At 38.6% G+C, this 44,069-nt stretch carries 41 protein-coding genes; all 41 read left to right on the top strand.

Features of this window, described 5'->3' with window-relative positions; all coding sequences use genetic code 11:
* Positions 1 to 156: 156 nt before the first annotated feature.
* A complete protein-coding gene (gene metG, locus F4V44_RS26315) occupies positions 157 to 2,124 on the top strand; it encodes a methionine--tRNA ligase (protein WP_150442942.1) in 1,968 nt (655 codons plus the stop codon).
* Positions 2,125 to 2,422: 298 nt separating this feature from the next.
* A complete protein-coding gene (locus tag F4V44_RS26310; RefSeq protein WP_150442941.1) occupies positions 2,423 to 3,190 on the top strand; it encodes a TatD family hydrolase in 768 nt (255 codons plus the stop codon).
* A 239-nt stretch (positions 3,191 to 3,429) separates the two neighbouring features.
* Entirely contained in the window at positions 3,430 to 4,608 is a 1,179-nt protein-coding gene (locus F4V44_RS26305) for a G5 and 3D domain-containing protein (protein WP_150442944.1), read from the top strand.
* Positions 4,609 to 4,940: 332 nt separating this feature from the next.
* A complete protein-coding gene (rnmV, locus tag F4V44_RS26300) occupies positions 4,941 to 5,501 on the top strand; it encodes a ribonuclease M5 (protein WP_150442940.1) in 561 nt (186 codons plus the stop codon).
* On the top strand, positions 5,494 to 6,372 hold the full coding sequence (gene rsmA, locus F4V44_RS26295; RefSeq protein ID WP_150442939.1) for a 16S rRNA (adenine(1518)-N(6)/adenine(1519)-N(6))-dimethyltransferase RsmA: 879 nt from the start codon (positions 5,494 to 5,496) through the stop codon (positions 6,370 to 6,372). Before rnmV ends, rsmA begins: the two co-directional genes overlap by 8 nt.
* 195 nt (positions 6,373 to 6,567) lie before the next feature.
* Complete coding sequence (yabG, locus tag F4V44_RS26290; protein WP_150442938.1) at positions 6,568 to 7,452, top strand: sporulation peptidase YabG; 885 nt, start codon at positions 6,568 to 6,570, stop codon at positions 7,450 to 7,452.
* Between the two features lie 304 nt (positions 7,453 to 7,756).
* Positions 7,757 to 8,020: a biofilm formation stimulator Veg gene (veg, locus tag F4V44_RS26285; protein WP_150442937.1), complete on the top strand. Its 264-nt coding sequence runs from the start codon at positions 7,757 to 7,759 to the stop codon at positions 8,018 to 8,020.
* A 225-nt stretch (positions 8,021 to 8,245) separates the two neighbouring features.
* Positions 8,246 to 8,425, top strand: a complete 180-nt coding sequence (locus F4V44_RS26280; protein WP_150442936.1) for a small, acid-soluble spore protein, alpha/beta type — start codon at positions 8,246 to 8,248, stop codon at positions 8,423 to 8,425.
* Positions 8,426 to 8,743: 318 nt separating this feature from the next.
* Positions 8,744 to 9,613 carry a 4-(cytidine 5'-diphospho)-2-C-methyl-D-erythritol kinase gene (gene ispE / locus F4V44_RS26275; RefSeq protein ID WP_150442935.1) on the top strand — a complete coding sequence of 290 codons (870 nt, stop codon included), beginning with the start codon at positions 8,744 to 8,746 and terminating at the stop codon, positions 9,611 to 9,613.
* Positions 9,614 to 9,672: 59 nt separating this feature from the next.
* Positions 9,673 to 10,485: a pur operon repressor gene (purR, locus tag F4V44_RS26270; protein ID WP_150442934.1), complete on the top strand. Its 813-nt coding sequence runs from the start codon at positions 9,673 to 9,675 to the stop codon at positions 10,483 to 10,485.
* Positions 10,486 to 10,638: 153 nt separating this feature from the next.
* On the top strand, positions 10,639 to 11,013 hold the full coding sequence (gene ridA, locus F4V44_RS26265) for a 2-iminobutanoate/2-iminopropanoate deaminase (RefSeq protein ID WP_150442933.1): 375 nt from the start codon (positions 10,639 to 10,641) through the stop codon (positions 11,011 to 11,013).
* A 177-nt stretch (positions 11,014 to 11,190) separates the two neighbouring features.
* On the top strand, positions 11,191 to 11,481 hold the full coding sequence (gene spoVG, locus F4V44_RS26260) for a septation regulator SpoVG (RefSeq protein ID WP_041967991.1): 291 nt from the start codon (positions 11,191 to 11,193) through the stop codon (positions 11,479 to 11,481).
* A gap of 252 nt (positions 11,482 to 11,733) precedes the next feature.
* On the top strand, positions 11,734 to 13,107 hold the full coding sequence (gene glmU, locus F4V44_RS26255) for a bifunctional UDP-N-acetylglucosamine diphosphorylase/glucosamine-1-phosphate N-acetyltransferase GlmU (RefSeq protein WP_150442932.1): 1,374 nt from the start codon (positions 11,734 to 11,736) through the stop codon (positions 13,105 to 13,107).
* A 15-nt stretch (positions 13,108 to 13,122) separates the two neighbouring features.
* Positions 13,123 to 14,079, top strand: a complete 957-nt coding sequence (locus F4V44_RS26250) for a ribose-phosphate diphosphokinase (protein WP_150442931.1) — start codon at positions 13,123 to 13,125, stop codon at positions 14,077 to 14,079.
* Between the two features lie 257 nt (positions 14,080 to 14,336).
* Positions 14,337 to 14,975: a 50S ribosomal protein L25/general stress protein Ctc gene (locus tag F4V44_RS26245; protein WP_150442930.1), complete on the top strand. Its 639-nt coding sequence runs from the start codon at positions 14,337 to 14,339 to the stop codon at positions 14,973 to 14,975.
* 462 nt (positions 14,976 to 15,437) lie between these two features.
* Positions 15,438 to 15,995, top strand: a complete 558-nt coding sequence (pth, locus tag F4V44_RS26240) for an aminoacyl-tRNA hydrolase (RefSeq protein WP_150442929.1) — start codon at positions 15,438 to 15,440, stop codon at positions 15,993 to 15,995.
* A gap of 140 nt (positions 15,996 to 16,135) precedes the next feature.
* Positions 16,136 to 16,366, top strand: coding sequence for an anti-sigma-F factor Fin family protein (locus F4V44_RS26235; protein ID WP_150442928.1), 231 nt, complete (start codon positions 16,136 to 16,138; stop codon positions 16,364 to 16,366).
* A 301-nt stretch (positions 16,367 to 16,667) separates the two neighbouring features.
* Positions 16,668 to 20,204, top strand: coding sequence for a transcription-repair coupling factor (gene mfd, locus F4V44_RS26230; protein ID WP_150442927.1), 3,537 nt, complete (start codon positions 16,668 to 16,670; stop codon positions 20,202 to 20,204).
* Between the two features lie 244 nt (positions 20,205 to 20,448).
* Entirely contained in the window at positions 20,449 to 20,985 is a 537-nt protein-coding gene (gene spoVT / locus F4V44_RS26225; protein ID WP_150442926.1) for a stage V sporulation protein T, read from the top strand.
* 166 nt (positions 20,986 to 21,151) lie between these two features.
* Entirely contained in the window at positions 21,152 to 22,762 is a 1,611-nt protein-coding gene (locus tag F4V44_RS26220; RefSeq protein WP_150442925.1) for a putative polysaccharide biosynthesis protein, read from the top strand.
* Positions 22,763 to 22,767: 5 nt separating this feature from the next.
* Positions 22,768 to 24,225, top strand: coding sequence for a bifunctional methyltransferase/pyrophosphohydrolase YabN (locus F4V44_RS26215; RefSeq protein ID WP_150442924.1), 1,458 nt, complete (start codon positions 22,768 to 22,770; stop codon positions 24,223 to 24,225).
* A gap of 14 nt (positions 24,226 to 24,239) precedes the next feature.
* Positions 24,240 to 24,506, top strand: a complete 267-nt coding sequence (locus F4V44_RS26210; protein ID WP_150442923.1) for an RNA-binding S4 domain-containing protein — start codon at positions 24,240 to 24,242, stop codon at positions 24,504 to 24,506.
* Between the two features lie 327 nt (positions 24,507 to 24,833).
* Positions 24,834 to 25,136: a sporulation protein YabP gene (gene yabP, locus F4V44_RS26205; protein WP_150442922.1), complete on the top strand. Its 303-nt coding sequence runs from the start codon at positions 24,834 to 24,836 to the stop codon at positions 25,134 to 25,136.
* Positions 25,133 to 25,774, top strand: coding sequence for a spore cortex biosynthesis protein YabQ (gene yabQ, locus F4V44_RS26200; protein ID WP_150442921.1), 642 nt, complete (start codon positions 25,133 to 25,135; stop codon positions 25,772 to 25,774). The genes yabP and yabQ overlap by 4 nt, the downstream gene beginning before the upstream one ends.
* A 14-nt stretch (positions 25,775 to 25,788) precedes the next feature.
* Complete coding sequence (locus F4V44_RS26195; RefSeq protein ID WP_150442920.1) at positions 25,789 to 26,190, top strand: FtsB family cell division protein; 402 nt, start codon at positions 25,789 to 25,791, stop codon at positions 26,188 to 26,190.
* 84 nt (positions 26,191 to 26,274) lie between these two features.
* Positions 26,275 to 26,784: a S1 domain-containing RNA-binding protein gene (locus tag F4V44_RS26190; RefSeq protein ID WP_150442919.1), complete on the top strand. Its 510-nt coding sequence runs from the start codon at positions 26,275 to 26,277 to the stop codon at positions 26,782 to 26,784.
* 345 nt (positions 26,785 to 27,129) lie between these two features.
* A complete protein-coding gene (gene spoIIE, locus F4V44_RS26185) occupies positions 27,130 to 29,607 on the top strand; it encodes a stage II sporulation protein E (protein ID WP_150442918.1) in 2,478 nt (825 codons plus the stop codon).
* A 180-nt stretch (positions 29,608 to 29,787) separates the two neighbouring features.
* Positions 29,788 to 30,525, top strand: coding sequence for a VWA domain-containing protein (locus F4V44_RS26180; protein ID WP_150442917.1), 738 nt, complete (start codon positions 29,788 to 29,790; stop codon positions 30,523 to 30,525).
* Positions 30,494 to 31,522: a serine/threonine protein kinase gene (locus F4V44_RS26175; protein WP_150442943.1), complete on the top strand. Its 1,029-nt coding sequence runs from the start codon at positions 30,494 to 30,496 to the stop codon at positions 31,520 to 31,522. The genes F4V44_RS26180 and F4V44_RS26175 overlap by 32 nt, the downstream gene beginning before the upstream one ends.
* 152 nt (positions 31,523 to 31,674) lie before the next feature.
* Positions 31,675 to 33,063 (top strand): tRNA lysidine(34) synthetase TilS, encoded by a 1,389-nt coding sequence (gene tilS, locus F4V44_RS26170; RefSeq protein WP_150442916.1) that lies wholly within the window; start codon positions 31,675 to 31,677, stop codon positions 33,061 to 33,063.
* Positions 33,064 to 33,184: 121 nt separating this feature from the next.
* The gene (hpt, locus tag F4V44_RS26165; RefSeq protein ID WP_150442915.1) at positions 33,185 to 33,724 is read left to right on the top strand and encodes a hypoxanthine phosphoribosyltransferase; all 540 of its coding nucleotides are present in this window, start codon (positions 33,185 to 33,187) and stop codon (positions 33,722 to 33,724) included.
* A 134-nt stretch (positions 33,725 to 33,858) separates the two neighbouring features.
* On the top strand, positions 33,859 to 35,823 hold the full coding sequence (gene ftsH, locus F4V44_RS26160) for an ATP-dependent zinc metalloprotease FtsH (protein ID WP_150442914.1): 1,965 nt from the start codon (positions 33,859 to 33,861) through the stop codon (positions 35,821 to 35,823).
* A 123-nt stretch (positions 35,824 to 35,946) separates the two neighbouring features.
* Positions 35,947 to 36,729 carry a type III pantothenate kinase gene (locus F4V44_RS26155; RefSeq protein WP_191090872.1) on the top strand — a complete coding sequence of 261 codons (783 nt, stop codon included), beginning with the start codon at positions 35,947 to 35,949 and terminating at the stop codon, positions 36,727 to 36,729.
* A 94-nt stretch (positions 36,730 to 36,823) separates the two neighbouring features.
* Positions 36,824 to 37,702, top strand: coding sequence for an Hsp33 family molecular chaperone HslO (gene hslO, locus F4V44_RS26150; protein ID WP_150442912.1), 879 nt, complete (start codon positions 36,824 to 36,826; stop codon positions 37,700 to 37,702).
* A gap of 136 nt (positions 37,703 to 37,838) precedes the next feature.
* Positions 37,839 to 38,768 carry a cysteine synthase A gene (gene cysK, locus F4V44_RS26145; protein ID WP_150442911.1) on the top strand — a complete coding sequence of 310 codons (930 nt, stop codon included), beginning with the start codon at positions 37,839 to 37,841 and terminating at the stop codon, positions 38,766 to 38,768.
* A 340-nt stretch (positions 38,769 to 39,108) separates the two neighbouring features.
* Positions 39,109 to 39,957 carry a dihydropteroate synthase gene (gene folP, locus F4V44_RS26140; RefSeq protein WP_150442910.1) on the top strand — a complete coding sequence of 283 codons (849 nt, stop codon included), beginning with the start codon at positions 39,109 to 39,111 and terminating at the stop codon, positions 39,955 to 39,957.
* Positions 39,938 to 40,303 (top strand): dihydroneopterin aldolase, encoded by a 366-nt coding sequence (gene folB / locus F4V44_RS26135; RefSeq protein WP_150442909.1) that lies wholly within the window; start codon positions 39,938 to 39,940, stop codon positions 40,301 to 40,303. Before folP ends, folB begins: the two co-directional genes overlap by 20 nt.
* Positions 40,300 to 40,827: a 2-amino-4-hydroxy-6-hydroxymethyldihydropteridine diphosphokinase gene (gene folK / locus F4V44_RS26130; protein WP_150442908.1), complete on the top strand. Its 528-nt coding sequence runs from the start codon at positions 40,300 to 40,302 to the stop codon at positions 40,825 to 40,827. Before folB ends, folK begins: the two co-directional genes overlap by 4 nt.
* On the top strand, positions 40,779 to 41,000 hold the full coding sequence (locus F4V44_RS26125) for a helix-turn-helix domain-containing protein (protein WP_150442907.1): 222 nt from the start codon (positions 40,779 to 40,781) through the stop codon (positions 40,998 to 41,000). The genes folK and F4V44_RS26125 overlap by 49 nt, the downstream gene beginning before the upstream one ends.
* Before the next feature lie 22 nt (positions 41,001 to 41,022).
* Positions 41,023 to 42,018 (top strand): tRNA dihydrouridine synthase DusB, encoded by a 996-nt coding sequence (gene dusB / locus F4V44_RS26120; protein WP_150442906.1) that lies wholly within the window; start codon positions 41,023 to 41,025, stop codon positions 42,016 to 42,018.
* 240 nt (positions 42,019 to 42,258) lie between these two features.
* Positions 42,259 to 43,743 (top strand): lysine--tRNA ligase, encoded by a 1,485-nt coding sequence (lysS, locus tag F4V44_RS26115; RefSeq protein WP_150442905.1) that lies wholly within the window; start codon positions 42,259 to 42,261, stop codon positions 43,741 to 43,743.
* The last annotated feature ends 326 nt before the right edge of the window (positions 43,744 to 44,069 follow it).

Here is a 44,069-nt window from a genome sequence, read left to right as displayed (position 1 = left end):
AATACAGCTTAAATGAGTCAAAAATCAACAATATTATTTAACAAAGACAAAATAATATATATATTCATTCTGAAAATATTTTGCGGGTGCCATTTTAAGAGATATAATGGAAGATGGTAAATTAGACAGAGGCTGATAACAAAGGAGGCAAAAAGCATGGGAGAACAGAGAAAAACCTTTTATTTAACAACTCCTATCTATTATCCAAGTGGAAATCTACATATAGGGCATGCCTATACTACGGTTGCCGGAGATGCAATGGCAAGATATAAGCGTATGCGTGGGTTTGATGTCATGTACTTAACTGGAACTGATGAGCATGGCCAAAAAATACAACAAAAGGCACAGGAAAAGGGGATCACCCCACAGCAGTATGTGGATGAAATTGTATCAGGTATCAAAGACCTTTGGCAAAAGCTAGATATCTCATATAATGATTTTATTCGTACGACAGAAGAACGCCATAAAAAGGTTGTTGCAGACATTTTTGAAAGGCTGTTGGAGCAGGGAGATATTTACTTAGGTGAATATGAAGGTTCATATTGTACACCATGTGAATCCTATTTCACAGAAAGACAACTAACTGAGGATGGAAATTGCCCTGACTGCGGCAGGTCTGTTCAAAAAGTAAAAGAAGAGTCTTATTTCTTTAAAGTAAGTAAATATGCAGACCGTTTGTTGGCATATTATGAAGAAAATCCTGAATTTATTCAGCCGGAATCACGAAAAAATGAGATGATTAATAACTTTATTAAGCCTGGTCTAGAGGACCTGGCAGTATCTCGGACAACGTTTGACTGGGGAATTAAAATCCCAAGCAATCCGAAGCATGTTATCTATGTATGGATTGATGCACTGACAAATTATATAACAGCACTTGGTTATGGTTCAGAGGACGATGCGAAGTATAGAAACTATTGGCCTGCAGATGTTCATTTGGTAGGAAAGGAAATTGTTCGCTTCCATACCATCTATTGGCCAATTATGTTAATGGCATTAGATCTTCCTTTACCAAAGAAGGTATTTGCTCACGGATGGCTTCTCATGAAAGATGGTAAGATGTCGAAGTCAAAAGGAAACGTCGTTGATCCTGTTACTTTAATAGATCGTTATGGACTTGATGCATTGCGTTACTATTTATTAAGAGAAGTTCCTTTTGGAGCAGATGGGGTGTTCACACCAGAGGGATTTGTTGAACGTTTAAACTTCGATCTTGCCAATGATTTAGGTAATCTTCTAAATCGTACGGTAGCTATGATTAATAAATATTTTGATGGGGCCATACCGGTATACAATGGTTCAACAGGGGAATTTGAGCAGTCGTTGCTTGAAGCAAACCAGTCAACCGTTGCTAAGTATGTTGAAGCAATGGAGAATATGGAATTCTCTGTCGCTCTGACTGCCCTTTGGCAATTAGTCAGTCGTACCAATAAATACATTGATGAGACTCAGCCTTGGCAGCTGGCGAAAGATACTGCAAACCAGTCTAAACTGGCAGATGTTATGGTTCATTTAGCAGAGTCACTAAGAAGAATGGCAATCATGCTTCAGCCGTTCTTGACACAAGCTCCAAAACAGATCTTTGCTCAGCTTGGTATAGAAAATGAGACATTAACTACCTGGGACAGTCTTGAACAATTTGGCCAAATTGGTGAAGGCGTTAAGGTTATGAAAGGTAATCCAATTTTCCCGCGTCTTGATCTTGAAGAGGAAGTAAATTATATTAAGATGAAAATGCAGGGAACAGAGCCTAAAGCAGATGAAAAGAAGGAAGAAACGACAGAATCTGTACCAGAAGTGGATGAAATCACGATTGATGATTTTATGAAGGTGGATTTGCGTGTTGCAGAAGTAATAGAAGCTGAACCTGTTAAAAAGGCAGATAAGCTTTTAAAACTGCAATTAAACCTTGGTTATGAAACTCGCCAAGTTGTTTCGGGTATTGCCCAGTATTATAAGCCGGAGGAGCTTGTCGGACAAAGAGTGATTTGTGTCACAAACCTAAAGCCGGTTAAGCTGAGAGGCGAATTATCACAAGGAATGATTCTAGCCGGCAGTAAGGATGGAAAATTAGCCTTAGCTACTGTTCCGCAGAACTTGCCTCTTGGCTCAAAGGTAAAATAATTTGTTGCAAAGCGGGGGCGGCTATCCCCGCTTTCGTTATTTGCAGAAGTAAATAAACTGTCTCTATTGTAAAGGTATGGTAATATTACTGGAAATTGTTTCACGTGGAACGTCATGTGAAATCTTTTAATATTGATATTTTTAATTAGTTCCTTTGATTTCGATAAACTGTTACGATAGATATCGTGTGAATACTCTATAAATTAGAGATTGTCTATACAAGTTTCTTCTATAATATAGATATCTATTTGAAACAAATGTAATGAAAAAATAATAATTTTCATGGAAGGGGATTGCTATGCTTTTTGATACACATGTACATTTAAATGCCGAGCAATTTGAAGAAGATTTGACAGAAGTAATTGACCGAGCTCTAAAGGCTGGGGTAGAGCGTATGCTTGTTGTTGGGTTTGATCGTCCTACAATTCAAAAGGCGATGGAACTGGTTGAGGCTTATGATTTTCTCTATGCTAGTGTCGGCTGGCATCCAGTGGATGCAATCGATATGACTGATGAGGATCTTTTGTGGATAGAAGAATTATCAGCACATCCCAAAGTTGTGGCACTTGGTGAGATGGGGTTGGATTACTATTGGGACAAATCACCAAAGGAAGTACAGAAGGAGGTCTTTAGAAAACAAATACAATTAGCAAAAAAAGTAAAACTGCCAATTATTATTCATAATCGTGAGGCTACTGCAGATATTATCACTGTCTTGAAAGAAGAAGGGGCCGAGGAGATAGGTGGTATTATGCATTGCTTTAGTGGAAGTGCTGAAACAGCAATGGAATGTATTAAATTGAACTTCCTTATTTCACTTGGCGGACCAGTTACATTTAAAAATGCAAAAAAACCGAAAGAAGTAGCAAAAGAGGTTCCGCTTGATAAACTTTTAATTGAAACGGACTGCCCATATTTGGCGCCGCACCCATATAGAGGGAAAAGAAATGAACCTGCATATGTCCGGTTGGTAGCAGAACAAATTGCTGAATTAAAGGAAATCTCAATTGAAGAAGTTGAACGAATAACAACTGAAAACGCAAAAAAATTATTCGACATTAATTGATAAGATTTTCTGTCGATTCTAGTGAATAAACGCCCGGAATATTCTGAATTCTATATAATTCTACACGTCTCCTTGTTATTATATGATAACCTTGTCGATAATTCATACTTTACTTTTTTTATAGGTCTTCAGCATAATAGGAACTAACCTTGAGGAAAGTAGAGGGGTTGACAGCAGGTAAGATTGTTTATATAATCACACGAAGAGAAAAGGAGGCGTTTTTCATCGGGATTCATAACATGAAAAACCTGTTTTCCAAGCTTGTTAACACCAAAAAATTGTCTATTATTATTGCGAGTTTCATAGTTTTATTGTTTTCTGCAGGCTTTATTACATATGAAACGACCAAGAAATCAGTGACTCTATCTCTTAATGGGGATGAAAGAGTCTTAAAAACACATGCAACAACCGTTCAAGATGTACTTGATGAAGCAGATATATCGTTAAAGTCTAAAGACTATTTGTTTCCCTCGAAAGATTCAAGGGTAACTGACAATTTAAAAGTTGTTTGGAAATCGGCAAAACAGGTTCAACTATCAACAGTAAACGAAGAGAAGACGATTTGGACGACAGCTATGACAGTTAAGGAATTTCTAAAGGAGCAAAATATAACAATCAATGAGCATGATCAAGTAAAGCCTAAAACTAGTACAGTTTTGCAGAAGGGCATGAATGTAGTAGTCAATAAAGCGTTCCCTCTCACCCTTAATGATGGTGGAGTAGTGAAGGAAGTATGGTCTACTTCGACTACGGTCGCTGACTTTTTAAAACAACAGAGAATAACACTAGCAGAACTAGACCGGATTGAACCAGGTTTAGACAGTACTGTTTCAGAAAATGGCGTGGTAAATGTCATTAGAGTAGAAAAAGTCACCGATGTAGTGGAAGAACCATTAAGCTTTGCTGTAGTCACTCAGAAAGATGAAAACTTAAATAAAGGGTCAGAGAAAATCCTGACACCTGGACAAGAAGGACTTATTTCAAGAGAATATGAAATAACCAAAGAAAATGGTCAAGAGGTGTCTCGTACTGTGTTGAACGAGACAGTGTTAAAAGATAAAGTAGATCAAGTGGTTGCTGTAGGTGCAAAAGAGATTGCTGAAATCGCTTCCCGTGGAGGAGAAAGCGGAAGAGAAATGTATGTTACAGCTACAGCCTATACGGCTAGTTGCAGTGGCTGCTCAGGGACTACCGCTACGGGACTCAACCTTCATGCCAATCCAAATGCTAAGGTTATTGCTGTTGATCCTAGGGTGATTCCGCTTGGATCAAAAGTATATGTTGAAGGGTATGGCTACGCAGTTGCATCTGACACTGGCGGAGCCATTAAAGGAAATAAAATTGATGTGTTCATTTCTTCAAAGCAGGCTGCTTATCAATGGGGAAGAAAAACAGTAAAAATAAAAGTACTTGACTAATCACAAATGCAGGGGGACTTTTCCTCTGCGTTTTTTCTTTTTTCTACTACTTAAGCTATAATAAGTAAGAAAAGCGTAAGTGCCTCGCTCAGCGACGTATGGACTGGAACACTCCGGACTGAGATAAAGGAAACACGAAGAGCGCGATAGCGTGATTCGATGTTGACTTATCGTAGGGAGGAAGTGTGAAGTCCACTAGGCGTTAGGCACTGGAGCTAGACCACTATTACAGTTTTAAGATTATATTTTGTTTTATCTATATATATAGACGTATAAGTTACAAAAATGTTTCATTTTTTTTTCATTTTTATTTTATTTTTTCGGGAGGTACAATGAAAATTAAAGAAATCATCGTCGTTGAGGGCAAGGATGATACAACGGCAGTGCAACAGGCAGTAAATGCTGATACAATCGAAACAAATGGGTCGGCTATTAATGGAGAGACCATTGAAAAAATAAAACTAGCTCAGCAAACAAGAGGTGTCATTGTTTTAACGGACCCGGACTTTCCTGGACAAAAAATTCGAAATACCATTTCAGAGAAAGTTCCTGGCTGCAAGCATGCTTTTATACCTAAGGAAATGGCATTACATAAGCGTGGTAAAGGGGTCGGGGTTGAACATGCTTCACCTGAAACGATTAGAAACGCACTAAGAGATGCCCAATTAATGCAAGAAGAGGCTAAGGAAATAATTACTCAAGAGGACTTAATTACAGCAGGTTTAATTGGCGGCGGCGGAGCAAAGACAAGAAGAGAAAAGCTAGGGCGGCTGCTGAAAATCGGTTATACGAATGGAAAACAACTTCACAAACGGCTGATGGTATTTGAAATAAGCAAAGAGAAATTTATAGAAGCTGTTGAGGTTATTCGCAAGGAGGAACATGATGCATAGAGATATTGCGACGCCAGTTAGAACAAAGGAAATCTTGCAGAAATACGGCTTTTCTTTTAAAAAAAGCTTAGGGCAGAACTTTTTAATTGATACAAATATTTTAAGAAATATCGTTGACAATGCCGGTCTGACGGAAGAATCAGGTGCAATCGAAGTAGGACCTGGAATTGGTGCCTTAACTGAGCAGCTTGCTAAAAGATGTAAAAAGGTTGTTGCATTCGAAATCGACCAGCGGCTGCTTCCTATTTTAGAGGATACATTAGCTCCATATGGCAATACAACCATCATCCATCAGGATGTATTGAAGGCAAATGTCAGGGAAGTCATGGAGCGGGAATTTGCCGGAATGGATGATGTGATGGTTGTAGCAAATTTGCCGTACTATGTGACAACACCGATTATTATGAAATTATTGGAGGAAAGACTGCCAATTCGCGGGATTGTTGTGATGCTGCAAAAGGAAGTAGCTGATCGAATTTCTGCAAAACCGGGAACAAAAGATTACGGATCATTGTCTATTGCTATACAGTACTATACAGTGGCTGAAACGGTTATGATTGTCCCTAAGACGGTATTTATTCCGCAACCGAATGTTGATTCGGCTGTTATTCGGTTAACGAGGCGGAAAGAGCCGCTATTTCCTGTGATTAGTGAGGATTTCTTTTTCACGGTTACACGAGGAAGCTTTGCGCAGCGAAGAAAAACCATTTTAAATAATTTAATGAGTCAGCTTCCGGATGGTAAAGCGAAAAAAGAAATGATTTTATCCTCTTTACAGGAGGCAGGAGTCGAACCTGGCCGAAGGGGCGAGTCTTTGTCGATTGAAGAGTTTGCTCGTTTAAGTGATGCCTTATATCCATATTTCAACTAAACACCCATGTATGGGTGTTTTTTACTTGTAATAAGACGCTTATGGTTTATTGCAGGCGTTCTTCCTAGGATACTTATACTTTTCATTATTTGATTCACAGAAGACTGGACTACTGCATATTTTATGTCAGAAGGGCATTTTAGAAAAACGGGCGCTTTTAAATGTTATCCTTATGCCGGCAAATGGAGTGGTGCAATGAATATTAAAAAAATGGACATTGTTGGCAGAAAATCATATCATTGCGACATCTTATTTCGAGTAATTGATATAAAAGGAGATAGTCATAATAAGATTGCTATTTTATATGGTCAAGATTATCGATTAATTGCAGATGCTCCTTTTGAGGATTTAGTTGTTGTGAACCAATCTGAACGAACAAAAAAATCAATGCAGTTCCGCTCTCTTGAGGAACAATCCTTAGAGTTGTTTCGTCAGGATATTGACCTATTGAAAGAGAAGCATGAATATGAGTCAACAGGTGGTTATACAAAGACGTTAAATTATTTTCAGATTCCTGGAAGGGTGCTTCACTTAGATGGGGACCCGATATATTTAAAAAAATGCCTAACTCTTTATGAAAAAATTGGTATTCCGGTAAACGGAATTCATTGTAATGAAAAAGAGATGGCAGCAAAAGTTGGGCATTTAATGGATCTTTACCGTCCAGATATTTTGGTCATTACGGGACATGATGCGTATTCAAAAGCAAAGGGCGACATACATGATATTAACTCCTATAGACATTCAAAGGATTTTGTCCAAACCGTTCGGGAAGCACGTAAAAAAATACCCTCTTTAGACCAGCTTGTCATTTTCGCTGGGGCATGCCAGTCACATTTTGAATCATTAATATATGCAGGTGCGAACTTTGCAAGCTCTCCTTCCCGCGTGAACATTCATGCATTAGACCCAGTATATATAGTGGCAAAAATTAGTTTTACACCATTTATGGAAAGAATCAATGTTTGGGATGTACTAAGAAATACATTAACGGGCGAAAAAGGGCTCGGCGGGATTGAAACAAGGGGAATTCTTAGGACCGGCATGCCGTTTAATGGGCATGTTAATCAAGTCGAATAAGCCGTTCCTAATTGCAAACGGCTTATTCATTTTTGCGATAACTTAATCATTAGAACAGAATATGAACCTGCGGCATATATTATATTAAATGCACATGAAAGATATACCATGAATGCACTGAAATTGTGCTGGCAGGTCCATACATATTTTGATGAAAATAGGGAACGATATTATTGTAGAAAAAAAAAGTAATTTGTCTATCGATAGTTATTGACATTTATTTTTAAAGACTGTTATAATTTATATTTTTGGTTGACTTTTTTGCTCCATTGTTGTATAATTTTCCATAGTGAGGTGGACCGAAATGGCAAAAACTTTAACGGATATAAAAAAGGCTCTTGATTCAAATTTAGGAAAAAGACTTTTACTCAAGGCAAACGGTGGAAGACGTAAGACAATTGAGCGTTCAGGAGTTTTAGCAGAAACTTATCCTTCTGTATTTGTGATTGAACTAGATCAAGAAGAAAATGCTTTTGAACGTGTTTCATATAGCTATGCAGATGTGTTAACAGAAACGGTACAAATTACATTCTATGAAGATACATCAGGACAGGTTGCTTTAAGTTAATCTTATAAAGTGATGGAAACGTCACATTTCGGTAAGTGTAAGATGATCCGGTGAGAAGGCATTGTTTCTTCTCATGGGCTCATCTTATTTTTTTTACGCATATTAATATCTGGTGTATATAACATGTGGAAGTAAAATCATAGCCTTCAAGAAATAGGTACTTATAATTGCTGGACTGCAGTTCGATACTACATAATGCCGGGATGATGAAAGGAGATGTTAAGATTGGGCAGAAGAAGAGGAATTATGTCAGAGGGATTAAAAGAGGAGCTTGCTAAGGAGCTTGGTTTTTATGATGTTGTTCAAAAGGAAGGCTGGGGCGGCATTAAAGCTAAGGACGCGGGCAATATGGTCAAACGTGCTATTGAAATAGCTCAACAGAATCTTTTAAACAATCGACGTTAAACTCTTTTCATTGCCAGGTGTTACAGATGTATCGTAACAAACTTTTTAACTAAAATGGATTCATCACGGCCGGCCGGGGTACATACTCTGGCCTTTTTTATTCTCCTAATATTGAAACTTCTCCAATTGTAAAAGAATTATCTCAATGAATTGTCTTACCCTCCCTATTTTGTGGTAAAATAGGACAAAAACTGGAGACGTCGAATTTTGTCTATAGCGGAATTCGTCTTTCCATCAGTTTAATTAATAGACAGGTATGACACCCTGTCTGGACTAAGAAACTGATGGGAGCTTTCTACATAAAGGTTGGTGGAGTTTTTGAAGCTTTTAGTAAAGGCACCGGCAAAGATTAATTTGTCATTAGATGTTTTACATAAACGTCCTGATGGTTATCATGAGGTTGAGATGATTATGACAACTATCGATTTGGCCGATCGTCTGGAATTGACATTATTAGAACGTGATGAAGTCAAAATTATTTCGCATAATCGCTTCGTTCCAGACGATCAAAGAAATCTGGCATACCAAGCAGCACGCTTGCTAAAGGATCGTTTTTCTATTCAAAAGGGAGTTCTAATTACAATTGAAAAGACGATACCAGTGGCTGCGGGATTAGCAGGCGGAAGCAGTGATGCAGCAGCTGCCTTAAGAGGCTTAAATAAGCTGTGGAATTTAGGGCTTACGATACATGAATTAGCTGAACTAGGGGCGGAAATAGGTTCAGATGTATCTTTTTGCGTATATGGCGGAACGGCTTTAGCAAAGGGCAGGGGAGAAATGATTACACCATTGCCAGCACCGCCTACCTGTTGGGTTGTTCTTGCAAAGCCTTTTATTGGGGTCTCTACAGCGGATATCTATCGCCGTTTAGAGGTGGAAAAAATTGACCATCCAAACACAAAGGCAATGATTCAGGCAATTAATGAAAATGACTTTTCAAAGGTTTGCTCGAATCTAGGTAATGTTCTTGAAGATGTGACATTGAAGCTTCATCCAGAGGTGGCTCAAATAAAGGATCAAATGAAACGTTTTGGTGCGGATGCTGTATTAATGAGCGGAAGCGGTCCGACCGTATTTGGTCTCGTGCAGCATGATTCGAGAATGCAAAGAGTTTATAATGGATTAAGAGGCTTTTGTGATCAAGTATTTGCTGTTCGAATGATGGGAGAACAACATACCCTTGATTAAATCCGTATATTGATGTTATATTTACATTATAATATTCGGATTTCAGGGAGGCGTCTTGAGTGAAGTTTCGTCGAAGCGAACGATTAATCGATATGACGGATTATTTATTAACTCATCCCCGGCAATTAGTCCCTCTAACAGTCTTTGCTGAACGATACAGCTCAGCAAAATCCTCTATTAGCGAAGATTTAGCTATTATTAAAGAGGTATTCGAAGAAAGAGGGATTGGCACTTTGCAAACGATTGCAGGTGCAGCGGGTGGAGTCAAATTTCAAGTTCAAGTGGACAAAGAGGAATCTATTTCCTTTATCAGAGGGCTTTGCGATCTTATAACAGACCCTGGGCGTATTTTGCCTGGCGGTTATCTATTCATGAATGATATTTTAGGTAATCCAGCGATTGTGCAAAGGGTTGGCAGAATGATTGCTTCTGCTTATGTCAATACAGATATTGACGTTGTTATGACAGTCGCAACAAAGGGAATCCCGCTTGCTTATGCTGTTGCTAACTATTTGAATGTCCCGGTCGTGATTGTCAGAAGAGATAGTTTAGTGACAGAGGGTCCGACTGTTAGCATTAATTATGTTTCCGGTTCATCCAAAAGAATTCAGACGATGGTCCTGTCGAAGAGAAGTCTTGCAGAAGGATCAAATGTTTTAATTATCGATGATTTCATGAAAGCTGGAGGAACGGTAAATGGTATGATTTCAATGCTGGAGGAGTTTCGGGCGAATGTAGCAGGTATTGCTGTACTTGTTGAAGCGGAGCAGGCAGACGAACGTTTAGTAGATAATTATCTTTCTTTAATTAAGCTGTCAGAGGTTGACTTAAAACAAAAACAGATTAAAGCAATAGAAGGAAATTATTTCTAAAATAAATCGTATTAAAGAATGGTGTCTATTTTTGACTCATCCGTGAGAAATGTCCATTTCTCACGCCTTTCAGCTTTTAGATGAGTCAAAAATCAATGATGTTAATCAACAAAGCTTCAAAATCAAAGTAGTAGATAATGAGGAGGAATACAAATGAAAGTAGTTAGCACAACAGAAGCACCAGCAGCAATTGGGCCATATTCACAAGGAATTATCGTTAATAATGTTTTTTACAGCTCTGGACAAATTCCATTAACTGCAGCAGGTGAAATGTTAAATGGCGATGTAAAAGAACAGACACATCAAGTATTTAAAAACCTTCAGGCAGTGTTGAAGGAAGCAGGTGCTTCTCTAGAGTCTGTTGTTAAGACAACTGTTTTTATTAAAGATATGAATGACTTTGGGTCAGTTAATGAAGTATATGGTGAATACTTCCATACGCATAAGCCGGCACGATCATGTGTAGAAGTTGCTCGTTTACCTAAAGATGCATTAGTAGAAATCGAAGTAATTGCGCTCGTCAAATAAGACGGGCGTTTTTTAATGAAATTGTGGAAACTATCACTATACAAACTATAATTATATGCTAGATTAGAATTTTTTCCTGTTTTTTTGAAAAAAATAAATAATTTAGGAGGAATTAAGAAAATTCTGTTGAATTAATATCTTTAGTTAATAAAACTTTGTGTAAAGGTGGTGAACAAAATGGAAGTAACTGACGTAAGACTACGCCGTGTTAATACGGATGGACGCATGAGAGCGATCGCATCTATTACGTTGGATAACGAGTTTGTTGTTCATGATATCCGCGTCATTGATGGAAATAATGGTTTATTTGTAGCAATGCCAAGTAAACGTACACCTGATGGTGAATTTCGCGATATCGCCCACCCAATCAACTCGGGAACACGCGGTAAGATTCAGGATGCTGTTTTAGCTGAGTACCATCGCTTAGGCGAAGTAGAAGTAGAATTTGAAGAAGCAGGTGCTTCTTAGAAATCAGAAACAATTAATCAACTAGAGCCTTCTTCATAAGAAAGGCTCTTTTTTTTTGCTCTGTTTTATCCATCATTCGCACTCTCATGCCTCTATAAAAATTTTCTGTTAAATTGGCTGCTTTTTATTTTCAGCTGTATATCTTCACTTTACCTCCCCATAAAAAGACTAGATCTGAATTTCTTACCTTGAAAAGAGGAGTTATTTAAGATATATTTTAAAATGGATAAAAAGGTAATTGGGGGCCTGTTCATGCTTACTCGTTATGCAATCATATTAGCCGCGGGTCAAGGGACTAGAATGAAATCGAAGTTATATAAGGTCCTGCATCCTGTTTGCGGCAAACCGATGGTTCAACATGTCGTTGATCAAATCTCTAAGCTTCATATAGATACAACGGTTACGATAATTGGTCATGGAGCTGAAATGGTAAAAGCGCAATTAGGTAACCAAAGCGAGTATGTTCTACAGGAAGAACAGCTTGGAACTGGTCATGCTGTCATGCAAGCTAAAGAATTACTCAGCGGAAAACAAGGGACTACTCTTGTAGTATGTGGTGACACTCCACTCATTAAAGCTGAAACAATGGAAGCTCTTTTTAATCATCATGTGGAAAAAGGAGCAAAAGTCACTGTTTTAACGGCTCAAGCAGATGATCCGACTGGCTATGGACGCATCATACGGAATGAAGCAGGCCTGGTTGAGAAAATTGTTGAGCATAAAGACGCAACTGATGAGGAACGGTCTATTGCAGAAATTAATACCGGAACGTACTGTTTTGATAATCAAGCTTTATTCGAAGCACTAAGTGAAGTCACAAATGATAATGTTCAAGGTGAATATTATTTACCGGATGTAATCGAGATTTTAAAAAACAAGGGCGAAATAGTGACTGCTTTTAAAACAGCTGATTTTGCAGAAACACTTGGGGTTAATGACCGAGTGGCCCTTTCAGAAGCAGAACAAATTATGAAGCAGCGAATCAATCGTCAGCATATGAAAAATGGAGTGACGATTATTGATCCATTGAACACATATATTGGGGCGGATGTTGAAATTGGGCCTGACACAATTATTATGCCAGGAACAATAATTAGCGGCAAAACAGTCATTGGTTCTGATAGTCAAATTGGTCCAAATAGTGAAATAAAGGACTGCCAAATTGGTGATGCTACAATCATCAGACAATCTGTTGCACATGACAGCCACATTGGCTCCCATGTCAATATTGGTCCTTTTGCTCATATTCGACCTGATTCAGCTATTCACGATGATGTGAAAATAGGGAATTTTGTAGAAATTAAAAAGGCTGTATTTGGAAAAGCCAGCAAAGCTTCACATTTAAGTTATATTGGGGACGCAGAAGTCGGAAGTGATGTAAATATTGGCTGCGGATCAATAACAGTGAATTATGATGGGAAAGATAAATTTTTGACAAAAATAGAGGATGGGGTATTTATAGGCTGCAACTCTAATCTTGTCGCTCCAGTGACGGTTGGGAAAGGAGCCTATGTAGCAGCAGGTTCGACAATTACAAAAAATGTACCTGGTGATGCACTTGCAGTAGCCCGCTCACGTCAAGTAAATAAAGAAAACTATGTGCAAAAGCTAAATGTAAATAAATAACCATTGGAGGTTACCATGTCTAATCAGTATTTGGATCCTAATTTAAAAGTATTTTCTTTAAACTCAAACAGGGAGCTTGCCAGCCAAATTGCAGAGGTAATCGGCGTAGAACTTGGCAAATGTTCTGTTTCCCGTTTTAGTGATGGAGAGATCCAGATTAACATCGAAGAAAGTATTCGCGGTTGTGATGTATTTGTTATTCAATCAACGAATACGCCAATTAATGAGCATTTAATGGAACTATTAATTATGATTGATGCTTTAAAACGTGCTTCAGCAAAGACGATTAATGTGGTGATGCCGTATTATGGCTATGCACGTCAGGACCGTAAAGCACGTGCGCGTGAGCCGATTACAGCTAAATTAGTAGCAAACCTGATTGAAACAGCTGGTGCAACACGTGTCATCACGTTAGACCTGCACGCTCCTCAGATTCAAGGATTTTTTGATATTCCGATTGATCACTTAATGGGTGTACCTATTTTAGCTGAGTATTTTAAAAATCGTGAATATGGTGGGGACATTGTAGTTGTATCTCCTGACCATGGTGGTGTGGTTCGTGCCAGAAAATTGGCAGATCGTTTAAAAGCGCCAATTGCCATTATTGATAAACGACGTCCAAGACCAAATGTGGCAGAAGTTATGAATATTGTTGGTAATATAGAAGGCAAGATTTGTATCCTTATTGATGATATTATCGATACTGCCGGCACTATCACACTTGCTGCTAGTGCATTAGTGGAAAGCGGTGCAACAGAAGTATATGCTTGCTGTACGCATCCAGTTCTATCTGGTCCTGCGATTGAAAGAATTGAGAATTCAAAGATAAAAGAACTTGTTGTAACAAACTCTATTTCTCTTCCAGAAGAAAAGAAAATTGATAAAATTAAAAACCTTTCTGTTGCTTCCTTAATGGCAGAAGCAATCATTCGTGTTCACGAAGAACAATCTGTAAGTATTCTATTTGACTAAGAATTGTGTATATAAGGCTTGCTAATTGGCAAGCCTTATATGTAATTTTAGCAAAAGAGCAGGTTTTACTTGAATGTTTTGTTTTGAATATTTAAACTATTTAGTAATAAGTGAAAATGCCTGCCTGTACTCTTTTTTAATTTAATGTTTAGACCTTCCTGTTTTAGGGAATTTTTATAAAGGATGTTTAAAAAGCGTAAGGCGCCATTTTTCGGTGGCTGGAGCTGGATACTAAAACACTGGAAGGGGACATTTTTATGAGTACAGTTTTACAAGCAAAAGAAAGAAAGATTTTTCGCCATTCTGCCTTGAACAAAATCCGTAAGGAAGGGAATATTCCTGGAGTTATCTATGGATCAAAAACGGAAAGCAAGTCTATCTATTTAAGTGAAAAAGATCTCATTAAGACCATTAGAGATGTGGGGAGAAATGGAATCATTTCTTTAGATGTAGACGGAGACAAACAGAATGTGATTTTGACTGATTATCAATCAGATCCATTAAAAAACATTTTGGTTCATGTTGATTTTCGTGCTGTAGATATGTCAACAGAGTTGAACGCAAATGTAAGAGTTACATTAGTGGGGGATGCTGCCGGAGTGAAGGATGGCGGAGTGATGCAGCAAGCATTACATGAAATTTCTGTCACAGCAACACCGACAAATATTCCACAGTCAATTGATGTGGATGTAACAAATTTACAGGTTGAAGAAAAAGTGACTATAGCAGATATTAAAGGAAACTATTCTTCTATTACATTTAATCATGAAGATGATGAAGTCATCGCTTCTATTCTTGCTCCACGCCAGGAGGAAGTTATTGACACAGGTGAAAAGCAGAGCGAGGCACCACATGATAATCTTGAAGGAACAGATGAAAATGGCGGTGAAGGATAAGGGGAAATCTATTGGGTAGTATCTTTGTTTATTGAAACATTTAGAGGTTGTTGAAAGGGAATGGGTTTATCCTTCATGGGCCATATTGTCAATTTGACAGCCCTTCCGACATCCTCTGCTTATACTCCTAATGAAAACACCGCGTTTATCTCATCTGTTATTTCAATTCCTATAATCATCACTTTTTTGGTGGCTTTGTTTATCAACATTGCTGATTTTTGACTCATCTATAGCTGTATCATTATGAAGTGACAGGAGAAAATGAATTTTCTCCTGTCACTTCATAATGATACAGCAACCTTTCAGTAGAGCTGAAAGGCGTGAGAAATATCCATTTCTCACGGATGAGTCACAAATCAGACTTACCAACAGTGTTTGTTAACGTAGCCTTTTTGAATAAATCTTATATAATATATTAATTAATGCTACGCGTTTAAGGCAATAAGCATAAGGGTGGGAAGTATGAAGCTAATAGTTGGTTTAGGCAATCCGGGGAAACAGTATGAGAATACAAGGCACAATGTTGGATTTGAAGTGATTGATGCCTTGGCAGAGAAGCTGAGTATATCTCTAGACCAGGCTAAATTTAAAGGAATATATGGTAAGGCGATAATAGATGGAGAAAAGGTTTTCTTATTAAAACCCTTAACCTACATGAATCTATCAGGTGAATCAATAAGTGCGATAATGGATTATTTCCAGATTGATACGGAAGATCTGCTTGTCATCTATGATGATATGGATCTGCCTGCTGGTAAAATACGCCTGCGGCAAAAGGGAAGTGCCGGCGGTCATAATGGAATTAAGTCCACTATCGCTCATGTCGGAACACAGGAGTTTAATCGAATCCGTGTAGGTATTAACAGGCCGACAGGTAGTATGTCTATTACCGATTATGTCCTTGGCCGTTTTACGAATGAGGAGAAGGAATTAATTAATGAGGCGGTAGCTCAAAGTACGGACGCCTGTGTAGAATGGATTAAGAAGCCTTTTTTACAAGTGATGAATACGTATAATTAGCCGAATGATTTCTACAATATATGGCAATAATAACGATTAGGAAAATAAGTACAGGAACCTGAATTGATGATTGTCTATCAGGCAAGAATATGACTTTCAGCATAGAGGTTCTGTAATAGAACGTTATTAGGAGGTAAGGAATGGCTATTCATTACCATTGTCGACATTGTGGAGTCAAACTAGGAACTCTTACTCAATTTTCTATTGATTCAGAGCAGCTCGGTTTACATACATTAACTGATGAGGAAAGACAAGATATGGTCACCTATAATTCTGAAGGTGAAATCCAAATCAAATCAATCTGTGAAGACTGTCAGGAATCACTTGAAAAAAACCCCGAATATTATCAAAATGACTTCTTAATTCATTAAAAGCTTTGGATCTCACTCCAAAGCATTTTTCTATTTAATTTAATCACAAGGCTTTGTTTATTAATATTGTTGATTTTTCACTTCATAACCATACAGCAATCTTTCAGCTATGCTGAAAGGCGTGAGAAATGTCCATTTCTCACGGATGAGTCAAAAATCAGGCTTATCAACAGCGCTTGCTAACAAAGCTAATGAAAAAATAGCATGGAAATAAAAATATATTGATAAAAGGATCTAAGCATCTTGTATGGTTAAAGCGATAGATGCGAGCATGATCATCATTGGAGGGAGGGGCTGCAATATGTTAGGACTAAAAAGCCTTTTTAATCAACAAGAGGATATAGGAAACGTCATAGAAGGTATTAGTGCGGGGCTGCATGAACAGCTTGTTGCAGGGCTGTCCGGCTCAGCAAGAACGTTGTTTATCGCTTCTGTCTATGAAAAAGCGAAAAAGCCGATACTGCTTGTAACGCATAATTTATTACAGGCTCAAAAATTATTTGATGATCTAGTTTCCGTAATTGGTGAGGAGGATGTATTTCTTTATCCTGCAAACGAATTAATTGGAGCGGAAATCAGTGTCGCCAGTCCGGAGTTAAGGGCACAGCGAATTGAAGTATTAAATCATATGTGTGAGAAGAAAAACAGCATTGTGATTGTTCCAATTGCCGGTTTGCGCAAAATGGTTCCGCCTCCCGAGGTATGGAAAAGATATCAGCTTCATGTCAAGGTTGGAGATGAAATTAATATCGATGAAAAGCTTATTCAATTTGTTGAAATGGGCTATGTACGTGCGGATATGATTGCTGCTCCAGGAGAGTTCAGTGTTAGAGGCGGTATTATTGATATTTTTCCATTAACAGAAGCTAATCCAATCAGAATGGAGTTATTTGATACTGAAATAGATTCTATTCGTACATTTTCGTTAGAGGATCAGCGCTCTATTGACAAACTCACGGAGATTACGATTGGACCTGCTACGGAAATGCCGCTTGAGGATACACAATATAAGAATTTAGTTGAGAAATTAGAGAATGGTTTAAAGGATAGTGTCAAAAAGCTTAAAGATGAAAAAGTGAAGACTCAGCTAGTACAGAATATTGGATATGAGCTCGAGAAGCTAAGGAATAAACAAAAGCCTGAACAGCTTTTTAAGTATTCTTCCCTTGCCTACGACCAAGCTAGCAGTCTAGTAGACTACTGTGAAAAGAATACCATTTTCTTTATCGATGAAATCAGCAGAGTTCAGGAAATGAATGAGTCGCTTGAGAAGGAAGAAGCAGAATGGTATACAGGATTATTGAGTGAAGGAAATATCATTCACGGCATCAAAATGTCTCATCAACTAGCAGAATTAACTACCCGTTCAAAAATGCCAATTGTGTACCTTTCGCTCTTTTTACGTCATGTACCGAACACAAATCCACAAAACATTATTAATATGACTTGTAAGCAAATGCAGAATTTCCATGGTCAAATGAATGTGTTAAAGGGTGAAGTGGACCGATGGGTTAAAAATCACTACTCGGTTGTTTTCCTTGGTTCGGATGAAGAACGCGTAGAAAGGCTTGAACGAATCCTCTCAGACTATGAAATTGAAGCGGATGTATCTGTTCAAAGTGACCAAATTCAAAAAGGAAAGGTGCAAATTGTCCAAGGCGACCTCCAGACTGGTTTTGAGCTTTCTCTGCAAAAGATAGCCGTTGTAACGGAAGAAGAGCTGTTTACAAAACGGGCAAAACGAACACCGCGCCGTCAAAAGCTATCAAATGCAGAAAGAATAAAAAGCTATTCTGAATTAAAAGTAGGAGACCATGTCGTTCATGTAAACCATGGGATAGGGAAATACTTAGGAATCGAAACGCTTGTTATTAATGGTGTCCATAAAGACTATTTGCATATCCGCTACCAAGGCAGCGATAAGTTGTATGTACCTGTAGATCAAATTAATCTTGTACAGAAATATGTCGGTTCAGAGGGTAAAGAACCGAAAATTTACAAATTAGGCGGCAGCGACTGGAAAAAGGTTAAGAAGAAGGTTCAATCATCTGTCGAAGATATTGCAGAGGATTTAATTAAGCTGTATGCGGAGCGGGAAGCAGCTGTAGGTTATGCTTTCAGCCCTGACGGAGATTTGCAGCGTGATTTTGAAACAAACTTCCCCTACCAAGAGACAGAGGATCAGCTCCGTTCCATTCAGGAAATTAAAAAGGATATGGAAAAAGAACGTCCGATGGATCGCCTGCTTTGCGGGGACGTTGGATATGGAAAAACAGAAGTGGCCATTCGTGCAGCCTTTAAAGCCGTAGCGGACGGCAAGCAGGTAGCCATTCTCGTGCCAACAACGATTTTGGCACAGCAGCATTATCAAACCATGCTTGAGAGATTCCAGGACTACCCTGTTAAAATTGCCTTACTAAGCCGGTTCCGGACAAGAAAGCAGCAAACAGAAACGATTAAAGGATTAAAAAATGGAACGGTTGATGTAGTTGTCGGTACGCACCGCCTGTTATCTAAAGAAGTACAATACCATGATTTAGGCTTATTAATTATTGATGAAGAGCAGCGTTTTGGTGTCAGCCATAAAGAGAAAATTAAAAAACTCAAGACAAATGTTGATGTTTTGACATTAACAGCAACACCGATTCCAAGAACACTTCATATGTCAATGCTTGGAGTCAGGGATTTGTCTGTTATTGAAACTCCGCCGGAAAATCGTTTTCCTGTCCAAACCTATGTAATGGAATATAATGGGGCTTTAGTAAGAGAAGCGATTGAACGTGAACTGGCAAGAGATGGACAGGTGTATTTTCTTTACAATAGAGTGGAAGATATTGAACGAAAAGCCGAGGAAATCTCGATGCTCGTACCTGATGCAAAGGTAGCCTATGCTCATGGACAAATGAGCGAGAATGAATTGGAATCGGTTATGCTCAGCTTCTTAGAAGGTGAAAGTGATGTTCTGGTCAGCACGACAATTATTGAAACAGGGGTGGATATTCCAAATGTGAATACACTGATTGTAAATGATGCTGACAAAATGGGACTTTCACAGCTTTATCAGCTAAGGGGACGAGTGGGTCGTTCTAATCGGGTAGCCTATGCATACTTTACGTATCGGAAGGATAAGGTTCTGACAGAGGTAGCAGAAAGACGTCTGCAGGCAATTAAGGAATTTACAGAACTTGGTTCAGGCTTTAAAATTGCGATGCGAGATTTATCTATTCGCGGAGCGGGCAATCTCTTAGGTGCGCAGCAGCATGGATTTATTGATTCTGTCGGTTTTGACCTCTACTCACAAATGTTGAAGGAAGCAATTGAAGAAAGAAGAGGAAATCCGGATGAAGTAAAGCGTCAGACAGTAGAAATTGATTTGGATATTGACGCCTATATACCAGATACCTATATTGCAGACGGTCAGCAAAAAATCGAAATGTATAAACGTTTCCGCGGAATTAGTGATCTTGATGATATAAAAGAGCTGCAAGACGAAATGATTGACCGTTTTGGAGAATATCCGCTTGAGGTATCTTATTTATTTTTAATTGCTGAAATTAAAGTGTTTGCTCTGTTAGTAGGTGTAGAATCAATCAAACAGGTCAAAGATGAAGTTACCATTCTTTTATCTGAGGAGAAGAGCGGCACAATGGATGGTCATAAGGTGTTCCAATTAACCAATCAGTACGGAAGGATGATTGGCCTTGGAATGGAAGGAAATAAATTTAAAATGGTGTTATATGTTAAGAAAGCGGCATTGGAAATGTGGCTGAATGCCATCTATGAAATTCTACAAGGAATGCATGAAATAAAAGAAGACAACGCACCGTCTGTTTTATAAAGTAAAACTTTTATTAGTGGGGGTCTTACTGTCCGTTAAGAATGGGATAAAAACGTTAGCTTAATCATTCATCTGATATTTTCCCGTATGGAATGAATTACCAACAAAAGAAAAAGCCATTGTGTGTGTATAGAATTTTCCATATGAAAGATACTAAGTTCAAATATGGCGAAGGTTACATATTGAGGAATATGAATCATTGCCACATGCAAAAAATCATCAGATGAAAGAGAGGCAACGTTGGATGAAAGCAACTGGTATTGTTCGTCGAATCGATGATTTAGGTCGTGTAGTTATTCCGAAGGAAATTCGCAGAACGTTACGTATTCGTGAAGGTGACCCATTGGAGATCTTTGTGGATCGTGATGGAGAAGTGATTTTGAAGAAATATTCCCCTATTAGTGAATTAGGTGACTTTGCAAAAGAATATGCTGAAGCTTTATTTGATAGTTTAGGAAATCCTGTTCTTATATGTGATAGAGATAATTATATTGCAACAGCTGGTGGTTCCAAGAAGGACTACCTAAATAAAAATATCAGCAGTCTTGTTGAGAAAACGATGGAAGAAAGAACTTCTGTACTGATGAATCAGTCTGGAGAAACCACACTAGTAGATGGGAACAGCGAGGAAATTTCCGCTTATACCATCGGGCCGATTATCGCTAATGGAGATCCAATCGGTGCGGTGATAATTTATTCTAAGGAAGGTTCGTTGGGTGAGGTAGAACAAAAAGCAGTTGAAACAGCAGCAGGTTTTCTAGCAAGACAAATGGAATCATAATATGACAGGATATTTTAAAAGAAGCAGTCTCAAAGCTGCTTCTTTTTATGGTTTCAGAGCAGGCGCTTCTAAAGGGAAATTATGCTATAATTACTGTCGAATTTAACTTCATAAATAAAGGATATCTTAGGTGGATGCCTCGAGTTTAATTGAAAGGAGATGGGCAATGCAGCCCAAAAATCAAGGAAAATATCTATTTAGAGGAACGCTTATTTTAACAATGGGTGCGCTTTTTACAAAAATATTAAGTGCCTTCTATCGAGTTCCCTTTCAAAATATTGTGGGGGATGTTGGCTTCTACATATACCAGCAGGTTTATCCCTTTTATGGAATAGCGGTTGTATTGTCTACATATGGATTTCCAGTTGTTATTTCTAAATTATATACGGAAGAAATCATGAAGGAAAAGCAGGGCAATATAAGGCAATTATTCATAGTGTCGATGCTTTTCCTATATGGTTTTGGTTTCTTATGCTTTTTATTTCTATTTATAGGCTCTAATTGGTTAGCTCAGTATATGAAGGATCCTCAGCTTGCCCAATTATTGCAATTAATTGCTTTTGTTTTTCTAATTATGCCGATGATTTCTCTCTTTAGGGGGTTTTTTCAAGGTTCTGGTTATATGCTTCCAACCGCCGTTTCACAGGTTGGGGAGCAACTAATCAGAGTGGTTACGATATTGATTTCAGCGGTCTTCCTTGTTCGTTTTCAATATTCGCTGTATACCGTCGGCAGCGGAGCTGTGCTTGGCTCCATCACTGGAGGAATAACTGCTGCGCTTATTTTACTATTCTTTTGGCTGCGAATTCGAAAAAAGGAACCAATCAGTAAAATACATTATTTCCATCAAAGCGGAAGAATTCTAAAAGCCTTCTTTCTTCATGCTTTCCCCGTTTGTATCAGCAGTATGCTTCTTATATTGCTTCAATTAGCTGATTCATTAAACTTGTTTTCTCAACTAGTTGCATCAGGTATAGAAAGTGAGCAGGCGAAGGAGTTAAAAGGGATATATGACCGAGGTCAGCCGCTTATTCAGCTTGGGACTATTGTTGCAACGTCAATGTCCTTATCATTGGTTCCGCTTATTACAAAAGAAAAGTTACAGAACAATTCCGGGGTCCTGAAGGAGAAAATCCAACTATCTTTAAAATCGAGTATATTGGTTGGGGTTGGGGCAACAATGGGATTGTGGGGCATTATAAAGCCAACAAATATGATGCTTTTCGAAAATACAGATGGATCTGATGTCTTAGCTGTTCTTGGGGCTTTAATATTCTTTGGCTCAATTATTATGACGGTTACGGCTATTTTACAGGGGTTAGGTTATACCCTATTCCCAGCGGTAATCATACTTGCCGGATTTCTGATGAAGTATATGCTAAACCTTTTGCTTATTCCAAAGCTGGGTACGATGGGAGCGGCTATAGCATCTGTTACCTCTTTAGCGGTGATTTTAGTTGTATTTATGGCTAAGCTACATACAATTATGGGAGAAATTATTATTAATAAACGCTTTCATACAGTAATACTTGCTGCTGGCATATGTATGCTGACGGTACTGAGCGTCTATTTATATGCTACTGATTTTACGTACAGGCTGGGCTTTTCAGACAGGCTTACTGCCAGTATCCAAGCATTAAGTGCTGTCATCCTTGGGGGATTAACCTATATAGTGATGATTCTTAGGTCAAATGTATTTAAAGAGAGTGAACTTTCCTTATTGCCGTTTGGCAGTAAGCTGATTATGTTCTTACCTAAGAGAAAAAGGAGAGATTAAGGGTTATGAAGAAACTATATATTGTCGGTCTTGGCGCCGGGGATCTTGACCAGATTCCTTTAGGTGTTTATAGACTTCTTAAGAGCGGGAAGCCGGTATTCTTGCGGACAAAGGAACATCCTGTTGTGAGTGAGTTGGAGAAAGAGGGATTCCAATACCATTCCTTTGACTCCATCTATGAAAAAAATGAACAGTTTGAAGCAGTCTATGAAGAAATTTGTGAAACCTTGCTATCTATGAAAAATTATGAAGAACTTATTTATGGTGTTCCTGGCCACCCTCTTGTAGCAGAAAGAACCGTTCAGCTTTTATTAAAAAGAGGTAAGGAAGTCGGCATCGAACTTGAAGTAATAGGGGGACAAAGCTTCTTAGATGATATTTTTACAGCTTTACATATTGATCCGATTGAGGGTTTTCAATTATTAGATGCAACGGACTTAAAGCTCGCGGAAATTCAACTAAGACAGCATATACTAATCGGACAAGTATATGATTCCTTTATGGCATCAAACGTAAAGCTTACTTTTATGGAAAGGCTTCCGTATAATTATGATGTATATATCGTAACGGCAGCAGGAAGTAAGGAAGAAAGCATCCGCAAAGTCCCGCTGGTTGAGCTTGACCGTGAAACGGAATTAAGCAATTTAACCTCTGTCTATATTCCGCCTGTTACGGATGACACCATCTTATATAAAGACTTTAATAAGCTAAGGGCGATTATTGCTGAGCTAAGAGGACCAAATGGTTGTCCTTGGGATTTGAAGCAAACCCATGAATCTTTGAAAAAGTACTTGATTGAAGAGACATATGAGGTCATTGAAGCCATTCAAGAAGGGGATATCGATCATCTTGTCGAAGAATTGGGTGATGTGTTGTTACAGATTCTGCTTCATGCTCAAATTGGTGAGGATGATGGTTATTTTTCAATTGATGATGTGATAGAGGGGCTCTCAGCTAAAATGGTACGCCGCCATCCGCATGTCTTTGGGGATAGGATAGCCGAAACGGCAGAGGATGTCGTGAAGAATTGGCAGGAAATCAAACAGGAAGAAAAAGGTGAAAAGCCAACCTCTATCTTGGGGGAAGTTGGAACATCACTGCCGACCATTCTTCGTGCCTTTGAGCTTCAGAAAAAGGCGGCCAAAGTTGGCTTTGATTGGCCTGATGTCAGCGGTGCATGGGAAAAGCTGAAAGAGGAAATAGGGGAGTTTGAGCAGGAAATCAAGGATGGCAGTAATGAACAAGCGGTGAAAGAGTTTGGCGATATTTTATTTGCGCTTGTGAATATTGCTCGGTTCTATGACATTAATCCTGATGAAGCTTTATTTATGACGAATCAAAAGTTTATTCGCCGTTTTCATTATATAGAGGAAAAAGTGGAAGAGAGTGGTAAGCCATTTACGGATTATCAGCTAAAAGAGCTTGATCATTTTTGGGATGAGGCAAAAAAAGCTGGATTATAAAAGGGAGTGTAAGTATGCGTTTAGATAAATTTTTAAAAGTGTCAAGGTTAATAAAAAGACGGACGTTGGCTAAGGAGGTCTCCGATCAGGGTCGTATCACGATAAACGGTATCCAGGCAAAAGCCAGCACTAACGTCAAAGTTGGTGATGAATTAACGGTTCGTTTTGGACAAAGAGTGGTTACCGTTAAGATTGAAAAGCTTCAAGAAACAACAAGAAAAGAAGAAGCTGCTGGAATGTACACAACAATTAAGGATGAGAGAATTCCAGAAGAATTTTAATAATAGAAAGGTTAAGGCGGCTTGTCTAGTCTAGGCAAGCCGCTTCCTCTTTTCATCGATACTAGCTCCAGCGGCTAGACTCTCGGGGTCATAAGCTGTGACGATGAGAAGGTTAAAGAACAACCTTCTCCCCGTCCCATCTTATGCCTGTCGGACTTGTACAGGATGTACTGACATCGACGTTCGCCACAGGACGTGGCGGCCTTTAGTCGATGTTCCTTAAAAGATCCGCTTCCGCTTTTCATAAATCGTGTTGGTGTTCTAAATCCATCATTCTTTCATAAACATGTACAAAAAGGTTGTACAAAATGATTGTGAGGGATGGGAATGAATCAATTTTATGATAGTAATACTTCCAAAGGAACTGTCCAAGAGCATGATGTGATTATGAGAGGGAGAAGGTTGCTGGACATTACAGGGGTTAAACAGGTGGAAAGCTTTGATAACGAAGAGTTTTTATTAGAAACGGTTATGGGCTTTTTAGCTATTAAAGGGGAGAACCTGCAAATGAAGAACCTTGATGTTGATAAAGGTATTGTATCGATAAAGGGAAAAGTATTTGATCTGGTTTACATTGATGAACAGCATGGAGATAAGGCTAAAGGTTTCTTTAGCAAATTATTTCGATGACATTAACGACTCAATTCATGACTATGCTGGCAATGATCGGCATGGGGACTTATTTTGGAGCGGCTCTTGATACTTATAACCGATTTCTCCAGAGGAGTAAACGAAAGAGCTGGCTTATCTTTATCAATGATATTTTATTTTGGACCTTTCAAGGTTTATTCATTTTTTATGTACTATTTCATGTAAACCAGGGAGAATTACGATTTTATATATTTCTTGCCTTATTATGCGGCTTTGCAGCCTACCAAAGTCTGTGTAAACAAATTTACTTGAGATGTTTGGAATGGCTGATTTCGTTCGTTATTTCAGTATCCCGCTTTATTGTAAAGCTTTTCCGTATACTGATATATAAACCTATCCTGGCACTTATCAGTACGATTATTACAACCGTTATTATGATTGGTAAGGGTCTATTCGTTTTATTAAAAACCTTATGGAAATGCGCAGTGTTTACAATTATCATACTATTAAAGCCAATAAAGTGGATTTTCCTACTTTTTTGGAAACTATTCCCCAAACCCCTTAAAAAATACGTCGAGAAGTTATATAATGGACTGGCAGGAAAATGGAGACCAGTAAAGAATACTATTAAGAACGTGATTGCAAAATGGAAAAAAGGCAATAAAGGCAATAAGTAAGGAGGGTTGCGTAAGTGGGTGCCATTAAGGAACGCAATATTGCCAAACTTCAGACAGACTATGTATTGCAGCAAGAAGAGAGTCAAATCAGTTCAGCAAGACGAAAAAAGGTTGTATTCAGAAGGCTATCAGTCTTTTTCGGACTTGCTATTATTATATCATATTTGATGATCTCGACACTCATTTCACAAAACTCTGTACTTGCTGAAAAGGCGGAAGAAAAGAAGCAGCTGCAAAAGGAGCTTGTCTCCTACCAGCATGAAGAAGAGCTTCTGCAAGAAGAAATAAAAAAATTACAGGATGATGACTACATCGCCAAATTGGCTAGAAGTGAATACTTTCTTTCCGAGGATAATGAAATAATCTTTACACTCCCTGAAGCAGAGGGGGCAGGGAAGGGAAAAACAACCAATTGAGGCTGTGTTGCACTCTTTCTTTCTATTTTGTATAATATAGTATAAGTATGATTTTGCATATTTTTAAGGAGGAAATTTCTTTTTATGTCAATCGAAGTAGGCAGCAAGTTACAGGGAAAGGTAACAGGAATTACTAATTTTGGAGCATTTGTGGAGCTGCCGGAAGGCTCAACCGGTCTTGTTCACATTAGTGAGGTCGCAGATAACTATGTCAAGGATATTAATGATCATCTTAAAGTCGGCGATGTAGTCGAAGTTAAGGTCATTAATGTAGAAAAGGATGGAAAGATTGGTCTTTCTATCAAAAAGGCAATAGATAGACCGGACAGACCGGAAAGACCAGAAAGAACGGACAGACCTAGCAGACCGGACAGACCGATGAGAAATGACAGAGGTGACAGAGGTGACTCAAGGGGAGGCCACTCTGGACGTCCGCGTCATGGTCAGGGAAGATCCAATGATAATCACCGAGCTCCTAAAGAGAATTTTGAGTCAAAAATGGCACGCTTTTTAAAGGATAGTGAAGATCGGTTATCTTCTCTAAAGCGTCATACAGAATCCAAGCGTGGGGGAAGAGGCGCTAGAAGAGGGTAATTTGCTGCTGATTTCTATATACTAGCAGGGTATCGTTCGTGTTCCCTATATTACAGGCAAATCCATTTACTGGGTTTGTCTTTTTGTTTACTAATACCTCTTTTTATAAAGAATTAAATGAATGTAGAATAGAAAGAATCCTGTCACACAAAAAGACAGGATTTTTTAGCATATAGTAAATATCTGCTGCATGAGCACTTAATATACAGGTTTCTCCTGTTATTTTTAGACTTTTGGTGGAATTGAGTCGAATGAAAAAAAGGGGCTTGTCCGCCATTTTGACAAACTTCTAAAGCTCCCGTCTATATAATGAATGTAAAATACTTAGGCAGGGAGTGAAGCTGCGTGGAAAAGGTGGAGCGGAATTTCATGGATCCGATCAGGGACGTTAACTTTGCGAAATCTAAAATAAAGTTGGCCAACCCCTTTACTAATTTTCAAGCAAAGATGGAAACCTTTTTTCTAAAAAAAGGCTACATCCTCTTATTGATAGGCTTTTTACTTGGACGTTCATTAATTTTAGCTAAATTAACTCCATTTAGTGTTCCTTTTTTTGCTGCTGTATATCTCGTAAGAAAGGATCGGGCGCCATTAGCATTAATCGGTCTTATTGCAGGAGCGGCTACTCTTTCTGTTGCCGATGCAGTCTCTACCTTTGTGTTGACGGTGCTATTTTTGCTCTCCTATAAAGCTACGAAAAGGTGGCTGAAAAATGAGGTCAAAGTCGTTCCGTTTTATGTATTTTTTGTTCTGTTTTCCGGTAGCTTAGTGGAAGGTTACATTGTATCTGGTAAGTTTACATTGTATGAGCTAATGATGGCGGGGATAGAATCAAGTTTAGGTTTTATTTTAACTCTAATTTTTTTACAAGGACTTCCTTTATTATCTATTTCAAAACGCAGACAGTCATTAAAGACTGAGGAAATTGTCTGTTTAATTATTTTACTTGCTTCTGTCATGACTGGAACGATTGGTTGGACAATGTATGATATCTCTGTTGACCACGTATTGGCACGATATCTTGTTCTGTTATTTGCTTTTGTTGCTGGAGCAACAGTTGGGTCCACTGTTGGGGTTGTAACGGGTCTCATCTTTAGTTTGGCCAGTATTTCCAGCTTTACACATATGAGTCTATTAGCCTTTTCAGGTCTTCTGGGAGGTCTATTAAAAGAGGGGAAAAAGGTTGGCGTCTCAATTGGGCTATTGATAGCGACTTTATTGATTGGTATGTATGGAGATGGCAATGCAGCTTTAGTTAAAACAATCCTGGAATCAGCGGTAGCCATAGCGTTACTATTTCTAACCCCTAAAACACTCACTTCAAAGCTGGCAAAATATATCCCAGGTACTCTAGAACATTCACAAGAGCAGCAGCAATATATGAGAAAGATGAGAGATGTGACATCGCAAAGGGTAGCGCAGTTTTCCCATGTATTTCAGGCTCTTTCTAATAGCTTCAATCATCAGAGCGAACCGACAGAATGGAATGAGACTGATAGAGAGCTAGATTACTTTTTGAGTAATGTAACAGAAAAAACATGTCAGCTTTGTCATCGCAAGGAACAATGCTGGACAAGGAACTTTAATGAAACATATGAATTTATGAAAGAAATTATGCTTGATATGGAGCAAAAAGGCGGAGAAGTTTCTCAAAAATTATATAGGGAGTGGGGAGTTCACTGCGTCAAGCCGAAAAAGGTTGTGGAAGCAATGCAGCAAGAATTAACCTACTATCAAGCCAATCAAAAATTAAAAAGGCAGGTAAAGGAGTCTAGAAAACTAGTAGCGGATCAATTATTAGGTGTGTCTGAAATTATGGGTAACTTCGCAAAGGAAATTCAGCGGGAAAGAGAAAATCATCATAAGCAGGAAGAGCTTATCCTTGAAGCGATGCAGGATTTTGGTATTGAGATTGAACAAGTGGAGATTTACAGTCTTGAACAAGGGAACGTAGATATTGATATGACCATACCTGACTATCAGGGGCATGGGGAATGTGAAAAACTCATTGCACCGATTCTTTCGGATATATTAGGCGAGACAATTATTGTAAATTCAGAGGAAATATCTCCATTTGGACATGACTACTGCCATGTGACTTTCCGATCCGCCAAGGCATATTCTATAGAGGTTGGTGTGGCCCATGCAGCAAAGGACGGCGGCTTAATTTCAGGAGACAGCTATTCTACAACGGAACTAGGCTGTGGAAAATACGCCATTGCAATTAGTGATGGAATGGGCAATGGAGAGCGGGCCCATATTGAAAGCCAGGAGACGCTGCAGCTCCTAGAAAAAATTCTTCAATCTGGAATCGAGGAAAGAGTTGCGATCAAATCGGTTAATTCCGTTCTATCCTTACGAACAACGGACGAAATCTTTTCTACCTTAGACTTGGCAATGGTAGATTTACAAAATGCATCCGCGAAGTTTTTAAAAATTGGTTCCACTCCAAGTTTTGTTAAAAGGGGTAATAAAGTCTTGAAAATACAAGCAAGCAATCTGCCAATGGGAATCATCGAGGATTTTGAGGTAGATGTTGTGAGTGAACAGCTAAGGGCTGGCGATCTTCTCATTATGATGAGCGATGGCGTGTTTGAAGGTCCAAAGCATGTAGAAAACCACGACTTGTGGATGAAACGGAAAATAAAAGAGTTAAAGACAGAAGAGCCTCAAGGAATAGCTGATGTCATTATGGAAGAGGTCATTAGGTCGAGATCAGGGTATATTGATGATGATATGACCGTTGTAGTGGCAAAAGTTAAACATAATACTCCAAAATGGGCGTCTATTCCTGTTCCTCAGTTTAAACAGAAGGCTAATTAATGAATTTGCATACTGTTGTATAAAGGCCATTCGTGTACGTGTCCACTAAGTGATTCATTCTGAATTAAACTTAGTGCCGCATATACGAATGGCCTATTATCATTCTAACTAAACAGCTTATGTATAAATTCCTTCCTTATCGTCGAAAATGGTAACATTTCAGATTTGGAGGGGAACTTGATGAAGACAGGTACGTTAAAGCAAATTTTATTGATAACGGATGGTTGCTCAAATCAAGGAGAAGATCCCATTGCAATGGCTGCACTGGCAAAGGAGCAAGGAATTACAGTAAATGTAATAGGTGTAATGGATCAAGATGTAATCGATGACCAGGGGATGAAAGAAATTGAAGGTATTTCTATGGCTGGCGGCGGTGTTAGTCAGGTTGTCTATGCCCAAAACCTTTCACAAACCGTTCAGATGGTTACGAGAAAGGCAATGACACAGACCCTCCAAGGGGTTGTGAATAAAGAACTGCAGCAAATACTTGGCCGCTCACATACGTTAGAAGATCTTCCGCCGGAAAAAAGAGGAGAGGTAATGGAGGTGGTAGATGAGCTTGGAGAGACAGTCGAACTCGAAGTGCTTATCCTTGTTGATACAAGTGCTAGTATGAAGCAGAAGCTGCCAACAGTTAAAGAGGCTCTTCTTGACTTATCCTTAAGCCTGAATGCTCGGTCTGGAGAAAATCGATTTTCTGTGTTCGTATTTCCCGGGAAAAAGAATGAAGTAGATAAATTATTAGATTGGACGCCGCGGCTTGGGTCTTTGACAGATGTATTTTCAAAATTATCGACAGGAGGAATTACACCAACAGGACCTGCCATTAATGAGGCGCTGCAATATTTCAAGAAAAAACGTTCGCTAAGGAGTCTGCTTTCTCGTGATGATGAATCATTCTATGAAGAATCAGTATAACGTGAAACCTGGGACAATCATTGAAGGCAAATGGCATAAACACCGTTATATCATTTTAAAGGAATTGGGGTTCGGAGCCAATGGCATTGTGTATCTTGCACAGCGACAACAGGAATATGTCGCACTTAAAATGAGTGATAATGGGATGTCTATTACGTCTGAGGTGAATGTGCTTAAATCCTTTGCAAAGGTCCAGGGATCTGCCCTTGGGCCTTCTTTGCTTGATGTAGATGATTGGGAACATAGTAAAGGACAAATTTCATTTTATGTAATGGAGTATATACAAGGGCCGGACTTTATGTCCTTTATTGAGCAGAAGGGTCCTTCTTGGCTTCCTGTACTCATTCTGCAGCTTTTGTCAGACTTAGAGAAGCTCCATGATAGCGGATGGGTATTTGGTGATTTAAAGCCGGAGAACTTAATTGTAACAGGTCCTTCGCCAAGAATACGCTGTATTGATGTAGGCGGCACGACAATAAAGGGAAGGGCGATAAAGGAGTATACGGAATTCTTTGACAGGGGGTATTGGGGACTTGGTTCAAGAAAAGCAGAACCAAGCTACGATTTATTTGCCGTTGCGATGATTATGATTAACGCAGTCTTTCCAAAACGGTTTTCGAAAACAACGGGTGGGATTATCCAGCTTCGTAATCAATTGAAACAAAGCAAGGTTTTGCAAAAATTTGAAGCAGTAATTATCGATGCACTTGAAGGACGCTATCATTCAGCTAAAGAAATGCGCAATGATTTAATAAAAACGATTAGTCATGATAGCGCAAACCGTCGAAGGACTTCAAGACAAACAAATGCAGGGAGCACTGCCAATGGTCAGACAATGAATCAACAAACACAATCAAGAGTAAAAGTGGGAGCCAGCCGGCAAGTACAGCAAAAAAAGCAGAAAAAGCAGAAAAAGGGCGGGATGGTCGAAACGTTTTTACTAACAGTTGTTATTCTATTATTTTATGCGTTCTATATATTTGGTCAATTAATATAGCAGAAAGTATAAAAACAGGTATGACATGCAGATTTCGTATAATTTAGGCGAAAAATTTATAAGGCTTGTCCTTTGGTTACCAGTTAGAAAAATGGTATGCTTAATATAAGACAAAAGAACTTAAAGACGATATTTGTGGCAGGGAAAAAGTAATGATAGAAGAGAAAGTAGACCGTTTTTTAAAACAAAAGCATTTTGCGTTGACTGGAAAAAGATTTCTTGTTGGTGTATCAGGAGGTCCGGATTCTTTAGCGCTTTTACATCTATTGAGTGAAAAACAGAAGCAGCAGAATTTTTATATAGTTGCTGCACATGTTGACCACATGTTTAGAGGAGAAGAATCCTATAATGAAGCGAAGTTTGTGGAGGACTTCTGCAATAAACGGCAAATACCTTTTACAATGAAGAGAATAAATGTCCCGGAGTATATAAAAAGGACGGGAAAAAGCTCGCAAGTTTCCTCGAGAGAGTGCCGCTATGAATTCTTTGCTGAAGTGATGAATGAATATCAGCTTACACACGCTGCATTAGCTCATCATGGTGATGACCAGATTGAAACAATCTTAATGAGATTAACACGAGGAAGTTCAGGATCATCGAGGGCTGGTATCCCCTTTATTAGACCCTTTAAGGACGTTTTTATTGTTAGGCCGTTTTTATGTCTCAGCCGGAAAGAAATTGAGCAGTATTGTTCGGATCATGAATTAAATCCTCGTCGAGACCCCAGTAATGAAAAAGATGTCTATCTTCGAAATAGATTTCGAAACCATGTTGTTCCTTTTTTAAAACAGGAAAACGAACATGTACATGAGCAATTTCAACGTTTTAGCGAAGAACTGCAGCAAGATGAAGCGCTGCTGCAGGAATTAACAATTAAAAAAATGAATACAGTATGGAAAGTGAAACAAGATAATAAAATAACTATTGATATAGATACCTTCCAGGCAATGCCAATTTCTTTACAAAGGAGAGGCGTTCAACTAATATTAAACTATCTATATAAAAAAAGGCCCGCATCCTTATCAGCGATACATATTGAACAATTTTTCATACTTATTAAAGGGGACAATCCCTCTGGCAGTTTGGATTTTCCATCCGGTTTGAAGGTGAAACGATCTTACCGCCTATGTCACTTTGTTTTCAACGCTGATACAAAGGGAGGATTTTATATAGAGTTCGATCAACCGGGAGAATATATATTGCCAAATGGAGACAGTATTTCCTTCAAATATACACATCATGAGGAAAGCTCAAAGGATGCCATTCTTTTAAATAAAAAGGATGTATCTCTTCCAATTATCGTTAGAACAAGAGAACCAGGGGATCGAATGAGCTTAAAAGGTATAGAAGGGACAAAAAAGATTAAAAGCATTTTCATCGATCAGAAAATACCAATTGATGAGAGAGACAGCTGGCCGGTCGTAACAGATGGACAAAACCGAATCCTCTGGCTGCCGGGATTGAAAAAATGCAAAGAGTCAACGGTGATAAATAAGGATATGGATTATATTCTTATCACATATAAAAAGCAAATCGAATAGTGCTTTATCAAAAGGGCTTGGATAAACAAATATCGAATGGAGAAAACTTTTGATAAAGGCTGAGAAATGTAATGATTGATATACATCATTATGCAATGATCATCTAGGGGGCATACTAAATATGAAAAATGATATTGAAAGTGTATTAATATCCGAAGAAGAGCTTCAAAATAAGATAAAAGAATTGGGTGCACAGATAACGGAGGATTATCAGGATAAATTCCCGCTTGCGATTGGTGTTCTTAAGGGTGCTGTGCTATTTATGGGCGACCTTCTTAAACGGATTGATACTCACCTTGAAATGGACTTCATGGATGTTTCAAGCTACGGAAACGCTATGGTTTCCTCTGGAGAGGTGAAGATATTAAAGGATTTGGATACATCTGTTGAAGGTCGTGATGTTCTAATCATCGAGGACATTATTGACAGTGGCTTAACGTTGAGTTATTTAGTTGAGTTATTCCATTATCGTAAAGCGAAGTCAGTAAAAATTGTTACACTGCTTGATAAACCAACAGGTCGCAAGGCAGATATAAAGGCCGATTATGTAGGATTTATTGTTCCAGATGCCTTTGTTGTCGGATATGGTTTGGATTATGCAGAAAAATACCGAAACCTTCCGTATATAGGTGTTTTGAAGCCACATGTATACAGTAATTAATAGGTAATAACATTTTTATATACATTTTTTATAACAATAGTAGTTATTGGCTTTAGAAGTGTAATTTCTTGTATTACCATGATTTTCTATGGTACTATACACTATAGTTTGTTGACCGTGGGAGGAGGCAAGGGATGAATCGGATTTTCCGTAATACCATCTTTTATTTATTAATTTTTCTAGTCATTATAGGCGTAGTAAGTTTCTTTAATAGTGGTAATCAACCGACAGAAAATATGACGTATGATACGTTTATAGAGCATCTTGAGAATGGTGATGTAACCTCTTTAACTACGCAGCCTGAGCGTGGAGTTCTCGAGGTTAGAGGGCAGCTAAAGGGGTATGAAGAAGGTAAGTATTTTATCACTTATGTATCTAATACAGATAGCGAGATAGAACGAATCAATTCTTTGGCCGCTGATTTAAAGCTTGAAAAGATGCCGGCTAAAGAAACAAGCGGATGGGTAACATTCTTTACATCTATTATTCCGTTTGTCATTATCTTCATTTTATTCTTCTTCCTGCTTAATCAAGCCCAAGGCGGCGGTAGCCGGGTAATGAATTTTGGTAAGAGTAAAGCAAAGCTGTATAGCGAAGATAAGAAAAAGGTTCGCTTTAAAGACGTAGCAGGCGCAGATGAAGAAAAGCAAGAACTTGTTGAAGTAGTTGAGTTTTTAAAGGACCCAAGAAAATTCGTTGAACTTGGTGCTAGAATTCCGAAAGGGGTACTCCTTGTGGGACCTCCTGGTACAGGTAAAACATTGCTTGCCCGTGCAACAGCAGGTGAAGCAGGAGTTCCTTTCTTCTCTATAAGCGGTTCGGACTTCGTTGAAATGTTCGTTGGGGTAGGAGCTTCACGTGTTCGTGATTTATTCGAAACAGCGAAGAAAAATGCACCGTGTATTATTTTCATAGATGAAATTGATGCGGTTGGACGTCAGCGTGGCGCGGGACTTGGCGGAGGTCATGATGAACGTGAGCAGACGCTAAACCAATTGCTTGTTGAAATGGATGGGTTTGGCGGAAATGAAGGAATTATTATCATTGCTGCTACAAACCGTGCTGATATCCTAGATCCAGCTCTTCTTCGTCCGGGACGTTTTGACCGTCAAATTACAGTTGACCGCCCAGATGTAAAAGGCCGTGAAGCGGTATTGAAAGTACATGCACGCAATAAGCCATTAGCTGATGAAGTCAACTTAAAGGCCATTGCACAGCGCACACCTGGTTTCTCAGGAGCAGACTTGGAAAACCTTTTAAACGAAGCTGCGTTAGTGGCGGCACGCCGTGATAAGAAGAAAATTGATATGTTAGATATTGATGAGGCAACAGACCGAGTGATTGCAGGACCTGCGAAAAAGAGCCGAGTTATTTCCGAAAAGGAAAGAAAAATTGTTGCTTTCCATGAAGCTGGACATACTGTTATTGGGTTAATGCTTGATGAAGCTGAAATTGTTCAAAAGGTGACGATTGTCCCTCGTGGTCAAGCAGGCGGCTATGCTGTTATGCTTCCTAAGGAAGACCGTTACTTTATGACAAAACCTGAACTTCTAGATAAGATTACCGGACTTCTTGGCGGTCGTGTTTCAGAAGATATCGTGTTTGGTGAAGTAAGTACTGGTGCTCATAATGACTTCCAACGTGCAACCGGAATTGCACGCAGAATGGTAACAGAGTTTGGAATGAGCGACAAGCTTGGTCCCCTTCAATTTGGACAGTCTCAAGGAGGTCAAGTATTCTTAGGACGCGACTTCCATAATGAGCAAAACTATTCAGATGCCATTGCATATGAAATTGACCTTGAAATTCAACGTATTATAAAAGAATGCTATGAAAAGGCCAAAAAGATACTTACAGAAAACCGCGATAAACTAGACGTCATTGCTAATACTTTACTTGACGTGGAAACATTGGATGCAGAACAAATTAAACATTTGGCTGATCATGGAACACTTCCGAATCGAAAAGTAGTTGATGCTTCTACTGAAAATGTAAAGGTAACAATCAGTAAAAAAGATGATGAGACTGGAACTGAAGAAAAGAATCTAGATGCTGAAAAGCCTGCTGTGCAGGATGAGAACCTAGATAAACGTTCTTAAGTATATAAAAAGGCGCTCCTAAACGGGCGCCTTTTTGTGTAGAGTGAATAATTCACTTTGTTGACAATTATGTTATGATGTTTGCAGAATAAAAAGATCTTAAGGAAACCGTGGTGAATAGTGATGATTTTTGTTTTTGACGTAGGAAATACAAATACTGTTTTAGGCGTATATAGAGGAGAAGAGTTAATCCATCATTGGAGAGTGGAGACACATCGTAATCGAACAGAGGATGAGTATGGAATAGTAATAAAGTCTCTATTTGATCATGTGAACCTTAAATTTTCCGATATTGATGGAATTATTATTTCTTCTGTTGTGCCTCCTATTATGCTTGCCTTGGAAAGAATGTGTCACAAATATTTCCATATTAAGCCGTTAGTTGTGGGCCCAGGCGTAAAAACTGGATTGAACATAAAATATGAAAATCCAAGAGAGGTCGGTGCAGACCGAATTGTTAATGCAGTTGGGGCTATACACGAGTACGGGAGCCCATTAATTATTGTTGATTTTGGGACGGCTACGACCTACTGTTATATTAACGAGGATAAGGAATATTTAGGCGGTGCTATTGCTCCTGGAATAGGTATTTCAACAGAAGCCTTATATACACGTGCGGCTAAGCTTCCAAGAATTGAGCTTGTACAACCGGATGGAGTAATAGGTAAAAATACCGTTTCAGCCATGCAGTCAGGAATCCTTTACGGCTATGTCGGCCAAGTAGAGGGAATTGTCAACAGAATGAAAGCAGAAAGTAAACAGCCTCCAACTGTTATCGCAACAGGAGGACTGGCAGGTCTTATTTCTAAAGAATCAACGGTCATTGATATTGTAGACCCATTTTTAACTTTAAAGGGATTAAGACTTATTTATAAACGAAATGTGGAGAATCTAAAGAATAGTTAAGATCAATTAAGGTGCATGTAAAGCGATAGCGTCTACCTTCTCGAGTTACACGGGTAGGCAAGGCGCATTTGCTTTTCGTGAAAGGAGTATATAGATGGAAGATTATTTAGTAAAAGCCCTTGCTTTCGAGGGGCAGGTACGTGCTTATGCTGTTCGCAGCACAGAAACAGTAAGTGAGGCTCAGCGTCGCCATTATACTTGGCCAACAGCATCTGCTGCATTAGGGAGGACGATGGCGGCCACTGTTATGATGGGTGCGATGTTATCTGATGAGCAGAAATTAACTGTTAAAATTGAAGGGGACGGCCCAATCGGTCATATATTAGCAGATGCAAATGCAAAGGGAGAAGTAAGAGGGTATGTTTTGAATCCTCAAACACACTTTGATTTAAATGAGCACGGAAAATTAGATGTAAGAAAAGCTGTGGGTACTTCTGGTGCGCTGACTGTTGTCAAGGATATTGGTATGCGTGACTTTTTCACGGGGCAGGTGCCGCTTGTTTCCGGAGAATTAGGGGAAGATTTCACTTACTATTTTTCCTCCTCAGAACAGGTTCCTTCCGCTGTTGGTGTCGGAGTACTTGTTAACCCTGATAATTCAATATTAGCTGCCGGTGGTTTTATTATTCAGCTAATGCCAGGTACATCTGATGAAACCATTAGTTTTATAGAAAAACGTCTGACAGAGATTCCTCCTGTATCAAAGCAAATTGAAAGAGGTTTGACTCCTGAGGAATTGTTAACTGAGATTTTAGGCAGTGAAAATGTTAAGTTTCTTGAAAAGATGCCTGTTTCTTTTACTTGTACATGCTCGAAGGAGCGATTTGGTAATGCAATCATTGGGCTCGGTAAAGAGGAGATTCAGGATATGATTGATACGGATGGTCAAGCGGAAGCGCACTGCCATTTTTGCAATGAAAAATATCTATATACTGCTGAAGATTTAGAGGTTTTAAAGCGGGAGGTTATTTAAAGTTACCCCTATTTAACAGGTTTTTCTAAAAAAGTTAAACAATTCCGATAAAAGTGGTTGACATTTAGTATAAATAGAGTTAAATTTAAAATAATTAATCCAATAAAACTACTCGGGATATGAAAGGGTGCTTAACATGGTACGTATTGCAAATTCAATAACTGAGCTAATCGGTCAAACACCAGTTGTTAAACTAAATCACATCGTTGATGAAAACAGTGCAGATGTTTATTTAAAATTAGAATATATGAACCCTGGAAGCAGCGTAAAGGATCGTATTGCCTTAGCAATGATTGAAGCTGCTGAAGCTAGCGGTAAATTAAAAAAGGGCGATACTATTATTGAGCCTACAAGCGGAAACACAGGAATTGGTTTAGCATGGGTTGCTTCAGCTAAAGGTTATAAAGCAATTTTAGTAATGCCTGAAACAATGAGTATGGAACGTCGTAACCTTCTTCGTGCATACGGTGCAGAGCTTGTGTTAACACCGGGTCCTGAAGGTATGAAAGGTGCGATTGCAAAAGCAAATGAACTTGCTGAAAAGCATGGATATTTCTTGCCGCAGCAGTTTGAAAACGAAGCAAATCCAGAAATCCACAGAAATACAACTGGTAAAGAACTAGTTGAACAATTCGGTGACCAACTAGACGCTTTTGTATCTGGTATTGGAACAGGCGGTACAATTACTGGTGCTGGTGAAGTATTACGCGAAAAATATAAAGATATCAAGATTTATGCAGTAGAACCAGTTGACTCACCAGTTCTATCTGGAGGTAAACCAGGTCCGCATAAAATCCAAGGTATTGGTGCAGGATTTGTTCCATCAGTATTAAATACTGAAATTTATGATGAAATTATTAAAGTTTCAACAGATCAAGCATTCTCAGCTGCTCGCCGTGCAGGACAAGAAGAAGGAATCCTTGGCGGAATCTCTGCTGGAGCTGCGATTCATGCTGCTCTAGAGGTTGCTAAGAAGCTTGGCAAAGGCAAAAGAGTGGTTGCTATCATTCCTGATAATGGTGAACGTTATTTAAGTACTGCACTATATCAATTTGATGCTGAATAATATAAATAAAGAAGGGGCTATCCTTTATGGGAAAGCCCCTTTTTTGTTTTTTTGGCTTTGTCTATTAACAGTGTTGCTTTTTAATGATCGTTCGTATGAATAACGAGCGATGATGTAAATATTTGCGGGGCTTTTTGCGTAAATTGCTCAAAGATATATACAATAAAAATTAATTATCGACAAAAAACAACCGTTTATTGGATGGTCGTTTTGTTAAAAAAGCTGATTTTTCTTTTTTTCACGGTTATAATATCATAAAATGAGTAGAGAAGATGTAAATCATAGCAAATTCAAACATTAGAATACAGATTATGAATATTCATGTTATTGGGGTGTTTATATGTCGAATAAGACGATTCAATGCGGTTCATTTACGCTTGATTATGAAAAAAAATCATTAATAATGGGCGTATTGAATGTCACACCGGACTCCTTTTCGGATGGCGGTAAATACAATGAAATAGATCGAGCTGTTGAACGAGCTCAAGAATTGGTTGAGAACGGCGCAGATATTATTGATATTGGAGGAGAATCAACACGGCCTGGTTATACTCCTGTTTCCGTTCAGGAAGAACTGGATCGTGTCCTTCCGGTTATTGAAGCCATTTCAAAGGCTGTCTCAGTGCCTTTATCAATTGATACCTTTAAAGCTGCAACAGCAAAGGCGGCGATAAAAGCTGGTGCTCATATTATTAATGATATATGGGGAGCAAAAGCAGACCCTGATATGGCTAGTGTTGCAGCTGAATTAGAAGTGCCGATTATTCTTCAGCATAATCGGGAAAATCCAAACTATCAATCATTTTTCCGTGATTGCTTGAATGATATTTATGAAAGTATTGCGATTGCGAAAAATGCAGGTGTTAAGGATGAGAATATCATTTTAGACCCGGGAATTGGTTTCGCTAAAGATATGCAAAAGGATCTCGAAATAATGAGGAATTTGGATACGTTTGTAGCATTAGGATATCCAGTTCTTTTAGGACCTTCCCGCAAGCGAATGATTGGAGGAGTACTGAATCTTCCTGTGGACGAGCGTGTGGAAGGAACTGGTGCCGCTGTTTGTTTTGGCATACAGAAAGGGTGCCAGATTTTCCGTGTTCATGATGTAAAAGAAATCAGCAGAATGGCTAAAATGATGGATGCTATGATGGGGAAGGTAGATGTAGTTGGATACAATTTATCTTAATAAAATGACATTCTATGGTTACCATGGGGTTTTGCCTGAGGAAACAAGGCTCGGACAACTATTTCATGTTGATTTAAGAGTTGAAACAGACTTAAAGCTGGCCGGGAAAACGGATAATCTGGAGGAATCCATCAGTTACGTTGATTTGTTTGAAGTATGTCAATCGATTGTCGAAGGAGAGCCATTTAAGCTCATTGAAGCTGTAGCGGAAAAAATTGCAGATGAAATACTAGGGCAATTTAAAAAAGTGTTTGCTGTTACAGTAAAAGTAATTAAGCCTAATCCTCCCATTCCAGGTCATTATGAATCTGTTGCAGTCGAAATTACAAGGAGCCGCCCTATATGACTCACACAGCCTATCTTTCCCTAGGGTCCAATATGGGAAATAGAATGAATAACCTAAAAGAAGCATTGAAAAGACTGCAAGGTGATTATCCAGTTACAGTGGTAAATGTTTCTTCTGTTTATGAAACAGACCCCGTTGGATATGAAGAGCAAGATTTATTTTTGAACATGGTAGCGCAAATAAACACTACATTGTCGCCTTATCAACTGTTGGAAGCTTGTTTGCAAGTAGAAAAAGGTCTTGGGAGAAAAAGGGAAATTCACTGGGGTCCAAGAACGGTTGACCTTGACATTTTGTTGTATAATGACGAGAATATTATAACTGAGATGCTTGTTGTTCCTCATCCTCGTATGCATGAAAGGTCATTTGTTATGATTCCATTAGTAGAAATTTCCCCTGACATCCTGCTTCCAAAATTTAAACAGCCTTTATATGAAATAGCAGATCAGTTATCTGATAAAGAAGGGGTACGAGTATGGAAAGAGAAAAATGGGGAAGACGTATTCGAGCTTTTCGAAAATTAAAGGGGTTTACACAGGAGAGTTTTGCTAAGGAATTAGGGGTATCTGTTTCAGTATTAGGGGAAATTGAAAGAGGAAACCGGATGCCGAGCCAAGAAATTATTGAAAAAATAACCGATGTGTTGAATATAAGCAGAAATGAATTAAGGCCGCTAGAGGAAAATCAATCAGTATAGAAATACTAGCAGGAGGTAGTGCATGTTAAAAATAGGCGATATTGTTATGAAGAACCCAATTGTATTAGCTCCAATGGCTGGTGTTTGCAATTCCGCTTTTCGTTTAACGGTAAAGGAATTTGGTGCAGGGTTAGTTTGTGCCGAAATGGTTAGTGATAAAGGGATTTTATATAAAAATAAGAAAACGATGAATATGTTATATATGGATGAAGGGGAAAAGCCACTTAGCCTGCAAATCTTTGGCGGCGAAAAAGAATCGCTTGTTGAAGCGGCAAAATTTGTTGATAAGAATACAAATGCCGATATTATTGATATTAATATGGGTTGCCCAGTACCAAAGATTACTAAGGTAGATGCAGGAGCGAAATGGCTTCTTGATCCAAATAAAATTTATGAAATGGTTGCTGCTGTTGTGGATGCAGTTGATAAGCCTGTAACAGTGAAAATGCGTATGGGCTGGGATGAGGAACATATCTATGCAGTGGAAAATGCACAGGCTGTTGAACGTGCTGGCGGAAGTGCTGTTGCACTGCATGGTCGTACCCGCTATCAAATGTACGAAGGAAAATCAAATTGGGATATTATCCGTCAAGTAAAACAATCTGTTGGTATTCCGATTATTGGAAATGGAGATGTGCAAACGCCTCAAGATGCCAAGCGTATGCTTGAAGAAACAGGCTGCGATGGTGTGATGATTGGCAGAGCTGCGTTAGGAAATCCATGGATGATTTATCGTACAGTAAAATATTTAGAAACAGGCGAACTAATGGAGGAACCATCTGCTCGTGAAAAAATTGATGTATGTATTCTGCACCTCGATCGTTTGATTGATTTGAAAAACGAGAATATTGCAGTGAGAGAAATGCGTAAGCATGCGGCTTGGTATTTAAAGGGAATCCGCGGGAATGGTGAAGCTAGAAATGCTATTAACGAGTGCAACACAAGAGAAGAGATGGTTTCCTTGTTAACTAGTCTTGTATCGGATGAAGAAGTAGAAATGCAAAAGCAAGTAGGATAATATTCTTGTTTTTAAATATTGAATCAGAAAGTGGTAATACAGAAAAACTGCCGGGTTAAGTAACGGCAGTTTTTCTGTATTAACCATGTTTGTTTCTCTATTTAAGGCTTTTATTTTAGAAGTTTTACGTTAAAACTTTTACGAAAGCAATAGTTTGTGTAAAATGGTATAGTATGCAAAAATTAGCTGATACAGAAGTAACACTAACATAAACAGATTCAATTTAGGAGATGAACAATAATGAGTCATGAAGAATTAAATGACCAGTTACAAGTAAGAAGGGAGAAGCTGGCTCAATTACGTGATAAAGGATTAGATCCGTTTGGTAAACGATATGAACGTACTCATCTTGCATTGGAGTTAAAGGAGCAATATGAGGTGCTTGAAAAAGAAGAGATAGAAGAAAAGGATATTTCGGTTACAATTGCAGGCCGTATCATGACAAAACGCGGAAAGGGTAAGGCAGGATTTGCTCATATCCAGGATTTAAGCGGTCAGATTCAAATCTATGTTAGGCAAGATGCGGTTGGAGACGAGCAATATGAGATTTTTAATATTGCTGATTTAGGTGATATTGTCGGCATCACTGGTAAGCTTTTTAAAACAAAGGTCGGAGAATTGTCAATTAAGGCAAATAATTTTGAACTGCTCACTAAATCATTACGTCCTCTTCCAGATAAATTCCATGGTCTAAAGGATGTTGAGCAGCGTTACCGTCAGCGCTATCTAGACTTAATTATGAGCGAAGAGAGCAAGGATACATTTGTTGCAAGAAGCCGTATCATTCGTTCTATTCGCAATTATCTTGATCAAAATGGTTATTTAGAGGTAGAAACACCAATGATGCATGCGATTGCCGGAGGAGCTGCAGCCCGTCCGTTTATTACACATCATAACGCACTAGATATGGAGTTATTTATGCGAATAGCAATCGAACTCCATTTGAAGCGTCTAATTGTCGGTGGACTTGAAAAGGTTTATGAAATCGGCCGTGTATTCCGTAATGAAGGGGTTTCTACAAGACATAATCCTGAATTTACAATGATTGAGTTATATGAAGCATATGCTGATTACCGTGACATTATGGCATTAACAGAGAACCTTGTTGCGCATGTAGCACAAGAGGTATTAGGAACTACTAAGATTCAATACGGCGACTATGAAGTAGATTTAACACCGCAATGGAAGAGACTTCATATGGTTGATGCAATTAAGGAATATACAGGAGTAGACTTCTGGAACGTAAGTGATGTTGAAGAAGCTAGACGATTGGCTAAGGAACATAATATTGAAATTAAAGATGCTATGGAGTACGGTCATATTATTAATGAGTTCTTTGAGCAGAGAGTCGAAGATAAATTAATTCAGCCTACTTTCATCTTTGGGCATCCTGTTGAAATTTCACCTCTTGCTAAGAAAAATGATGAGGATCCGCGTTTTACTGACCGATTTGAGTTGTTTATCGTAGGACGTGAGCATGCAAATGCCTTTACTGAGTTAAATGACCCTATTGATCAGCGTGAACGTTTTGAGGCGCAGCTAAAAGAACGTGAACAAGGAAACGATGAAGCCCATATGATGGATGATGACTTTATTGAAGCGTTAGAATACGGAATGCCTCCAACAGGCGGATTAGGAATTGGTATCGACCGTTTGGTTATGCTTTTAACAAATTCTCCATCTATTCGTGATGTATTGTTATTCCCATTAATGCGTCACAGATAATTTAAAAGTAAATAAGCCATTTTCTTTATAAATATTTGTTTTCCTGGGTATTTTAAAGAAAATGGCTTTTTAACTTTCTAGAGGGAAATGAAAATTAAGAGCGTTTTATATTATTGGAAAGAAAAATTTAAAAGTATGTTGCATTCTACTTTCTATAGTGATATATTAATAAACGTCGCTGTTGAAGCGATGAAAATACATCAAAGTATTTTTTAAAAGAGTGTTGACATTTATGGATACCTTTGGTAATATAACTAAGTCGTCAACATTCGACAATATTATTGCTCTTTGAAAACTAAACAAACAAAAACGTCAACGTTTTAACT

The organism is Niallia endozanthoxylica (assembly GCF_008710145.1).
In the GTDB taxonomy this organism is placed as follows: domain Bacteria; phylum Bacillota; class Bacilli; order Bacillales; family Cytobacillaceae; genus Bacillus_BD; species Bacillus_BD endozanthoxylica.
This window is presented reverse-complemented; position numbering and strand designations above follow the sequence as displayed.

Bases quoted from the DNA above. Each gene is read 5' to 3' on its own strand.
- F4V44_RS26210 (WP_150442923.1), top strand. From the start codon at position 24,240: ATGCGTTTAGATAAATTTTTAAAAGTGTCAAGGTTAATAAAAAGACGG.
- F4V44_RS26175 (WP_150442943.1), top strand. From the start codon at position 30,494: ATGATGAATCATTCTATGAAGAATCAGTATAACGTGAAACCTGGGACA.
- rnmV (WP_150442940.1), top strand. From the start codon at position 4,941: ATGAAAATTAAAGAAATCATCGTCGTTGAGGGCAAGGATGATACAACG.
- F4V44_RS26305 (WP_150442944.1), top strand. From the start codon at position 3,430: ATGAAAAACCTGTTTTCCAAGCTTGTTAACACCAAAAAATTGTCTATT.
- F4V44_RS26180 (WP_150442917.1), top strand. From the start codon at position 29,788: ATGAAGACAGGTACGTTAAAGCAAATTTTATTGATAACGGATGGTTGC.
- F4V44_RS26155 (WP_191090872.1), top strand. From the start codon at position 35,947: ATGATTTTTGTTTTTGACGTAGGAAATACAAATACTGTTTTAGGCGTA.
- folK (WP_150442908.1), top strand. From the start codon at position 40,300: ATGACTCACACAGCCTATCTTTCCCTAGGGTCCAATATGGGAAATAGA.
- veg (WP_150442937.1), top strand. From the start codon at position 7,757: ATGGCAAAAACTTTAACGGATATAAAAAAGGCTCTTGATTCAAATTTA.
- pth (WP_150442929.1), top strand. From the start codon at position 15,438: ATGAAGCTAATAGTTGGTTTAGGCAATCCGGGGAAACAGTATGAGAAT.
- lysS (WP_150442905.1), top strand. From the start codon at position 42,259: ATGAGTCATGAAGAATTAAATGACCAGTTACAAGTAAGAAGGGAGAAG.
- mfd (WP_150442927.1), top strand. From the start codon at position 16,668: ATGTTAGGACTAAAAAGCCTTTTTAATCAACAAGAGGATATAGGAAAC.
- yabG (WP_150442938.1), top strand. From the start codon at position 6,568: ATGAATATTAAAAAAATGGACATTGTTGGCAGAAAATCATATCATTGC.
- yabQ (WP_150442921.1), top strand. From the start codon at position 25,133: ATGACATTAACGACTCAATTCATGACTATGCTGGCAATGATCGGCATG.
- F4V44_RS26310 (WP_150442941.1), top strand. From the start codon at position 2,423: ATGCTTTTTGATACACATGTACATTTAAATGCCGAGCAATTTGAAGAA.
- F4V44_RS26190 (WP_150442919.1), top strand. From the start codon at position 26,275: ATGTCAATCGAAGTAGGCAGCAAGTTACAGGGAAAGGTAACAGGAATT.
- yabP (WP_150442922.1), top strand. From the start codon at position 24,834: ATGAATCAATTTTATGATAGTAATACTTCCAAAGGAACTGTCCAAGAG.
- F4V44_RS26235 (WP_150442928.1), top strand. From the start codon at position 16,136: ATGGCTATTCATTACCATTGTCGACATTGTGGAGTCAAACTAGGAACT.
- F4V44_RS26215 (WP_150442924.1), top strand. From the start codon at position 22,768: ATGAAGAAACTATATATTGTCGGTCTTGGCGCCGGGGATCTTGACCAG.
- hpt (WP_150442915.1), top strand. From the start codon at position 33,185: ATGAAAAATGATATTGAAAGTGTATTAATATCCGAAGAAGAGCTTCAA.
- F4V44_RS26250 (WP_150442931.1), top strand. From the start codon at position 13,123: ATGTCTAATCAGTATTTGGATCCTAATTTAAAAGTATTTTCTTTAAAC.
- ftsH (WP_150442914.1), top strand. From the start codon at position 33,859: ATGAATCGGATTTTCCGTAATACCATCTTTTATTTATTAATTTTTCTA.
- F4V44_RS26125 (WP_150442907.1), top strand. From the start codon at position 40,779: ATGGAAAGAGAAAAATGGGGAAGACGTATTCGAGCTTTTCGAAAATTA.
- folP (WP_150442910.1), top strand. From the start codon at position 39,109: ATGTCGAATAAGACGATTCAATGCGGTTCATTTACGCTTGATTATGAA.
- spoVT (WP_150442926.1), top strand. From the start codon at position 20,449: ATGAAAGCAACTGGTATTGTTCGTCGAATCGATGATTTAGGTCGTGTA.
- metG (WP_150442942.1), top strand. From the start codon at position 157: ATGGGAGAACAGAGAAAAACCTTTTATTTAACAACTCCTATCTATTAT.
- F4V44_RS26245 (WP_150442930.1), top strand. From the start codon at position 14,337: ATGAGTACAGTTTTACAAGCAAAAGAAAGAAAGATTTTTCGCCATTCT.
- rsmA (WP_150442939.1), top strand. From the start codon at position 5,494: ATGCATAGAGATATTGCGACGCCAGTTAGAACAAAGGAAATCTTGCAG.
- cysK (WP_150442911.1), top strand. From the start codon at position 37,839: ATGGTACGTATTGCAAATTCAATAACTGAGCTAATCGGTCAAACACCA.
- hslO (WP_150442912.1), top strand. From the start codon at position 36,824: ATGGAAGATTATTTAGTAAAAGCCCTTGCTTTCGAGGGGCAGGTACGT.
- tilS (WP_150442916.1), top strand. From the start codon at position 31,675: ATGATAGAAGAGAAAGTAGACCGTTTTTTAAAACAAAAGCATTTTGCG.
- spoVG (WP_041967991.1), top strand. From the start codon at position 11,191: ATGGAAGTAACTGACGTAAGACTACGCCGTGTTAATACGGATGGACGC.
- ridA (WP_150442933.1), top strand. From the start codon at position 10,639: ATGAAAGTAGTTAGCACAACAGAAGCACCAGCAGCAATTGGGCCATAT.
- F4V44_RS26220 (WP_150442925.1), top strand. From the start codon at position 21,152: ATGCAGCCCAAAAATCAAGGAAAATATCTATTTAGAGGAACGCTTATT.
- glmU (WP_150442932.1), top strand. From the start codon at position 11,734: ATGCTTACTCGTTATGCAATCATATTAGCCGCGGGTCAAGGGACTAGA.
- dusB (WP_150442906.1), top strand. From the start codon at position 41,023: ATGTTAAAAATAGGCGATATTGTTATGAAGAACCCAATTGTATTAGCT.